The 55,645-nt window shown below is 68.8% G+C and carries 58 protein-coding genes, 1 pseudogene and 1 riboswitch (1 of these 60 cut by a window edge); of the genes and pseudogenes, 22 read left to right on the top strand and 37 right to left on the bottom strand.

From position 1 onward, the window contains the following. On the top strand, positions 1-447 hold the 3' portion of the coding sequence (locus tag A5727_RS01495) for a winged helix-turn-helix transcriptional regulator (protein ID WP_068243541.1). 411 nt of this gene lie to the left of the window's left edge; 447 of the gene's 858 nt are visible here — the last part of the coding sequence; the start codon falls outside the window, past its left edge; its stop codon occupies positions 445-447. On the opposite strand, the gene A5727_RS01490 is transcribed toward A5727_RS01495, so the two are convergent. Genes A5727_RS01490 through A5727_RS01480 form a run of 3 tightly spaced genes read right to left on the bottom strand, consistent with a single transcriptional unit; the run spans position 444 to position 3,030 of the window. Then, the gene (locus A5727_RS01490) at positions 444-1,046 is read right to left on the bottom strand and encodes a GNAT family N-acetyltransferase (protein ID WP_082949530.1); all 603 of its coding nucleotides are present in this window, start codon (positions 1,044-1,046) and stop codon (positions 444-446) included. The genes A5727_RS01495 and A5727_RS01490 overlap by 4 nt on opposite strands. Further along, complete coding sequence (locus tag A5727_RS01485) at positions 1,043-1,471, bottom strand: hypothetical protein (RefSeq protein WP_068243314.1); 429 nt, start codon at positions 1,469-1,471, stop codon at positions 1,043-1,045. Before A5727_RS01485 ends, A5727_RS01490 begins: the two co-directional genes overlap by 4 nt. Continuing rightward, the gene (locus A5727_RS01480) at positions 1,468-3,030 is read right to left on the bottom strand and encodes an ABC-F family ATP-binding cassette domain-containing protein (protein WP_068243311.1); all 1,563 of its coding nucleotides are present in this window, start codon (positions 3,028-3,030) and stop codon (positions 1,468-1,470) included. Before A5727_RS01480 ends, A5727_RS01485 begins: the two co-directional genes overlap by 4 nt. Positions 3,031-3,175: 145 nt before the next feature. Here A5727_RS01480 and A5727_RS01475 point away from each other — a divergent pair, with 145 nt between their 5' ends. Next, positions 3,176-3,613: a cupin domain-containing protein gene (locus tag A5727_RS01475; RefSeq protein ID WP_068243309.1), complete on the top strand. Its 438-nt coding sequence runs from the start codon at positions 3,176-3,178 to the stop codon at positions 3,611-3,613. Here A5727_RS01475 and A5727_RS01470 read toward each other — a convergent pair. Both A5727_RS01470 and A5727_RS01465 read right to left on the bottom strand, forming a co-directional pair. Then, a complete protein-coding gene (locus tag A5727_RS01470; protein ID WP_068243306.1) occupies positions 3,610-3,990 on the bottom strand; it encodes a phage holin family protein in 381 nt (126 codons plus the stop codon). The two genes, A5727_RS01475 and A5727_RS01470, sit on opposite strands and share 4 nt — an antisense overlap. A 23-nt stretch (positions 3,991-4,013) precedes the next feature. Further along, on the bottom strand, positions 4,014-4,844 hold the full coding sequence (locus A5727_RS01465) for a phosphoketolase family protein (RefSeq protein WP_157521159.1): 831 nt from the start codon (positions 4,842-4,844) through the stop codon (positions 4,014-4,016). Between the two features lie 163 nt (positions 4,845-5,007). Between A5727_RS01465 and A5727_RS01460 the strand changes: the two genes are divergently transcribed. Both A5727_RS01460 and A5727_RS01455 read left to right on the top strand, forming a co-directional pair. After that, on the top strand, positions 5,008-5,658 hold the full coding sequence (locus tag A5727_RS01460; RefSeq protein WP_068243299.1) for a response regulator transcription factor: 651 nt from the start codon (positions 5,008-5,010) through the stop codon (positions 5,656-5,658). Then, positions 5,651-7,225 carry a sensor histidine kinase gene (locus A5727_RS01455; RefSeq protein WP_068243296.1) on the top strand — a complete coding sequence of 525 codons (1,575 nt, stop codon included), beginning with the start codon at positions 5,651-5,653 and terminating at the stop codon, positions 7,223-7,225. The genes A5727_RS01460 and A5727_RS01455 overlap by 8 nt, the downstream gene beginning before the upstream one ends. Positions 7,226-7,249: 24 nt before the next feature. Here A5727_RS01455 and A5727_RS01450 read toward each other — a convergent pair whose 3' ends face one another. From A5727_RS01450 to A5727_RS01420, 7 genes are all read right to left on the bottom strand, one after another. Further along, entirely contained in the window at positions 7,250-7,687 is a 438-nt protein-coding gene (locus A5727_RS01450; RefSeq protein ID WP_068243292.1) for a type II toxin-antitoxin system Rv0910 family toxin, read from the bottom strand. Positions 7,688-7,699: 12 nt separating this feature from the next. Continuing rightward, complete coding sequence (locus A5727_RS01445; RefSeq protein WP_068243534.1) at positions 7,700-7,900, bottom strand: antitoxin; 201 nt, start codon at positions 7,898-7,900, stop codon at positions 7,700-7,702. Positions 7,901-7,952: 52 nt separating this feature from the next. Continuing rightward, positions 7,953-10,358, bottom strand: coding sequence for an HAD-IC family P-type ATPase (locus A5727_RS01440; RefSeq protein WP_068243288.1), 2,406 nt, complete (start codon positions 10,356-10,358; stop codon positions 7,953-7,955). Continuing rightward, complete coding sequence (locus A5727_RS01435) at positions 10,355-11,923, bottom strand: serine hydrolase (protein WP_502687645.1); 1,569 nt, start codon at positions 11,921-11,923, stop codon at positions 10,355-10,357. Before A5727_RS01435 ends, A5727_RS01440 begins: the two co-directional genes overlap by 4 nt. 125 nt (positions 11,924-12,048) lie before the next feature. After that, positions 12,049-13,164: an MBL fold metallo-hydrolase gene (locus tag A5727_RS01430; RefSeq protein WP_068243531.1), complete on the bottom strand. Its 1,116-nt coding sequence runs from the start codon at positions 13,162-13,164 to the stop codon at positions 12,049-12,051. Further along, positions 13,164-13,898 carry an enoyl-CoA hydratase gene (locus A5727_RS01425; protein ID WP_068243282.1) on the bottom strand — a complete coding sequence of 245 codons (735 nt, stop codon included), beginning with the start codon at positions 13,896-13,898 and terminating at the stop codon, positions 13,164-13,166. Before A5727_RS01425 ends, A5727_RS01430 begins: the two co-directional genes overlap by 1 nt. A 9-nt stretch (positions 13,899-13,907) precedes the next feature. Next, positions 13,908-14,222, bottom strand: a complete 315-nt coding sequence (locus A5727_RS01420) for a hypothetical protein (protein ID WP_197507558.1) — start codon at positions 14,220-14,222, stop codon at positions 13,908-13,910. Between the two features lie 216 nt (positions 14,223-14,438). On the opposite strand from A5727_RS01420, the gene A5727_RS01415 reads away from it, so the two are divergent. After that, a complete protein-coding gene (locus A5727_RS01415) occupies positions 14,439-15,911 on the top strand; it encodes a carboxyl transferase domain-containing protein (protein ID WP_068243279.1) in 1,473 nt (490 codons plus the stop codon). A 4-nt stretch (positions 15,912-15,915) separates the two neighbouring features. On the opposite strand, the gene A5727_RS01410 is transcribed toward A5727_RS01415, so the two are convergent. From A5727_RS01410 to A5727_RS01395, 4 genes are all read right to left on the bottom strand, one after another. Continuing rightward, positions 15,916-16,971: a pentapeptide repeat-containing protein gene (locus tag A5727_RS01410; protein ID WP_068243275.1), complete on the bottom strand. Its 1,056-nt coding sequence runs from the start codon at positions 16,969-16,971 to the stop codon at positions 15,916-15,918. A gap of 2 nt (positions 16,972-16,973) precedes the next feature. Further along, positions 16,974-18,080, bottom strand: a complete 1,107-nt coding sequence (locus A5727_RS01405) for a GGDEF domain-containing protein (RefSeq protein WP_068243272.1) — start codon at positions 18,078-18,080, stop codon at positions 16,974-16,976. A gap of 202 nt (positions 18,081-18,282) precedes the next feature. Continuing rightward, a complete protein-coding gene (locus tag A5727_RS01400) occupies positions 18,283-19,920 on the bottom strand; it encodes an AMP-binding protein (protein ID WP_068243269.1) in 1,638 nt (545 codons plus the stop codon). Beyond that, entirely contained in the window at positions 19,917-21,617 is a 1,701-nt protein-coding gene (locus A5727_RS01395) for an AMP-binding protein (RefSeq protein ID WP_068243266.1), read from the bottom strand. The genes A5727_RS01400 and A5727_RS01395 overlap by 4 nt, the downstream gene beginning before the upstream one ends. Positions 21,618-21,679: 62 nt before the next feature. On the opposite strand from A5727_RS01395, the gene A5727_RS01390 reads away from it, so the two are divergent. Continuing rightward, on the top strand, positions 21,680-22,516 hold the full coding sequence (locus A5727_RS01390; protein ID WP_068243263.1) for a LuxR C-terminal-related transcriptional regulator: 837 nt from the start codon (positions 21,680-21,682) through the stop codon (positions 22,514-22,516). On the opposite strand, the gene A5727_RS01385 is transcribed toward A5727_RS01390, so the two are convergent. After that, the gene (locus A5727_RS01385; RefSeq protein WP_068243260.1) at positions 22,513-24,333 is read right to left on the bottom strand and encodes an ABC transporter ATP-binding protein; all 1,821 of its coding nucleotides are present in this window, start codon (positions 24,331-24,333) and stop codon (positions 22,513-22,515) included. The two genes, A5727_RS01390 and A5727_RS01385, sit on opposite strands and share 4 nt — an antisense overlap. Continuing rightward, entirely contained in the window at positions 24,284-26,248 is a 1,965-nt protein-coding gene (locus tag A5727_RS01380) for an ABC transporter ATP-binding protein (RefSeq protein WP_082949541.1), read from the bottom strand. Before A5727_RS01380 ends, A5727_RS01385 begins: the two co-directional genes overlap by 50 nt. 207 nt (positions 26,249-26,455) lie before the next feature. Here A5727_RS01380 and prrA point away from each other — a divergent pair, with 207 nt between their 5' ends. Then, positions 26,456-27,166: a two-component system response regulator PrrA gene (prrA, locus tag A5727_RS01375; RefSeq protein WP_157521173.1), complete on the top strand. Its 711-nt coding sequence runs from the start codon at positions 26,456-26,458 to the stop codon at positions 27,164-27,166. Positions 27,167-27,283: 117 nt separating this feature from the next. On the opposite strand, the gene arfC is transcribed toward prrA, so the two are convergent. The 4 genes from arfC to A5727_RS01360 form a co-directional block, all read right to left on the bottom strand. Beyond that, entirely contained in the window at positions 27,284-27,745 is a 462-nt protein-coding gene (arfC, locus tag A5727_RS01370) for a channel accessory protein ArfC, sunset domain variant (protein ID WP_068243255.1), read from the bottom strand. Continuing rightward, positions 27,742-27,897 (bottom strand): channel accessory protein ArfB, encoded by a 156-nt coding sequence (gene arfB / locus A5727_RS27755; protein ID WP_197507552.1) that lies wholly within the window; start codon positions 27,895-27,897, stop codon positions 27,742-27,744. The genes arfC and arfB overlap by 4 nt, the downstream gene beginning before the upstream one ends. A 12-nt stretch (positions 27,898-27,909) precedes the next feature. Further along, positions 27,910-28,941 carry a channel-forming protein ArfA/OmpATb gene (gene arfA, locus A5727_RS01365; RefSeq protein ID WP_068243252.1) on the bottom strand — a complete coding sequence of 344 codons (1,032 nt, stop codon included), beginning with the start codon at positions 28,939-28,941 and terminating at the stop codon, positions 27,910-27,912. 165 nt (positions 28,942-29,106) lie between these two features. Continuing rightward, complete coding sequence (locus A5727_RS01360; RefSeq protein WP_068243249.1) at positions 29,107-29,469, bottom strand: FKBP-type peptidyl-prolyl cis-trans isomerase; 363 nt, start codon at positions 29,467-29,469, stop codon at positions 29,107-29,109. A 46-nt stretch (positions 29,470-29,515) separates the two neighbouring features. Here A5727_RS01360 and A5727_RS01355 point away from each other — a divergent pair, with 46 nt between their 5' ends. After that, complete coding sequence (locus A5727_RS01355; RefSeq protein WP_068243246.1) at positions 29,516-29,779, top strand: DUF2630 family protein; 264 nt, start codon at positions 29,516-29,518, stop codon at positions 29,777-29,779. Positions 29,780-29,783: 4 nt separating this feature from the next. Further along, positions 29,784-31,349 carry a phytoene desaturase family protein gene (locus A5727_RS01350; RefSeq protein ID WP_068243243.1) on the top strand — a complete coding sequence of 522 codons (1,566 nt, stop codon included), beginning with the start codon at positions 29,784-29,786 and terminating at the stop codon, positions 31,347-31,349. On the opposite strand, the gene A5727_RS01345 is transcribed toward A5727_RS01350, so the two are convergent. From A5727_RS01345 to pdxH, 6 genes are all read right to left on the bottom strand, one after another. Continuing rightward, on the bottom strand, positions 31,346-31,756 hold the full coding sequence (locus tag A5727_RS01345; RefSeq protein WP_068243240.1) for a MarR family winged helix-turn-helix transcriptional regulator: 411 nt from the start codon (positions 31,754-31,756) through the stop codon (positions 31,346-31,348). The genes A5727_RS01350 and A5727_RS01345 overlap by 4 nt on opposite strands. After that, a complete protein-coding gene (locus tag A5727_RS01340) occupies positions 31,740-33,203 on the bottom strand; it encodes an MFS transporter (RefSeq protein ID WP_068243237.1) in 1,464 nt (487 codons plus the stop codon). The genes A5727_RS01345 and A5727_RS01340 overlap by 17 nt, the downstream gene beginning before the upstream one ends. Before the next feature lie 126 nt (positions 33,204-33,329). After that, positions 33,330-34,628, bottom strand: a complete 1,299-nt coding sequence (locus tag A5727_RS01335; protein WP_082949527.1) for a citrate synthase — start codon at positions 34,626-34,628, stop codon at positions 33,330-33,332. 128 nt (positions 34,629-34,756) lie between these two features. Then, positions 34,757-35,404 carry a TetR family transcriptional regulator gene (locus A5727_RS01330; RefSeq protein WP_068243233.1) on the bottom strand — a complete coding sequence of 216 codons (648 nt, stop codon included), beginning with the start codon at positions 35,402-35,404 and terminating at the stop codon, positions 34,757-34,759. Positions 35,405-35,463: 59 nt separating this feature from the next. Further along, complete coding sequence (locus A5727_RS01325) at positions 35,464-36,765, bottom strand: MFS transporter (protein WP_068243230.1); 1,302 nt, start codon at positions 36,763-36,765, stop codon at positions 35,464-35,466. Beyond that, positions 36,762-37,400 (bottom strand): pyridoxamine 5'-phosphate oxidase, encoded by a 639-nt coding sequence (pdxH, locus tag A5727_RS01320; protein WP_082949526.1) that lies wholly within the window; start codon positions 37,398-37,400, stop codon positions 36,762-36,764. The genes A5727_RS01325 and pdxH overlap by 4 nt, the downstream gene beginning before the upstream one ends. A gap of 100 nt (positions 37,401-37,500) precedes the next feature. Here pdxH and A5727_RS01315 point away from each other — a divergent pair, with 100 nt between their 5' ends. From A5727_RS01315 to A5727_RS01300, 4 genes are all read left to right on the top strand, one after another. Continuing rightward, the gene (locus A5727_RS01315; RefSeq protein WP_068243224.1) at positions 37,501-38,619 is read left to right on the top strand and encodes a citrate synthase 2; all 1,119 of its coding nucleotides are present in this window, start codon (positions 37,501-37,503) and stop codon (positions 38,617-38,619) included. Then, a complete protein-coding gene (locus A5727_RS01310; RefSeq protein WP_068243221.1) occupies positions 38,606-39,226 on the top strand; it encodes a maleylpyruvate isomerase family mycothiol-dependent enzyme in 621 nt (206 codons plus the stop codon). Before A5727_RS01315 ends, A5727_RS01310 begins: the two co-directional genes overlap by 14 nt. 68 nt (positions 39,227-39,294) lie before the next feature. After that, the gene (locus tag A5727_RS01305) at positions 39,295-39,750 is read left to right on the top strand and encodes a VOC family protein (RefSeq protein ID WP_068243218.1); all 456 of its coding nucleotides are present in this window, start codon (positions 39,295-39,297) and stop codon (positions 39,748-39,750) included. Between the two features lie 52 nt (positions 39,751-39,802). Continuing rightward, the gene (locus tag A5727_RS01300; RefSeq protein WP_068243215.1) at positions 39,803-40,573 is read left to right on the top strand and encodes an ABC transporter ATP-binding protein; all 771 of its coding nucleotides are present in this window, start codon (positions 39,803-39,805) and stop codon (positions 40,571-40,573) included. An 18-nt stretch (positions 40,574-40,591) separates the two neighbouring features. On the opposite strand, the gene A5727_RS01295 is transcribed toward A5727_RS01300, so the two are convergent. After that, positions 40,592-42,283: an FAD-dependent oxidoreductase gene (locus tag A5727_RS01295; protein ID WP_068243212.1), complete on the bottom strand. Its 1,692-nt coding sequence runs from the start codon at positions 42,281-42,283 to the stop codon at positions 40,592-40,594. Positions 42,284-42,295: 12 nt separating this feature from the next. After that, positions 42,296-43,363 carry an AurF N-oxygenase family protein gene (locus A5727_RS01290; protein WP_068243209.1) on the bottom strand — a complete coding sequence of 356 codons (1,068 nt, stop codon included), beginning with the start codon at positions 43,361-43,363 and terminating at the stop codon, positions 42,296-42,298. A 187-nt stretch (positions 43,364-43,550) separates the two neighbouring features. Between A5727_RS01290 and serC the strand changes: the two genes are divergently transcribed. Then, complete coding sequence (gene serC, locus A5727_RS01285) at positions 43,551-44,669, top strand: phosphoserine transaminase (protein WP_068243206.1); 1,119 nt, start codon at positions 43,551-43,553, stop codon at positions 44,667-44,669. 115 nt (positions 44,670-44,784) lie between these two features. Then, positions 44,785-45,609, top strand: a complete 825-nt coding sequence (gene sepH, locus A5727_RS01280) for a septation protein SepH (RefSeq protein WP_068243203.1) — start codon at positions 44,785-44,787, stop codon at positions 45,607-45,609. A 21-nt stretch (positions 45,610-45,630) separates the two neighbouring features. On the opposite strand, the gene A5727_RS01275 is transcribed toward sepH, so the two are convergent. From A5727_RS01275 to A5727_RS01265, 3 genes are read right to left on the bottom strand one after another with little or no spacing between them, the layout of a single operon-like run. Beyond that, a complete protein-coding gene (locus A5727_RS01275) occupies positions 45,631-45,921 on the bottom strand; it encodes a DUF2537 domain-containing protein (protein WP_197507551.1) in 291 nt (96 codons plus the stop codon). Between the two features lie 10 nt (positions 45,922-45,931). Then, on the bottom strand, positions 45,932-46,747 hold the full coding sequence (locus tag A5727_RS01270; RefSeq protein ID WP_068243197.1) for a TrmH family RNA methyltransferase: 816 nt from the start codon (positions 46,745-46,747) through the stop codon (positions 45,932-45,934). Continuing rightward, positions 46,744-47,175 carry an Rv0880 family HTH-type transcriptional regulator gene (locus A5727_RS01265; RefSeq protein WP_068243194.1) on the bottom strand — a complete coding sequence of 144 codons (432 nt, stop codon included), beginning with the start codon at positions 47,173-47,175 and terminating at the stop codon, positions 46,744-46,746. Before A5727_RS01265 ends, A5727_RS01270 begins: the two co-directional genes overlap by 4 nt. Before the next feature lie 87 nt (positions 47,176-47,262). On the opposite strand from A5727_RS01265, the gene A5727_RS26750 reads away from it, so the two are divergent. After that, the gene (locus A5727_RS26750; RefSeq protein WP_082949524.1) at positions 47,263-47,544 is read left to right on the top strand and encodes a DUF2530 domain-containing protein; all 282 of its coding nucleotides are present in this window, start codon (positions 47,263-47,265) and stop codon (positions 47,542-47,544) included. Here A5727_RS26750 and A5727_RS01260 read toward each other — a convergent pair. Next, positions 47,470-48,546, bottom strand: a complete 1,077-nt coding sequence (locus tag A5727_RS01260) for a DUF3027 domain-containing protein (protein ID WP_068243192.1) — start codon at positions 48,544-48,546, stop codon at positions 47,470-47,472. The two genes, A5727_RS26750 and A5727_RS01260, sit on opposite strands and share 75 nt — an antisense overlap. A gap of 178 nt (positions 48,547-48,724) precedes the next feature. Between A5727_RS01260 and A5727_RS01255 the strand changes: the two genes are divergently transcribed. Together A5727_RS01255 and A5727_RS01250 are read left to right on the top strand one after the other, a co-directional pair. After that, complete coding sequence (locus A5727_RS01255) at positions 48,725-50,326, top strand: MFS transporter (protein ID WP_068243189.1); 1,602 nt, start codon at positions 48,725-48,727, stop codon at positions 50,324-50,326. Beyond that, the gene (locus tag A5727_RS01250) at positions 50,323-50,829 is read left to right on the top strand and encodes a DUF2771 domain-containing protein (RefSeq protein ID WP_068243186.1); all 507 of its coding nucleotides are present in this window, start codon (positions 50,323-50,325) and stop codon (positions 50,827-50,829) included. Before A5727_RS01255 ends, A5727_RS01250 begins: the two co-directional genes overlap by 4 nt. Here the strand turns inward: A5727_RS01250 and A5727_RS01245 are convergent. From A5727_RS01245 to A5727_RS01235, 3 genes are all read right to left on the bottom strand, one after another. After that, a complete protein-coding gene (locus tag A5727_RS01245) occupies positions 50,826-51,596 on the bottom strand; it encodes a deoxyribonuclease IV (protein ID WP_068243183.1) in 771 nt (256 codons plus the stop codon). The two genes, A5727_RS01250 and A5727_RS01245, sit on opposite strands and share 4 nt — an antisense overlap. Before the next feature lie 75 nt (positions 51,597-51,671). Beyond that, complete coding sequence (locus tag A5727_RS01240) at positions 51,672-52,715, bottom strand: glutathione S-transferase family protein (protein ID WP_068243179.1); 1,044 nt, start codon at positions 52,713-52,715, stop codon at positions 51,672-51,674. A gap of 28 nt (positions 52,716-52,743) precedes the next feature. Continuing rightward, positions 52,744-53,157, bottom strand: a complete 414-nt coding sequence (locus tag A5727_RS01235; protein WP_068243176.1) for a cold-shock protein — start codon at positions 53,155-53,157, stop codon at positions 52,744-52,746. A gap of 165 nt (positions 53,158-53,322) precedes the next feature. Here A5727_RS01235 and A5727_RS01230 point away from each other — a divergent pair, with 165 nt between their 5' ends. The 4 genes and pseudogenes from A5727_RS01230 to A5727_RS01215 all read left to right on the top strand — a co-directional run. After that, positions 53,323-53,730, top strand: coding sequence for a YccF domain-containing protein (locus A5727_RS01230; protein ID WP_068243173.1), 408 nt, complete (start codon positions 53,323-53,325; stop codon positions 53,728-53,730). Continuing rightward, positions 53,727-54,779 carry a GTP 3',8-cyclase MoaA gene (gene moaA / locus A5727_RS01225; protein WP_068243169.1) on the top strand — a complete coding sequence of 351 codons (1,053 nt, stop codon included), beginning with the start codon at positions 53,727-53,729 and terminating at the stop codon, positions 54,777-54,779. The genes A5727_RS01230 and moaA overlap by 4 nt, the downstream gene beginning before the upstream one ends. 1 nt (position 54,780) lies before the next feature. Beyond that, entirely contained in the window at positions 54,781-55,047 is a 267-nt protein-coding gene (locus tag A5727_RS01220; RefSeq protein ID WP_068243166.1) for a MoaD/ThiS family protein, read from the top strand. Positions 55,048-55,266: 219 nt separating this feature from the next. Next, positions 55,267-55,491, top strand: a riboswitch (cyclic di-AMP (ydaO/yuaA leader). 9 nt (positions 55,492-55,500) lie between these two features. Then, a pseudogene (locus A5727_RS01215) lies at positions 55,501-55,645 on the top strand (transglycosylase family protein); the annotation flags it as partial.

The raw sequence follows: 55,645 nt of genomic DNA, 5'->3' as shown, positions 1-55,645 counted from the left end.
CGGTCGACCCCGACCACCGTCACTCGCCGCAGAGGCGGCTCGGCGGGCCCTCCGGGCCTGTACCCCGAGACCATGAGCGTGTTCGGAAACAGGTGGTCGGCGGCCATCCTGATCGCAGCCTTCCTGGGGGCCAGCCGGTTCGGTGACTTCCAGAGACAGTTGGGCGCACCGCCGGCGTCGATCTCGGCCCGACTGCGCGCCTTTGTCGCGAACGGTGTGCTGTCAGGGTCGGAGGCGTACCTGCTGACGGACAAGGGCCGGGCATTCTTCGGTGTTCTCGTCACGGCGCTGGACTGGGGCCAGCACTGGTATCACGCACCGGAGGGCCCCGCAGTCGTGCTGACGCACCGGACCTGCGGCGCGCCGTTCACCGCGAGACTCGCCTGCGACCAGTGCGCGAACGCGCTGTCGGGCGATGACGTGCTGGTCGAGCCCACCACGGCCTAGGCGTCGTGGCGGTCCAGGCGGAACTGCAGGTTGGTGCGCACCGCCGGCCACTCGATGTCCAGGATCGAGTACACCACGGTGTCGCGGCGTGATCCATCGGCGAGCAGTTGATGGCTGCGCAGGATGCCGTCCTGTTTGGCACCGAGGCGCTCGATGGCCGCCCGAGACGTCCGGTTGAAGAAGTGGGTGCGGAATTCGACTGCCACACAACCCAACTCCTCGAATGCGTGCCGCAGCATCAGCAGCTTGGTCTCCGAGTTCACCCCGGTGCGGCGGGCCGAGCCTGAGTACCAGGTCGCACCGATCTCAAGCCTGCGGTTGGGCGGGTCGACGTTGAGGTAGCTCGACGAGCCCACCAGCGCACCGTCGGACAGCCTGCGCACCACGAACGTCAGCCCGTGCCCACTGGTCTGCAGACCGAGCATGCGCTGCACCCACGCGTCGGCGGTGTGCTCACCGGGGCCCGCGGTGAACCACAGGGTGCCGCTGTCACCGTCGGCCGCGGCCGACGCGATCTCGGGGATGTGGCCGGTGCGCAACGGCTCCAACGACACCCACCGCCGTCCGGACAGCCGGATCGGCTCGATGAACCGCGTCACCGTCGACGCCCGGCCGACAGGGCCTGGACCAGGGTCCAGACCGAAAAGACCACCGCGGCAACGGCACTGCACAGGCCGATGTAGAAGCCGTAGCCGGCGATCACACCGCCGCCGACGAACAGGTGGTGGTAGAGCACGGTCAGCGCCGTGACGGCCACCGAAATCGCGCACGCGACACCGGCCGCCCACTTCTGTGAAAGCCCGCGCGCGGCCATCGCGGCGGCCACCACCAGGGATGAGGTCAACAGCACGATCAGCTGCCCCACCCCGAAACGCGGCGGCAGGTCCAGGCTGCCGACGGCTCCGCCGATCGCGCTCACGCGGCCGCCGCCGTTGGCCGTCGTCGTCAACCACGGCAGCCAGACGCTGACGGCGAGCACACCCGCGCACAGAGCCACCAGCCAACCGGGCCGGATTCGGATCATGGCTCGAGCCTATCCGTTTCGCGGATCCGTCCCCCGTCCGACATCTCCCAGAATCGGTCGATGTCCAGGCGCGCCAGGAACGCGTCGTCGTGGCTGACCACCAGCAGCGCGCCGCGATAGGCGGTGAGCGCATCGACCAGCTGATCGACGCTGGTGATGTCGAGGTTGTTGGTCGGCTCGTCGAGGATCACCAGCTGCGACGGCGGTTCGGCCAGGAGCAGTCTGGCCAGCGCCACCCGGAACCGCTCCCCTCCGGACAACCCGCCCACCGTGCGGTGCACGCTGTCGCCGCGCAGCAGGAACCGGGCCAGTTGGCCCCGGATCGTCTCGACATCGGTGTTGGGGGCCGCGGCCTGCACCGTCTGCAGCACGGTCGCGGTGTCGTCAAGCCCGTCGAGCCTCTGCGGAAGCCAGCCCACCCGGTCGGTTCGCACCGCGCCGGAACGCATCATCTGTTCGAGGAATGTCGTCTTGCCGACTCCGTTGGGACCGCTGAGCGCGATCCGCTCGGGACCGGTGATGTACAGCGTGCCGTCGCCGCCGTTCACCTCCGCCAACCGCCGCCCGGCGGGCAGCTGCGGATCCGGCAGCTCGACCCGGATGTGCTCATCGGCCCGCACCCGGGCCGAGGCGTCGTCGGCGGCCTGCCGCGCGGCCTGCAGCCTGTCGTCATGGCCGCTGCGCAGCCTGCCCGCCGACACCTGAGCCGCCGACGCGCGCATGTTGGCGACGATCCGGGGCACGCTGTCGCGGGTGCGCTGCGCGGTCCGCCGCCTGCGGGCCAGTCTGGTCTCGGCCTCCACCCTCTGGCGTTTCTCCACCTTGACCGCCTGCTCGGCAGTGCGGGCGGCCTGGACGGCGGCATCCTGTTCGGCCTGCAGGTGTGCCCGCCACTGTCGGTACGGCCCGCCGAACACCGAGAGCTCACCGCGATGGATCTCGGCGGTGTTCGACAGCTGCTCCAGCAGCGTGGTGTCGTGGCTGACCACGATCACGACACCCGGCCAGCGCTCGACCATGCCGTACACCGCGGTGCGGGCGGCACGGTCGAGATTGTTGGTGGGCTCGTCGAGCAGCGTCACGGCGGTGCGCCGCAACCGGACGCCGGCCAACGCCACCAACATCGCCTCACCACCGGACATCGCACCCACCCGACGGTCCAGAGCCACTGAGCCCAAACCGATCTCATCCAGCAGGGCGCGCGCTCGGGCTTCGACGTCCCAGTCGTCGCCGACGGCCTCGAACAGCGCCTCGGCGGTCTGGCCCGCCTCGATCGCCCGCAGCGCTGCCAGGGTGTCGGAGATGCCGAGCAGGTCGGCCGCGGTGTCCTCGACACGCAGTGTCAGGTTCTGGCGCAGGTGTCCGACCTCGCCATCGACCGCGACACTGCCCGATGTGGGGGTCAGCTCACCGGCGATCAGGCGCAGCAGCGTCGATTTGCCCGAGCCGTTGTCGCCGACGAGGCCCGTGCTGCCGGGCCCGAACGTGCCGGTGATCCCCTCCAGCGCGACGGCCCCGTCGGGCCAGGTGAAGCCGAGTTCATTGAGAATGACGGACATGGTGTCTCCAGGCGTGTCAGCGAACGGAATGCGCTGAAGCTGAAGAGGTGCTCAGCGCGCGGTCGGAGCCTTGGAGTCATCCACGCCGGCCACGGTAGCCGCGGTTGTCACCCGGTGGCAACCGGTTTTCTCCTACGCTGTGCCGATGACCGAACTTCCGGATTGGGCTGCAGATCTTGGGCTGGGGCCCCACCCCGAAGGAGGCTGGTACCGGGAGACCTGGCGCAGCGACCTGACCATCCCGGCCGCCGCCCTGCCCTCGGACTACACCGGACCGCGCAGTGCGGGCACGGCGATCCTGTTTCTGCTGATGCCCGGACAACAGTCGGCCTGGCACACCGTGCGCAGCGCGGAACTCTGGTTCGTCCACCGCGGCGGTCCACTCGTGCTTGAGATCGGTCCCGAAAGGGACAGCGCCACAACGGTTCTACTGGGCAGCGACCTCGCGGCCGGTGAGAGCCCGCAGGTCCTGGTGCCGCCGGGGCACTGGCAGCGGGCACGGCCGGCCGGCGACGAGCCCGTCCTGGTGAGTTGTGTCGTGGTGCCGGGCTTCGACTTCGCCGACTTCACGATGCACGGTTAGGCGGCGGCGGCCTTCTTCTTGAGCACCAACGCCGGCAGCAGCAGCGTCGCGATCGCCGTCACCAGCCACACCACAACGGTGCCCGCCACCCAGGACCCGACGCCCCGGATGGTCAGCCCGTCGGTGAGGACCGACGCCAGAAACAGCGCCGCCAGCGTGGACACCAGGCCGATGCCACCCAGGAACGCCGACGCGTATCGGCTGGCCATCTTCAGGAAGAACGGCGACAGGATCGCCTGCGCGACCGCGAAGATCAGAACCGCGACCAGGAAACCGGACAGGTGCACTTCGACGCCGGGCACCAGCCAGTTCGCGACCAGCAGCCCGATCGTCGCCGACCCCAGGAACACCACGGCATGCAGCAGCAGACGAATCACGTGCTGAGCCTAGGCCACTGACCTCACCACTCGGCGCTCATCCGCAGATCTCCAACCGGCGCGGCCTGCGCGATCTCGGGGACCGGACGGCCGTCGGCGTCGAACCAGCCCGCGGCGGTCTCGTCGGACGCCGCGGCGGGCGGCCAGTCCGCGGGCAGCCGCAGCACGAGCATGGGCCAGTGTGGCTGTGGTTGCGCATCGCCTGAGGCCGCGGCGGCGGTGAGCGCCGCGATCTCATCCAGCGCGACATACAGTGCCGCGGCGAAGCAGCGGTGCAGCTCGGCGGTGTGCGCGCCGTGGGAGATGCAGCCCACCTCACCGATCTCGATCGGTTCCCAACCCCGCGGCCGGAACACGCGGCGCAGTTCGTCGCGATCCATCGTCGGCTGGTACAGGATCGGCAACACCGTGCCGTCGCGCGTGGGGTCGTGCAGGGCACGGATCGGCCAGGCCGACACGGCCTCGTCCTCTCCGACCATGGCCGCGACGGTCAGGCCCGGTTCTCCGAGCACGGCGCCGATCGCGTGGGCCAAGGTGAAGTTGTGGCCGCACCCGACCTCCGCACACAGGCGGCCGGGCGTCGTCGTCCCCTCCATCTGTGCGACCGCCGCCAGGGCGGGCGCCGCCTCGGTGACACCGAGGACGAAGCGGATCCGTTCGTCACGACGCACGATCATCCGGTTGAGGTGCGCGTAGGTGAGCGTGGCGGCCGCCACCGCGGGCCGGCTTCCCCCGGGGAGCCGGTGCGCGAGGTGGGTGGCGGCCCGCCACCACGCATCCACCCGACCGAGAGTGGTGCGAGTGTCCGGCAGGCCCATCTGGAAGCGGTCCCGCAGAGCGCTTGTGTCTGTCATGGCGATCCTTTCGATCACTGCCTGCCGTGTCGTCTTCAACCCTGCTCCGGCGTGGTTCCCGGCGGCAGATGGGCGGGTCACCAACCCACGCGCCGAGATGCCCCCAGATCCGGGACCAAAGTCCCCTGCCACCGGGGGCCGACGCGGGCACTAATCTGGGGCGGTGATCTCGGTTTTTCTGGTCGATGACCACGAGGTGGTTCGACGCGGCCTCGTGGACCTGCTCAGCGGTGACCCAGACCTCACGGTGGTCGGTGAAGCTGGGTCGGTGGCCGAGGCGAAGTCGCGCATCCCGGCGGCCCGCCCGGACGTCGCGGTCCTCGACGTGCGCCTACCCGACGGCAACGGCATCGACCTGTGCCGCGACCTGCTCGCCGCCCACGACGAACTGCGCTGCCTGATCCTGACGTCGTTCACCGACGAGCAGTCGATGCTCGACGCGATCCTGGCCGGCGCCAGCGGCTATGTCGTCAAGGACATCCGCGGCATGGAGCTCGCGCAGGCCATCAAGGAGGTCGGTTCCGGAAAGTCGTTGCTGGACAACAGAGCTGCGGCCGCTCTGATGTCCAAGCTGCGGGAGAACACCAGGTCCGACGACGCCGAGGACGATCGCCTGCGTGACCTGTCGGCCACCGAACGCACGCTGCTGGAACTGCTGGGCGAAGGCCTGACCAACCGGGAGATCGGCGAGCGGATGTTCTTGGCGGAGAAGACGGTCAAGAACTACGTGTCGCGACTGCTGGCCAAACTCGGCATGCACCGCCGCACCCAGGCCGCGCTGCTGGCCGCCGAGCTTCGGCAGAACCGTGAGTGAGCAGGCCGACGCCCGGGTCCGTGACGGCCTGGTCGACGCCATGCTCGCGGTCACCTCGGAGTTGAACCTCGAGCAGACCCTGCAGACCATCATCGACACCGCGATGACGCTCGTCGGGGCCCGCTACGGCGCACTCGGTGTCGCGGCCCCCTCCGGGTCGGACCAGCTGCTCGAACGGTTCCTCTACGAAGGCATCGACGACGCCACTCGGCATCGGATCGGCCCCCTGCCGTCGGGCCGGGGTGTGCTCGGCCTGCTGTTCAGCACCACCGACCCGGTCCGGATCCCCGACCTGTCGAAACACCCCGCGGCCGTTGGTTTTCCGCCGCACCATCCCCCGATGCGCAGCTTCCTGGGCGTGCCGATCCGGATCCGCGAGCAGGTGTTCGGCAATCTCTACCTGACCGAGAAGACCGGCGCGGACCAGTTCACCGCGGACGACGAAGTCCTGGTGCAGGCGCTGGCGGCGGCCGCCGGCATCGCGATCGAGAACGCACGCCTGTATCAGGCCGCGCGCACCCGCCAAGAGTGGATCGAGGCCACCCGCGACATCAGCACCAACCTGCTGGCCGGCGACGAGCCCGCACAGGTGCACCGCCAGATCGTCGACGAGGCGCTCAACCTGATCCACGGCTCCTACAGCGCGCTGCTGGTCCCCGGGGATCAGCCCGGCGAGCTGACCGTCACCGCCGCCACCCGCGACGACCTGCTCGGGCGCTCCGTCGACGTGGAGGACAGCGTCGTCGGGCGGGTGTTCTCTGCGCAGAAGCCGCTGCGCGTCAAGGCTTTCGGCGACCTGGGCGACGACGGCGGGACGGCGCTGGTGCTTCCGATGCGCGAACCCAACGCGGTCTCGGGCGTGCTGGTGTGCGTGGCCGACGACGGCACCGCGTGCACCGACGAACAGCTCCCGATGATGGCCGCGTTCGCCGACCAGTCCGGGCTGGCGCTGCACCTGGCCTCGGTGCAACGCCGAATGCGCGAACTCGACGTGCTGTCGGACCGCGATCGCATCGCACGCGATCTGCACGACCACGTCATCCAGCGACTGTTCGCGATCGGCCTGTCGCTGCAGGGCGCCCGCACCACCGACGACGGCACGGCGCGACGCATCTCGACCGCACTCGACGACCTGCAGGAGGTGGTGCAGGAGATCCGCACCGCGATCTTCGACCTGCACGGCGGCAGCGTGACGCGGTTGCGGCAACGGCTGGAACAGGCCGTGGCACAGATGACGGCCAACTCCCCGGTGCGGCCGAATCTGCACGTCAGCGGGCCGCTGTCGGTCGTCGACGCCACGCTCGCCGACCACGGGGAGGCCGTGGTCCGCGAGGCCGTGAGCAACGTCGTCCGGCACGCCGGCGCGACCTCGGTGACCGTCACGGTCGCCGTCGACGACAACCTCACCATCACCGTGGCCGATGACGGGTGCGGCTACCCCGAGCACACCACCCGCAGCGGCCTGGCCAATCTGGCGGCGCGTGCCGCTGAATGCGGCGGTGGTGTGCACCTGGGCTCGACGCCCGACGGCGGGGCGCGGTTGGTGTGGCGGGTGCCGCTGCCCTAGCCGCAGCGGCACTCCCGACACAGGTCAGCCCGCGAAGACCTTCACGAAATTGTTGAGGGAATCGCGGATGTCGCCCTTGAGCGCGCCCGCGACCACCATGCCGATCGGCCCGAACAGGGCCGGGCCGCCCAGGTGGGTGTCAAAGGTGACCACCGAGGACCCGTCGTCGGTCGGCTTGATCTTGGCGATCAGCTTGATCTTGACCCCACCCCGGCCGTCCCCGTTGAGGGTCATCGACTGCGGGGGCTTGTAGTTCACGATCGTCCACTGGACCCGGTTGGCCATGCCCTTGACCTCGACAATCGAGTCGAGAGTCGTGCCCTTCTCCAGGGTCTCGGGCAGGGGGCTGCGCCACACCCGGTGGATGGTCAGCCACTCCTTGAAACGGGAGAGATCCGACGCGCACTCCCACGCCTCCTCGGGTGGGAGCGGCACGTCCACAGACAGAGACAGCTTCGCCATACGGCGATTGTGTCAGGCCGGCGGCTTGTCGTTACCGGGGGTCTCGTTCAGCTTCTCCGCGGCGTTCTTGGCGGCGTCCTGCACCTTGTCCACGGTGTCGGAGTATTTGCCACCGGTCTTGTCGTCGATGAAGTCGCCGGCCTTGTCGATGGCCTGCTCAACCTTCTCGGTGTTCTTCCCGATCAGGTCCTTTGCCTTGTCCAGGAATGACATGTCCCCACCTTTCGTCATGGGCAGCGGCGCTGCCCCGGGCAATTCTGGCCCCTCACGATGTTCGCCACAACCGGCGCGGCTCCCCCAGGATGCGGCCCTGCAACCACCACAGCACCTCGATCACACCCGCCGCGGCAACACCGATGAGCACAGCCTTGGAGGTCACGGCCATATTCGACGGGTCGAGCATGAACCACTCGCGAGCCAGCGGCAGAGAAAAAATCACGACGTAGGCCAGCGCCGAACACACCACGAGCAGCACACGCCACCACTCGTACGGGCGGGCCACCGTGGCCAGCACCCACCAGGCGCTGATCAGCAGCGTGATGAGGGCACCGGTCGAGGCCTGCGTCTGCGCCACCGCCGGCGCGTCATGGCCGTCGTAGGCGAGAAGATAGGACACGAACGTCGCGACACCGACGACCAGGCCCGACGGCAGTGCGGCCAGCATCACGCGCCGGACGAACCCGGTGTGAGCACGCTCATTGTTGGGCGCCAGCGACAGGATGAACGCGGGAATGCCGATGGTGAACCAGGCCGCGATGGTCACGTGAATCGGCTGGAAGGGGAATAGCAGGGGTTCGTCACCGAACCAGCCGAACAGCTCGGCACCCAGGCCGACCAGACCGACCAGCAGTGCCAGGAACACCGAGTACACGGTCTTGGTCAGGAACAGGTTGGAGACCCGCTCGATGTTGCCGATGACGCGCCGCCCCTCCCCCACCACGTACGGCAGGGTGGCGAACTTGTTGTCCAGCAGCACAATCTGGGCCACGGCGCGCGACGCGGCACTCCCCGAGCCCATCGCCACACCGATGTCGGCGTCCTTGAGGGCCAGCACGTCGTTGACGCCGTCGCCCGTCATCGCCACGGTGTGACCACGCGACTGCAGGGCGTGCACCATCGTGCGCTTCTGGTCCGGACGGACTCGGCCGAATGTCGTGTACTCCTCGAGGGTGTCGGCCAGTTGGCCGGTGTCCTCGGGCAGTCGTCGGGCATCCATCGTCTCGCCGTGCAGACCCAGAGAACCCGCCACCGCACCCACCGACACCGCGTTGTCACCGGAGATCACCTTGACCGCGACATGTTGGGCGGCAAAGTATTCCAGTGTGTCGCGGGCGTCGGGTCGCACCTTCTGCTCCAGCACGACCAGGGCGGCGGGAGTGACCACGCCAGGGGCATCGGGAGCGTCGACCGACCGATCGGACGAGCCGAGCATGAGCACCCGCAGACCCTGGGCGCCGATGCGCTCGGCATCCTCGGCCGCCGCGGACGACGGGTCGAGCAGGACGTCGGGGGCTCCGATCACCCAGTTGCCGTGCTCACGATAGGACGTGCCACTCCATTTGGTGGCCGACTTGAACGGTGCCGTCGCGGTCGCGGTCCACCCCGGCGCGTCCCCGTATGCCTCAGCGATCGCCTGCATCGAGGCATTGGGCCGCGGGTCGTCGGCGGCCAGCGAAGCCAGCGCATCCGCGACATCCACGTCGCCGAGCTGTTTGACCTCCGAGAGCCGCATCCCGTTCTCGGTGAGAGTGCCGGTCTTGTCCGCACACACGACGTCGACCCGGGCCAGTCCCTCGATCGCCGGGAGCTCGTTGACCAGACACTGCCTGCGCCCCAACCGGATCACGCCGACCGCGAAGGCGATCGAGGTCATGAGCACCAGGCCCTCGGGGACCATCGGCACCAGCGCACCGACCATGCGCAGCACCGACTCCCGCCAACCGGCGTCGGTGGTGAACAGCTGGGTGTAGATGGTCAGCAGTCCGGCCGGCCAGAGCAGATAGGTGATGAACCGCAGGATCTTGTTGATGCCGCTGCGCAGTTCGGATTTCACCAGGGTGAACCTGCTGGCCTCCTCGGCGAGCTTGGCCGCATAGGCCTCCCGCCCGACCTTGGTGGCACGGTAGGCGCCGGTGCCCGCGACCACGAAGCTGCCCGACATGACGGCGTCCCCGGCGCCCTTGGCGATCGGGTCGGCCTCGCCGGTGAGCAGCGACTCGTCGATCTCGAGGTTGGCCTCCTCGAGGACCACGCCGTCCACGACGATCTGGTCGCCCGGACCGACCTCGATCACGTCGTCGAGCACAACCTCGTTGGGCGGCAGTGGGGACGTCCCGGACCGGCGTCGCACCGTGGGACGCGCCTGCCCGACGATCGCGAGCTTGTCCAGCGTCTGCTTGGCCCGGATCTCTTGGATGATGCCGATGGCGCTGTTGGCGATGATCAGCAGCCCGAACAGGCCGTTGATGAGCGATCCGGTGGACGCGACGATCAGGAACAGCACCACCAGGATGGCGTTGATGCGGGTGAACACATTGGCCCGGACGATCTCGGACACGCTGCGGGCGGCCCTGGTGGGCACGTCGTTGGTCTGACCCGCGGCGACCCGCGCGGCCACCTCGGCATCGGTCAGGCCCGCCAGGGACGCGACCGCCGCCGCTTCTGATGTCATCGCGTAAAGGTTCCCTTGCCCTCGGTGTCGAAGTACTCCAACGTGAGCCTGTCACGGTCGAACGTAGCCTTCGACATGCTGCCGGGCGGTGAGTTCTCACTCACGAAGCTGAAGGTGAAGACGCCCCCGTCCCAATGGGTCAGTGGCCACGGTTCGGCGTTGGGGCCCAGTGTCAGCGTCAACGTCCCGTCGCGCTCGCTGACGGTGGCCGTGCCCCAGAAGTCGTTTCGGTAGTCCCCGACGAGATCGGCCGACGGCGGTGCCGCAGCCGGTGCCGTCGGGCGGGGCTTACCGACCAGCGACCCGACCGGGGCGTCCATATTCGCGAACGCGTCCCGGTAGAGGGTGCGCCAGTCCTCACGGACCTCACCGAACTGGACGAGGTCGGCGAACTCCGCGGTGAGCGTCTCCGGGACACCGGTGGGGGTGGCGTTGGTCAGGGCGACGATCGCCACGTCGGCGGACGGGATGATCAGGAAGTTGGTGCCCGCGCCCAGTTCGAATGCCCCGGAATGGCTCAGTTGGGTGCGCGCGGCCGACGTGGTGCCGACGTTGAAGCCGAACCCGTAGAACCCGGTCCGCATGGCGGGTTCAGTCGGCGGACGCGACACGATCTGCGGCGTCTGCGCGGGCAGCAGCGCGTCGGCAGGGATCAGCTGATCGTCGCCGTAGCTGCCGTCGCCCAGCACCATCGCAAGCCACTTCGCCAGATCGTTGACCGACGAACTGACACCGCCCGCGGGCGCCTCGGGATCGGCGTCGCGCCTGTACAGCGGCTCGTACCCGTCGTCGATGCGGATGTGCCCCAGCGCCTTGTCCTTCCGCGCTTCGAAATCGGCGAACCGCGAACTCGTCGACGACATCCCCAGCGGCTTGTAGAGGACGTCCTCGGCCAGCTGCTCCCAGGGCTGGCCGGCGGCCGCGGCGACGGCCTCTGCCGCGGCGGTCAGCCCGAAGTTGGTGTAGGCGTAGGAGACCCGGAACGGCGCCAGCGGCAGGTCGCGTAGTCGTTCCAGCACGTACCGCCGGTCGTAGCCGAGATCCTCGAGTTTGTCGCCGGCGTGATCGGGCAGGCCCGACCGGTGCGAGAACATGTCGCCGACCGTGACCATCCTGGTCACCGCGGGGTCGGACAACGCGAACCACGGCAGGTGGGTGACCAGCGGCGTGTCCCAGCCGACGGACCCGGCGCCGACCTGCGCGGCGACGGTCGTGGCGGCCAACGACTTCGACAGCGATGCCAGTTGGAACACCGTGTCGGCCCGCACGCGGTTCTCCAACTCATCCCCGGCGCGGATGTCTTTGAGCCCGAACCCCTTGGCGTAGACCGTCTTACCCTCGTGCACGACCGCGACGGCCATACCGGGGACACCCGAGGACTGCATCAACTCCTCGGCGATGCGGTCGAGTTGGGAGACCGCGTTGTCGACGGCCGCCGCGGGCAGGTCCATCGCCGGCATCAACGGCGGCGGGACCTCAGACAGCGTGGGAGAGGCGTCGTGCTCGGGCGACTGGCAGCCGGCCAGCAGCGCCACCAATGCGGCAAGGGCCGCGGCTCGTTTCACAGACGCAAACGGTAGCCGACCGCGCAAGCACCCACCCCCGCACGCGGCGGAGCGCCACCGGGGCAGGCGCATCCCGTTGGTCGCTCGCGATCAGACCCGTGCTCCGGGGGTGGCCACCCGCAGGGTCAGATCTGCCACCACACATCGTCGGTCGGCGGGGTGATCAGCTGCGTCGCGTCCAGGCGCTGTCCGGGGCGGGGCACCGCGGCGGCCACCTGCGCGTCCCGGGCCGCGATCAGCATCCGCTCGATCGGTTCTGACCACGGATGCGGCGCGAGCCGGAAGGTGGCCCAGTGGATCGGGATGAACAGCCCTGTGTCGGTGACGTCGCGATGGGCGCGCACCGCGTCCTCGGGATTCATATGGATGTCGGGCCAGCCGGGGTGATAGGCCCCGACGGGCATGAGTGTCAGGTCGAACGGGCCGTACTCCGCGCCGATGTCGGCGAAGCTCCTGGTGTAGCCCGTGTCCCCGCCGAAGAACGCGCGGTGCCGGGGGCCGATCACGGCCCACGACGACCACAGCGTGGTGTTGCGGGTCAGGAACCGGCCCGAGAAGTGCCGTGCCGGGGTGCACACGATCTGGAGGTCACCGAGCTGATGGGCCTGACCCCAGTCGAGTTCGACGATGCGGTGGTGCGGGATGCCCCAGCCCCGCAGGTGCGCACCGATGCCCAACGGCACGAAGAACAGCGCGTTCTGGCTGCCCGCCAGATGCTGCACGGTGCTGATGTCGAGGTGGTCGTAGTGGTCGTGGCTGATGATCACCGCATCGATGGCGGGCAGCGCCTCCAGCGGCGCGGGCACCGGGTGCAGTCGCTGCGGGCCGACGACCTTCGACGGCGAACAGCGTTCGCTCCACACCGGGTCGGCCAGGATGCGGTAGCCGTCGACCTCGATGACGGCCGACGAGTGCCCGAACCAGGTGACGGCGAGGTCGGCGGCGGGCCTTCCCGTCTCGGGTGTCACGAGCGGAATGGTGCCCGCGGGACGCTGGGACGTGCCGCCGAACATGTCGTGGATCAGGCGCCACTGCTCCTGGCGGGTCAGTTCGACCGACGACGCGGGTTCGAGGTTGTGGAACACCCCGTCGCGGTAGTGGGGCGATCCACCCGCCACCCCCGCGATGTCGACGGGTCCGGCGCCCAACGCGGCCGGCGCGCCCTGCAGGGCGCGCAGCACCCAGCCACCCGTCGCGAGGGCGGCGGTTCCCCCGACGACTCGGATGGCCTGGCGAAGCATCATGCGCCCACGAAGTTCGGCGGCCTCTTCTCGATGCGGGCCACCTGCGCCTCGATCACGTCTTTACTGGCCCACGCCTTGTCGAACATGTCCTTGTGCACCGGCGGCCAGTCCTGCGAGTAGGCGCCGTCGTCGTTGAGCACGCGCTTGGAGTGGTGCAGCGACAGCGGCGCGAAGCCGGCGATCTCGGCGGCCCAGGCCTGGGCGTCCTCGAGCGTGCCGATGCGGTTGGCCAGCCCGGTCTGATACGCCACGTCGGCCGAGAGGCGTTCGGCGCCCAGCAGCATGCCGCGCGCCCGGCCGTGACCCACCAGGCTCGCCAGTCGCCGGATGCTCCAGTTGTCCAACGCCAGCCCGTACTTGGCGATCGGGAACTGGAAGAACGCCTCGGGCGCCACCACCCGAAGATCGCTGACCATGGCCAACTGCAGGCCCGCACCGATGGCCGGGCCGTTGATGGCGGCGATGACGGGGAAGGGCACTTTGTCGATCGCGAGGTTGAGCGCCAGCGCCTTGTCGGGGAAGTCGGCGGCGAACACATCACCGGACAGGTCGGCGCCGGCACAGAACACCGTGCCCTGCCCGGTCAGGACGATGGCCCTGATGTCCTGCTCAGCGGCGTGTTCGATGGCCTCACGCAGGCCGTCCACCAGTTCGCTGTTGAGTGCGTTGCGGCGCTCGGGCCGCTGCAGTTCGATCGTCATGACGTGGTCGTCGCGGGTGATACCGATCATGGGCCCACCCTAGTCACGGTCACGGAATCTGCGATGCAGCTGTTGGCGGGAGACACCCAGCACAGCGCCGATCTCGCCCCACGACAGGCCCGCCCTTCGGGCTTTGAGCACGGCCTCCTCGTAGTCCTCGCGGGCCGCGGCCAGCTTCTCCCTGGCCATCCGCAGGCCGCGGACGCAGGCACCGGACCAGATCTCGTTCAGGACGGGGTCCGGGGAGTCATCGACCGGTCTCGCCGCGTCGGCCGCTCGCTGCAGTTCCTCGTCCGATCTCCGCCGGATTTCGAGGATGGTCGGGTCGGTCTCCCACCATGGTTTGTCGGCCATGGGATGAGCGTGCTGCAAGCCTCCGACAGAAATGCGCCTGAGATTCGATGTTGTGGGCAGCTGTCAACAAGTGGTGACGCGCGGCAGCAGGGACACACTTACCTCCCCACCCCGACACCCCACCTCCCCACGGCGTCACCAACCGATGACACGTGGCAGCAGAACCACGTCCCCGGCTCCAGTTCATGCCGATGAGGCCCCGACTACCCTCGTCTCGTGAGCCGCATCAGCGCCCGCCAGCTGCGTGACACCGTGCTCGATCCGGGCTCGTTCGTCAGCTGGGACGCCCCGCCGATCGAAGTCCCCACATCACCGCAGTACTCCGACGAACTGGCGGCGGCCAGGACCGCAACGGGTCTGGACGAGTCCGTGGTGACCGGTGAGGGCACGGTGTTCGGTCGCCGCGTGGCCGTCGTGGCCTGCGAGTTCGACTTCCTGGCCGGGTCCATCGGGGTGGCCGCCGCCGAGCGCATCACCGCGGCCGTCGAACGGGCCACCGCACTGCGCCTGCCGCTGCTGGCGTCCCCGAGTTCCGGCGGCACCCGCATGCAGGAGGGCACCGTCGCGTTCCTGCAGATGGTCAAGATCGCCGCCGCGGTCACCCTGCACAAGCGCGCCCATCTGCCCTACCTGGTGTACCTGCGGCATCCGACGACGGGCGGCGTCTTCGCATCGTGGGGATCGCTCGGGCACATCACGGTCGCCGAACCGAATGCGCTGGTCGGTTTCCTGGGCCCGCGGGTGTACGAGCACCTCTACGGTGAGCCGTTCCCGTCCGGGGTGCAGACCGCCGAGAACCTGCGCCACCACGGCGTGATCGACGGCGTGGTGCCGCTGGACGGGTTACGCCGCACGCTGGACTGGGCACTCAAGGTCGTCGCCGACCCTCCTGGCCCCCCTCCCGAACCGCTTGCGGCCGAACCCCTCCCCGACGTCTCCGCCTGGGACTCGGTGGAGGCCTCGCGGCGGCCGGACCGTCCCGACGTGGGCCACCTGCTGCGCCATGGCGCAGGAGAGCGGGTGCTGCTGTCCGGGACCGGGGAGGGTGAGGGCGCGACGACGCTGTTGGCGCTCGCGCGATTCGGCGGCCAACCGGTGGTCGTGCTCGGCCAGCGGCGTGTGGTCGGCGGCACGGTGGGCCCGGCCGCGCTGCGCGAGGCCCGCCGCGGGATGGCGCTCGCCGCCGGCCTCAAACTGCCCCTCGTGCTCGTCATCGACACCGCGGGTCCGGCCCTGTCGGAGGAGGCCGAAGAGGGTGGCCTGGCCGGTGAGATCGCCCGCTGCCTGTCCGAACTGGTGACGCTGGATGTCCCGACGGTCTCGGTGCTGATGGGCCAGGGCAGCGGCGGCCCCGCGCTGGCGATGGTGCCCGCCGACCGAGTGCTGGCCGCACTGCACGGCTGGCTGGCCCCACTGCCTCCCGAGGGCGCCAGTGCGATCGTCTTCCGCGACACCGCACATGCCCCGGAATTGGCTGCCGCCCAAGGAATTCGATCAGCGGACCTGCTGCGCAACGGCATCGTCGATGTGATCGTCCCCGAACATCCCGACGCGGCCGACGAACCGATTGAGTTCTCGAAACGCCTGGCACAGGCGATCGCCTTCGAAGTCGCGCGCCTGTCGGCGACCCCGGATCCGGACCGCCTGGCCGCCAGGTTGCGGCGTTACCGCCGACTCGGACTGCCCTGACCGCTCAGCGCCCGACGGGCCAGGTGGTGCCCGAATCCGAGCGCGCCCGGTCCAGCCTGGCCGAGTCGAGGTCGGCCCCGGTGAAATCCGCTCCCCTGATGTCGGATTCGACCAGGCTTGCTCGCCGCAGGTCAGCTCCGACCAGCACCGCGTCCCGGAGATCCGCACCCATGAGCCAGCACTGATACAACGTCGCACCGACCAGGACCGCTCCCGAGAGTTCGGCCGAGGTGAGGTTGGCCCCCGACAGATCGACACCCCCGAGATCGGTGTGGCGCAGGTCGGTGTCGCTGAGATCGGCACCTGCCAGCGACGCTCCGGAGAGGTCTATTTCGCATGTCCGCCAACTGGTTTCACCGTCGATGGGCAGGTAGTTGCGGCGACGCCCGCGCAACAGTCCGAGGACCGTTCTGCGGAACTCCCGATCGTCGTCATCGGTGCGGGGCGCCACCCGAAGCTGCCCGCACAACAGACTCACGCAGACCTGCCGCTCACCGTCCACGCCCAGGCGATGCCATTCGTCCGCAAGCTCGGCCAGTGCGTAGGCGCCCGCGAGTCTGGCAGCCGTCCGCGGCGCCGCCAGTTGTCGCACAGACTCGCCGAACCGCCCGCGCAGCATCTGGACCCGGGCATCGTGACGGCGCGCGAGTGCGAAGTCGTGCCGGCTGCGGTCCAACCGGTATCGGTCGATCTCGAGCTTGAGTCGTCGCGCCGAGATGTCGTTCTGCCGATGCGCGATGTCCCGGGCGAACTGGTCGGCCTCGCGTAAGCGCTGACGACGGTGGGCCAGAGCTGCGCCGGCGGCCCCGATCACGGTGGCCACCAGAAGCGACGCCGACACCACGGCCATCAGCCACTGCTCGGCGGAGACGCCGCGCGCCCAGGCTGGCGATCCGTCACGCTGCGCTGCGCTGAACAACCACGCCAACGCCGCTGAAACCGCCACGGTCCCGACGGCCGCCCATCCGCACCACAACCCGACCGACGAGCGCAACGACCGTCCGCGGGCCGCCTGCGCATGCATGCGATGCCGGCCCTCGTGGCCGTCGTCCTCTCGCACGGTCAATGGCCACCGAAGTCGCCGCCGATGATCTCCACGTGGACGTGCCGAGCCTGACCCCCGCCCGCGCGGCGGGCATCGGCAGCGGCATCGCCGGCCGCGGCGGTCAACCGGTCGATGACCAGATCCGGCGGGAGGCTCGCCAGGGTGTCCAGCGACGCGGTGGCCGTACCGATGCTGGCCGTCATGCACGGCGGGGTGGCCGCGATGGTCGCCCCGATCCGGTTGGCCATCCCGGCGGGATCCTTGGCGCTCATCACCTCGGCGAGCAGCAGCCGGTTGGGCACAGGGTGGGCCACTGCCGTGCCCCGCCGGACGGTCCCTCGGACCGCCCTGGCGATCGCGATGCGGGCCCGATCGGCGGTCCGGCGGCCCTTGACACCCGCCAGGGTCGGCCACTGATCCATGTCCACGACGGTCACCGCCAGGTACCGGTCCTCCTCGCGACCGCGTGCCGTCATCAGCGACGCGACCGCGCGCCTGTATGCGGCCTCGTTGAGCAGCCCGGTCAACGGCTCGAGGTCGTCATCGGTGACGTCGATGTGAAACCCGTCCCGCACCATCACGCAGATCGTGAGCGACGAGGCGATCACGATCGCCACCGTCACCAGCGCGCTCGCCGCGAGCCACGGGTCACCCGCACTTTCGATCCGCCAGCCGAGGACAGCCACGACCAGCGCCGCCGAACCGAACACCGCGTACGCCGATCGGGGATGGAAGAGCACGACGTATCCGCCCAGGGCGGCAAACAGGGTGGCACCGAGCATGCCGACGAGGGGGTTTGCCGGGCTCAGGCAGGCAATGGTCAAAGCGAGCGTGGCCGATGCGGTGAACAGCGTCGAACCCGTCACCGAGAACCACCCCCGGGCGAACCAGGCGCCCAGTTGCACGACGGCCACCGCGGCCACGAGCACGGGCAGGGGCATGAACCGCATCGGACCGGACAGGGGGCTGTTCCCCAGCACCAGATAGGACACCACGAGCGCGGGCGCGCCCAGCATGATCAACCGCCGCAGCCAGGCCGAATGGTCGTGTCCTGAGATGATCGACTGCATCGAGTAGAACTGCGCGCCGATGCGATGTCGTCGGCGAATGGTCTTACTGCCCAACGGTCCACTCCCCCTGCGTCTGCGTGGGGACGCGTCACAGGAGCACCGACACGGGTCCGTGGAGACGACCCAGCATCGGCAGCGTGCACCCGGACCGCATCACCCGCTTGCCGACGTAGCACTTTCACAGGCCGAAACGCGTTTCGACAAGGACCGAATCAATGAGCCATCGTTCGGCGGCAGCAGCAGTGCACCGCGGGAGTTACTGGCGAGATCCGAGACCGAGAATCCGCGCACTCTCCGCACGCATCTCGACCTTGCGCACCTTCCCCGTCACCGTCATCGGGAACTCACTGACCACGTGCACGTAGCGCGGGATCTTGTAGTGCGCCAGCTTCCCGGATGCGTACTCCCGCAGGGCCGGAGCAGTCAGAGGGGCACGCCCGGGACGCATCCGGATCCAGGCGCAGATCTCCTCGCCGTACTTCTCGTCGGGAACGCCGACCACCTGCGCGTCCTCGACGTCGGGGTGGGTGTACAGGAACTCCTCGATCTCACGCGGATAGATGTTCTCACCGCCGCGGATGACCATGTCCTTGATCCGTCCGACCACCGTGCAGTAGCCGTCCTCACGCATGACCGCCAGATCCCCGGTGTGCATCCATCCGTCGGCGTCGACGGCCTCCCGAGTCCTGGCCTCGTCCTTCCAGTAACCCAGCATCACCGAGTAACCGCGGGTGCAGAATTCGCCCGGTTCGCCTCGCGGCACCACGAGCCCGGTCTCCGGGTCGACGATCTTGATCTCCACGTGCGGGTGCACACGCCCGATCGTGGCCGTCCGCCGTTCCAGATCGTCGCCGAGCCTGGTCTGGCACGACACCGGGGACGTTTCGGTCATGCCATAGGCGATGGCGACCTCGGACATGTGCATATCGTTGACGCAGCGCTTCATCACCTCGACCGGGCAGACCGCGCCGGCCATGATGCCGGTGCGCAGCGAGGACAGGTCGAAGTCCGCGAGTGACAGCTGAGCCAGCATCGCGATGAACATCGTCGGGACTCCGTAAACCCCTGTGCACCTTTCCTTCTCCACTGCACGCAACGTGGCGGTGGGGTCGAAACCGGGTCCGGGGATCACGATCGTGGCGCCGTGGGTGGTGCAGCCCAGATTGCCCATGACCATGCCGAAACAGTGGTAGAACGGCACGGGGATGCACAACCGGTCGCCTGCTTCGAGCTCGATCAAGTCGGTGACGAAGTAGCCGTTGTTGAGAACGTTGCGGTGCGACAGCGTCGCCCCTTTGGGGAAACCCGTTGTCCCGGAGGTGTATTGAATGTTTATCGGATCGTGGTTCGACAGGCTCTCCGCCCGGGCGCGCAGCTGGTCGGCACTGACCTCGGCGGCCCGCGCCCGCAGGTTCGACCAGTCGTCGGTGCCCAGGAACACCACGTCGACCAACTCCGGAACGTCGGACCTGACCGCGGCGACCATTCCCACGAAGTCGTCGTCGCGGAACCCGGTCGAAGCGATCAGGGTCCGTACACCGGACTGGCCCAGCACATAGGTGAGCTCGCGGGTGCAGTAGGCCGGGTTGATCGTCACCAGGATGGCGCCGATCTTCGCCGTGGCGAACTGCACGATCACCCACTCGGGACAGTTCGACGCCCAGATGCCGACCCGGTCACCACGCTGAATGCCCATGGCCATCAACGCCCTTGCCGTCACGTCGATGTCATGGTCGAGTTCAGCGTAGGTCCACCGGCGCCCGCCGGCCACGTCGACGAGGGCTTCGGCACCCGCGTGCTCGGCCGCGACCCGCTCGAAGTTCGCCCCCACCGTCTCCTCGAGGATCGGCCGATCGGTGGGACCCGCCGCATACGAGTGCGACGCCGCGTTCATCGAACCAGGTCCTCGTAACGGTATTCGGTGGTGATCGGGGTGCCGTCCCGGTGGGCGTCCTCTTCACGTCGGCGCAGTTCGACCCGGCGGATCTTGCCGGACACGGTCTTCGGCAGCTCGGCGAACTCGACGCGACGCACCTTCAGGTACGGCGCGAGGTGATCCCGCGCGTGCTCCAGGATGGCCCGGGCCGTCTCGGCGCCGTCGGCCCAGCCCTCGGCCAACGTCACGTACGCCTTGGGGACCGCGAGGCGGGTGTCGTCGGGTTGTGGGACCACCGCGGCCTCGACCACCGCCGGGTGCTCGATGAGCACGCTCTCCAGCTCGAACGGCGACACCTTGTAGTCGGAGGACTTGAACACGTCGTCGGTGCGTCCGATGTAGGTGATGTAACCGTCCTCGTCACGGCTGGCGACGTCACCGGTGTGGTAGCGACCGCCGGCCATCACCTCTGCGTTGCGCTCGGGATCGCCCAGGTATCCGGTCATGAGGTTGAGCGGCGACTGACGCAGGTCCAGGCAGATCTCCCCCTCATCGGCGGGCTCGCCGGTCAGCGGGTCGATCAGGATCACCGGCACGCCCGGCATCGGCCGGCCCATCGATCCCGGCTTCACGGGCTGCCCCGGGGTGTTGCCGATCTGCAGCGTGGTCTCGGTCTGGCCGAACCCGTCGCGGATGGTCAGCCCCCAGGCCCGTTCGACGGTGCCGATCACCTCGGGGTTGAGCGGCTCACCGGCACCGAGGATTTCGCGCAGACCCGCGGGGCGCTCCCCGAGGTCGGCCTGAATCAGCATGCGCCACACCGTCGGAGGCGCGCAGAACGTGTTGACCTCGGCCCTGCGGAGCTGGTCGAGCAGCGCCGCGGCGTCGAAGCGTGCGTAGTTGTAGACGAAGATCGTGGCCTCGGCGATCCACGGCGCGAAGAAGCAGCTCCATGCGTGCTTCGCCCAGCCCGGCGAGCTGATCGCCAGGTGTGTGTCGCCGGGTCGGACACCGATCCAGGCCATCGTGGACATGTGCCCGACGGGGTAGCTGATCTGGGAGTGCTCGACCAGCTTGGGTCGGCTGGTGGTGCCGGAGGTGAAGTACACGAGCAGGGGGTCGTCGACCGCGGTGCCCGGCTGGAAGGGGCCCTCGGACACGACGTCCGCCGACTCGGCGAAGGACCGCCACCCCGGCACCTCGCCGCCGACGACGATGCGTCCGTAGTCCCCCTCGACGTCGTCGAACTTCGGCGCGTCGGCGATGTTGGCGATGACGAACCGCGCCGCGCCACGGCTGATCCGATCTGCGAGGTCCTCCGGGCCCAGCGCTGCGGTCGTCGGCATCACGACGGCGCCGAGCTTGGTCACGGCGAGCATCGACTCCCACAGTTCGATCTGGTTGCCGAGCATCAGGATCACCCGGTCGCCCCTGCTGACGCCGAGACTGCGCAACCATGTCGCGAGCTGATCGGAGCGCTGCGCCATCTGCGCGAACGTCGCCTTGGTCTGGCTGCCGTCCTCTTCGACGATCCACAGGGCCAGGCGCTCGGCGGTGCCCGGCTCGGCGGCGATCACGTCGAACCAGTCGGTCGCCCAGTTGAACGTGCCCTCCAGGCGGGGCCACTCGAACGTGGCGACCGCCTTGTCGTAATCGGTGAGGACAGTGACGAGTTGATCGCGCGCGCTGCGATAGCGATCTGTGTTCGATCCCATGGGGAATAGGATCTACGTCACAGCCGACCCGCCACCACCCCCGAAAGAGGGTAGAGAACCCGATGCCCGTCCAACGGCTCCTACGTCCGCGCGACGACGACGCGCTGCGGGCCGAACTCCGCGCGGTGGCCTCGACCACCGGGCTGCCGCTGACCTTCGGTGGCCAGCTGCATGGAGACACCCTGCTGCTCACCGAGTTCTTCGGCGCCCGCACATCCGCGATGCGAGGCCTCGCGGTGCGGCCCAGCGCGGGACTCGGCGGGGCGACCGTGGTCGCTCGGCGGCCGTTGTCGGTGCCCGACTACCGGCACGCCTCGGCGATCACCCACGACTACGACGAACCCGTGCTCACCGAGGGCATCACGTCCATCCTCGCGGTGCCCGTCCTGGTCGACGGCCGGGCGCGCGCGGTCCTCTACGGCGCCCATCGGGATGCCTCGCCGATCGGCGACCGCACCGCGGCCGCGATGGTGTCGTCCGCGCGACGGCTGAGCCAGGAACTGACCATCCGCGACGAGGTCGACCGCAGGCTGCGGCTGCGGGACGCGCAGACCGCCCAGTTCGGTGACGGCGCGGCCCGGCCCGAACAGGTGCGTGAGGTGCACGCCGAACTCCGTCGGCTGGCGGTCGACGCGCCACCGCCGCTGCAGGGGCAGCTTCGCCGGCTGGCGGACCTGCTGACCGCCGAGCATCCACCGGGCAGCGTGCCGCTGACGTCACGAGAACTCGACGTCCTGGCCCAGGTCGCCCTGGGCTGCACCAACAAGGAAGCCGCCCAACGACTCTCGCTGAAACCCGAGACCGTCAAAAGCTATCTGCGCAGCGCGGCGGCCAAGCTCGGCACCAGCACGCGGCATGAGGCCGTCAGCCGGGCGCGGCGCGCGCGACTGATCCCCTAGACCAGGGAGCGCACCCAGGCGTCGTGCAGCGCGGCGTAGTGCCCGTCGCCGCGGACCAGTTCCGCGGGCGGGCCGTCCTCCACGACCCGGCCGTGTTCGAGGACGAGGACCCGGTCTGCGATCTCGACGGTCGACAGCCGGTGAGCGATCACCAGGGCCGTGCGATCGGCCAGCACGGTCTTGAGTGCGCGCTGCACCATCCGCTCGCTGGGGATGTCGAGTGAGGACGTCGCCTCGTCGAGGATCAGCACCGCAGGATCGGCCAGGAACGCCCGCGCGAACGCCACCAGCTGGCGCTGGCCGGCCGACAGGCGACCGCCGCGCTTGGCCACGTCGGTCTCGTACCCGTCGGGCAGGGCCGCGATGAACCGGTCGGCACCCACTGCCTCAGCCGCCGCGACCACCTCGGCGTCGGTGGCCTCGGGGCGGCCGAAGCGGATGTTGTCGGCGACGGTGCCCGAGAACATGAAGTTCTCCTGCGTCACCATCACGACGTGGCGGCGCAGCTCATCCTGGTCGAGGTCCCTCAGGTCGATCCCGTCGAGTCGGACCACCCCGGAGGTCGGGTCGTAGAACCGCGCGATGAGCTTGGCGATGGTGGTCTTGCCGGCACCGGTGGTGCCCACCAAGGCGACGGTCTGACCTGCGGGCACCACGAGGTCGAGGTCGGGCAGCACGGGCCGATCCGGCACGTAGGAGAAGCTCACATGGTCGAGTTCGATCCGGCCGCGCACCGTCTTCGGGGTCAACGGATGCTCCGGATCGGCGATCGCGGGCTTCTGGGCCAGCACCCCGGCCAGTTTCTCCAGCGCCGAGGACGCCGACTGGAAGGTGTTGAAGAACTGCGTGATCTCCTGCATGGGTTCGAAGAACATCCGCAGGTACAGCAGGAACGCGGTCAGGGTGCCGATGGTCATCTCACCGTGCAGCACCCGGTATCCGCCGTAGAGCAGCACCACGCCCGTGGTGATGTTGCCGACCAGTTTGACGCCGGGCATGAAGATCGCGACCAGCTTGAAGGTCTTCTCGTTGATGTCGCGGTAGCGGTCGGCGACGTCGTCGAAGATCTCCTGGTTGCGGCCCTCGCGCCGGTAGGCCTGCACGGCCTTGATGCCCGTCATGGTCTCGACGAACTGCACGATCACCAGTGCGGCGCTCTCGCGCACCTGACGGTAGGTCTTGGCCGACTCGGTGCGGAACCATGCCGCCAGTGCGACGAGAATCGGGAAGGCCACCAGGCAGACCAGGCCCAGGCGCCAGTCCAGCACGATCAGCAGGACCGCGGTGCCACCGAGGGTCAGCACCGCGGTGATCAGGCTGTCGAACCCCGTCTGCAGCATCTCCTGGATGGCTTCGATGTCGTTGGTCGACCGGCTGACCACACGGCCGGACGTGTACCGGTCGTGGAATGCGACGTCGAGGCGGCCGAAGTGACGGAACACCCGGCGCCGCAGTTCGAGCAGCACCTTCTGCCCGATCTGACCGGAACGCTTCAGGAACACCATCCGGCTGACCGCCTGGACGCACACCACGGCGCACAGCGCGGCCACGATCATCATGAGCTCACGCGCCGGGCCGCCTTCGACGATCGGCGGGATGCCGCGATCGATGCCACGTTGCACCAGCAGCGGGACCGCGAGCCGGGCGCCGTTCTCCACCACGACGATCACGGCAAGCACCGCAACCGTGAACCGGAACGGCGTCAGCAGCGAGTAGAGCAGATCACGGGCCTCGCGGCGCCGCGGCAGCGCCTCATCGATCGGCAGGTCATCGTCGGCCTTCTCGTCCAGCCGGCCGCGCCAGACTGTCTCGCTCATCGCTCACCTCCTCGTCCTGACTCTGTTCGGTGTAGGTGCGGCCCAACCGGTTCCACTCCTCGTCGGCCTCCCATGTGGTGGCGCATTCGAGGTCGTCGTTGAGCCCGTCGTCGGCGGCCAGCAGATCCCGGTACTCCGGGACGTCGGCCAGCAGCTGGGCGTGGGTGCCGACGTGGGTGACGCGCCCGTCGGCCAGCAGCGCGACCCGGTCGGCCAGCAGGACCGTCGAAGCCCGATGAGCGACAACGATTCCCGTGACTCCCCCCAGCACTCGGTGCAGGGCCTCGGTGACCTCGGCCTCGGTGTGCACGTCGAGCGCGGACAGGGTGTCGTCGAGCACCAGGACCTTGGGGTCGGCCAGGATGGCCCGGGCCAGGGCCAGCCGCTGACGCTGACCGCCGGACAGGCTCATGCCCTGCTCGCCGATGCGGGTGTCCAGTCCGTACGGCAGGTCGTAGACGAAGTGCGCGGAGGCGATGTCGATCGCCCGGGCGAGGTCCTCGTCGCTCGCCTCCGACCGGCCAAGGCGCAGGTTCTCGGCCACCGACATCGAGAACAGCGTCGGGTCCTCGAAGGCCGTGGCCACCGCACCGCGAAGGGCGCTCAGTCTCAGATCGCGGATGTCGACACCGTCCAGCAGGATTCGCCCCTCGGTCACGTCATAGAGCCGGGACAACAACGCCACCAGGACGGACTTGCCCGACCCCGTCGCACCGACGAGAGCCACCGTCTCGCCCGGTTCGACCGTGAGGTTGACGTGCCGCAGCGCGTTCTCGGCCGCATCGGGGAACCGGAACCCGACGTCGATGAGTTCGAGCCGGCCCACGCGCGGCGGGTCCGCGATCGGGCCGTCGTCGATTTCGCGTGGCGCGTCGAAGATCTCGGCAATGCGGTTGGAGGCCGTCATCGACTCCTGCATCATCGACAGCAGGAACCCCAGCGAGGCGATGGGCCACACCAGGGACAGCATCATCGTGATGAACGCGACCAGGGTGCCCATCGTGACCAGGCCGTGGCCTGCGGCGTATGCCCCGAATCCCAGCACCACGATCAGCGTCAGGTTCGGAATCACCTCGAGCAGGGTCCAGAACCGCGCCGACACACCCACCTTGCGGACCTGGAGGTCATAGAGCGCCGTGGCCTCGGTGTCGAACCTGTCGAACACGTACTCCTCGCGCCCGAACGACTTGACCACCCGCACGCCCAGTGCGGCCTCCTCGACGTGGGTGGCCACGACCCCGGACTGATCCTGGGCCTGCCGGGACAGCCGGGTGAACTGCCGCTCGAAATGCAGCACCGTCAGGGTGATCGGCACGATCGACACGACCACGACGACGCCCAGCGGCCAGTACATCGCCAGCAGGATGCCCGTCACCACGGTGATCTGGACGACGTTGAGCAGCAGGAACACCAGCCCGAACGACAGGAAACGACGGATGGTCGCCAAGTCGTTCATGACGCGGGACAGCAGTTGGCCGGACTCCCAGCGGCCGTGGAAGGACATCGGCAGGATCTGCAGGCGGGCGTAGAGGTCCTTGCGGATGTCGGCCTCGACGCCCATCGTGGCGCGCGCGACCAACCAGCGCCGGATGAACCACAGCACGGCCTCGGTGATGCCGACCCCCAGCGCGGCGGCACCCAGAATCCACAATCCCTGCTGGTCCTGGTGCCGCACGGGACCGTCGATGACGGCCTTGGTCATCAGCGGGATCGCGATCGTGGCGCCCAGGCTCACCAGCGCGACCACGATCATCGTGAGCCAGCGGGCCCGGTACGGCAGGAGGTATGGCAGCAGCCGGATCAGGTCTGAACTGCTCCTGATTCGGGCGGGCGGCGGTGGTATCGACGCTGCCAAAGGCTCATCGCTCCTCGATTGCAGATGCGTGCTCTCACACTTACCCGACCCGTGCGACATCAACGCCATGGCCTGACCCCTGATTCCGATGTTCGCACGTCGGGCAAGCGAAATTCTCTGCGTGGGCCGACTGCCGTCGACCTGCGGCGACAGGTCCAGGGGACCCGGGTGAGCGTCGATCGGCGCGGGTCCATGACGGCCACGCTAAGACCTCAACCATTGATGAGGTCAACCGCTTCCCACGTTCGCGGGCAGCGATCAGGCAAGATTGGCGCCATGGACAGTGGTGCAGGTTCTCCTCGGGTCTTGGTCGTCGATGACGACGCCGACGTGCTGGCGTCCCTCGAGCGCGGTCTGCGGCTCTCCGGCTTCGAGGTCTCGACCGCGGTCGACGGTGCAGAGGCGCTGCGCAGCGCCACCGAGAACAGGCCCGATGCGATCGTGCTCGACATCAACATGCCCGTGCTCGACGGGGTGAGCGTGGTGACCGCGCTGCGCGCCATGGACAACGACGTCCCGGTGTGCGTGCTGTCGGCCCGCAGTTCGGTCGATGACCGGGTCGCCGGGCTGGAGGCCGGTGCCGACGACTACCTGGTCAAGCCGTTCGTGCTGGCCGAGCTCGTGGCACGCGTGCGGGCGCTGCTGCGCCGGCGCGGTGCGACCGCGACGTTCTCGTCCGAGACCATCTCGGTGGGTCCGCTTGAGGTCGACATCCCGGGCCGGCGCGCCCGGGTCAACGGTGTCGACGTGGACCTGACCAAGCGTGAGTTCGATCTGCTGGCGGTGCTCGCCGAGCACAAGACTGCGGTGCTCTCCCGCGCCCAACTGCTTGAACTGGTGTGGGGCTATGACTTCGCCGCCGACACCAACGTCGTCGACGTCTTCATCGGCTACCTGCGGCGCAAGCTCGAGGCCGGTGGCGCCCCGCGCCTGCTGCACACCGTGCGCGGCGTGGGGTTTGTGCTCAGGACGCAGTAGCGGGCTCGGGCGTGCGCGGGCGCGAGTCACACCGCAGCGTTTTTGTGCGGATCTGCAGGCTTTTTCGACGAATAGCCTGCCATTCCGCACATTTTGGCGGGTGTGCGCGCGCCGCCGCTACTGCTTGCCGCGACTGCGGATGTCCCAGCGCTGGAAGCCCGCGCGTTCGGCGTCGTCGACGTTCTTGAACCAGACCTCGGCGATGGTCTGCTCATACGAGGGGCTCTCGGTGGTGTGGTAGAGCATCGAATCCTCGTTGCCCTTGATGGTGTACCCCGACGGGCCGGTCCTGCTGCCCGACACCAGGCGCACCGAACCCGCGCCGAACGGCGCCTCCTCGGCGATCGCCACGTCATCGGTGTCTGCGGCTGCGGCACCGGAACCGGCACCGGCACCGGCGGCCACGCCCGCGGCCTTGGCCCCGGACACACCCGCCGCGTCAACGTCGCCCTTCGGGCCCCGACCCAGCGGAGCGTAGACCGGCACCTCACGGGTGACCCGGCGGATCATGAAGGCGAGCGTCAACAGCACACCGAGCGCGAACGCCAGGGCCATCAGCCACCAGTTCACGTCACTCATCGCTGTTCTCCCATCTGACGCGAACCGGGAAGGTCGGCGAACGCCTCCTCCTCGCTGGTGCGCCGAATCGTGACGACGGCGATCAGCCAGGCGACCAGCGACCCGAGCAGGAAAGCCAGCAGGTACCAGAGCCATTGGATGACGAAGTCCATGTCGAATCCTCCTCAGCTGACCGTGATCTCGACGCGGCGGTTCTTGGCCTTGCCCTCGGCCGTGTCATTGCTGGCGATCGGGTCGGCCGAGCCGTGTCCCTGCGAGGTGACCAGGTCGGCCCCGACGCCCTGCGACACCAGGTAATCGGCCACGGCCTTGGCGCGGTTGGCGCTCAGCGGCACGTTGATGGCGTCGTTGCCGCTGCTGTCCGTGTAGCCGTCGACCCGAATCCGAACCTCGGGGCACGCCGTGATCTTCTGTGCGACCCGGCTCAGCATCTGCTGGCTGCCCGGCGTCAGCGTGAAGCCGTCGGTCTGGAAGTTGATCGGCGCGTTGAGCGCAGCGGAGATGTCGGTCTGCAGGTTTCCGCATCCGCCCGCGGGAGCCGGTGCGGGGGCACCGGGGGCACCGGGCGCACCGGGCGCACCTGGGGCACCGGGCGCACCTGGGGCACCGACACGAATCTGGTTGTCGATCGCGACGTTCGGCCACGCAGACTTCGCGGCGGCCTCGACCGCCGCCTTGACCTGCTCGGTCGCCGCCGTGCCCGTCAACGTGATGGTGTCGCCCTCGAGCCTCCAATTGAAGTCGGGGATGTCGACCGCGGCCCTGAACACGTCGCCGAGGCCGGACAGGTCTGGAGCGTCGACGCCGGCCTTGATGTTCACCTGATCGATCAGATTCACATCCGCGCCGAAGACGCCGCGCAGGGAATCGAGCAGGCCGCTCTTGGCGGCGTCGTCGGGCAGATCACCCGTGACGGTGATGTCATTGCCGTTACGGACGATCGACAGCGCCGAGGCGACGTCGGGCGCATTCACCTCAGGTGCACTGACCGGAGGGACGGTGACCGAGGGCGCGGTGCCCGGAAGCGACACCTCGGTGTCCCGGGAGGATTTATCCAGCAGGCCCCAGCCCAAAAGTCCGAGCAGCAGCGGAATGGCCACAAGCGCCATCAACCACCCGATTCCCGGAGACTGCCGATAAAGCCGAGATGCCGTTCGCCACCCAGTGACAGTGCGCGTTTCATCGGGATCCGACATTGGACCTCCATCGTCGTGCAGTCGGTTAGCTCGCGTGAACGATTCGTAGCCTAGAACACCACCTTCACGGAAGGACCGATTCACCTCAAACACCGGGTGAAAAGCCAACGACGGCCGAGGCGGACAATGCCACCTCGGCCGTCGTGCGGACAGAGCAGTTTGCTGTCAGCGCGTACCGAGCAGATCGATCACGAATATCAGCGTCTTGCCGGACAGTCGGTGTCCGCCGCCGGCGGGGCCGTATGCCTGTGCGGGCGGAATGGTCAGCTTGCGCCGGCCACCGACCTTCATTCCAGGAATGCCGTCCTGCCAGCCCTGAATCAGCCCGCGCAAGGGGAATTCGATGCTCTGCCCGCGATCCCACGAGCTGTCGAACTCCTCACCGGTGTCGTATTCGACGCCGACGTAATGAACCTCGACCGTGCCACCCGGCACCGCCTCCGCACCCTCGCCCACCACCAGGTCTTCGATGACCAGTTCTTCCGGCGCGGGACCGTCGGGGAACTCGATCTCAGGTTTGTTCGTCATTGCAATGACCTTAGTCCGCGGCCTCTGGATCGGGCACACTTGCTGAATGGCTGCACAGCACCAGTCCGACGACAGCGACACACTGTCCCGCATTCACGAATTGGTGGCCGAGGAGAAGGCTCTCCGGTCGCGCCTGCAGAAGAACGAGATCACCGCATCCGAGGAGCACGACCGCCTGCGGAACATCGAGATCGCCCTCGACCAGTGCTGGGACCTGTTGCGCCAGCGTCGCGCCCTGCGCGCCAGCGGCGGGGATCCCAGCGATGCCAGCGTGCGCCCCGGCGACGAAGTCGAGGGGTACCAGAACTGAGCCGATGACCGACACCATCGACGTCGCCGTCGTCGGCGGCGGCCACAACGGCCTGGTCGCGGCCGCATATCTGGCGCGGGCCGGGCTCAGGGTCACGGTGCTGGAACGGCAACCGCAGGTCGGCGGGGCCGCGGTGTCGGCACAGGCGTTCCCGGGAGTGGACGCGCACTTGTCGCGGTACTCCTACCTGGTCAGCCTGCTGCCCCGGCAGATCATCGACGACCTCGATGCACCCGTGCAGCTGGCCCGCAGGCGCGCTGCGTCCTACACCCCGGATCCGGCCACCGGGGGTCGTACGGGCCTGCTGATCGGGACCGACCCCGATCCCGCGGCGTTCGCGGCCATCGGAGCACAGTCCGACGCGGCGGCTTTCGCGCAGTTCTACCGGCGCATGGGAATCGTCACCCAGCGCCTGTGGCCCACTCTGTTGGAGCCGCTGCGCACCCGCGCCCAGGCCCGGCGGTTGATCCTCGACGGCGGCGCCGACGAGGCCGCGCTGGCCTGGGACATGGTGATGGAGCGCCCGATCGCCGAGGCCATCACGGCGGCGGTGGACAACGACGTGGTGCGGGGCGTGGTGGCCACCGACGCCCTGATCGGCACGTTCGCGCGCACGTCGGACCCGAGCCTGCGACAGAACATCTGCCTGCTCTACCACCTGCTGGGCGGTGGCACCGGCGACTGGGACGTGCCGATCGGCGGCATGGGCGCGGTCACCAGCGCCCTGGCCGCGTCCGCAGCCCGCTTCGGCGCCGAAATCGTCACGGGAGCCGAGGTTTTCGCGATCAACCCGGACGGCCAGCTGCACTTCCGGCAGGATGGCCGCGAGCACGTCGTCGCCGCGGGCCATGTGCTGGCGAACGTGACACCGGCGGTGCTCGCGCAACTTCTCGGCGAACCGGCCCCGGCCACCGCCCCGGGCGCGCAGGTCAAGGTCAACCTGATGTTGCGCAGACTGCCACGCCTGCGCGACGACTCCGTGACCCCCGAGCAGGCCTTCGGCGGCACGTTCCACATCAACGAGACCTGGACTCAACTCGACGCCGCACACCAGCAGGCCGCCGCCGGCGTCATCCCCGACCCCGTTCCGTGCGAGATCTACTGCCATTCGCTGGCCGACCCCAGCATCCTGTCCCCGGAACTGCGTGCCTCCGGGGCACAGACGCTGACGGTGTTCGGCCTGCACACCCCGCACGGGCTCACCGTCGGCGCCGATCCCGACGACATCCGCGCGCGACTCACCGACGCCGTGCTGGGCTCGTTGAATTCGGTTCTGGCCGAGCCTGTTACGGATGTCGTGATGCTCGACGCGCAGGGTCGGCCCTGCATCGAGACCAAGACCACCGCCGACCTCGAGTCCACCCTGGGGATGACGGCGGGCAACATCTTCCACGGCGCGCTCAGTTGGCCGTTCGCCGGTGACGACGAGCAGTTGGACACCGCGGCACGCCAGTGGGGCGTGGCCACCGCACACGAGCGCATCCTGATGTGCGGTTCTGGTGCGTTGCGGGGCGGCGCGGTGTCCGGCATCGGCGGGCACAACGCGGCCATGGCCGTCCTCGCGGGTTAGTCCCGCAGTTTGGCCAACAGGTCCCGAAGGGCGCTGAGGTCACCGCTGTCCAGGGCACGAAGCGGCGCAGGCGCCGGATCCTCGGTCTCATCGATGACCCGCACCATGGCGCGGCCCGTTTCGGTCAGTGATACCACCTTGCACCGCCGGTTGGCGGGGTCCACTTCGCGCACCACCAGGCCACGATCCTCGAGGTCGTTGACCGCGACCGTCGCCGCCGGGGCGTCGACCGTGGCGGCCCGCGCGATCTGCTTGACGGTCAGCGATTCCCGGGCCAGGCGACGCAGGATGCGAATTCGGCTGAACGGCAATCCCGTCCGCTCCACGACAGCCCTTTTCCAGGTGTCCTTGTTGTCGATCACGAACTTGGACATCTCCAGCCAGACGGCGTCAGCGGTGTCCGGCATCGACCCTCCTCCGCGGCTCGAACGTTCCAGAGATCAGGGGCGCCAGTCGGTCCGCCGACCGCAGCGCCCGAGGCGAAGTCGAGACGATGCCCAGGACGACGATCACCAGGCCGAGCAGCGCACAGATCACCCACAGCGGCCGCGCGTCGGCGGTGAAATCCGCGGTGGGCGAGGCGATCGCAAGGCCTGCGACGGAACCGCACAGGGCCACACCCAGACTGACGCCGACCTGCCTGCTGGTGGATGCGACGGCGGAGGCCGCCCCGGCCCGGTCCAGCGGCATCCCGCTGACGGCGGCCGTGGTGATCGGCGCGTTGACCATGCTGAAACCGACCCCGAACACCGCGAAGATCGCGATCAGCTGCCAGGTCTGGGTCTGCGCCGACATGCTCGCCATCATCACGGTGGCGCCTGTGATCAGTGTCCCGGCGACCAGAAGCGAAGGGCGGCTGCCGAACCGGGCCACCAGCCGGCCCGACAGCGGTGAGAAGATCAGCGCGCCGACCGCCAGCGGCAGGTAGAGCAGGCCCGTGTGCATGGCCGTGTAGCCCAGGTGTCCCTGCAGGTACAGCGACATCATGAAAAGGAATGCGCCGTAGGCGGCGAACGCGCAGATCCCGATCACCGTCGCTGCGGCGAACGGGATGCTGCGGAAGAAGCGGAGGTCGATGAACGGGTCGTGGTGCCGGGCCTCGTAGTACAGGAAGCCCACCGCGCCCAGCACGGCGACGACGCCGGCGGCGACCGTCGTGGGCGCCTGCCAACCGTGGCTGGGCCCTTCGATCAGGACATAGACCGTCCCGAAAAGCGTTGCCATCCCCAGAAGTTGGCCGACGGGGTCCCAGTCACGCACGGTCGACGATCTGCTCGCGGGCACGAACACAGCGGTCAGCAGGATCGCCAATGCGCAGATGGGCAGGTTGATCCAGAACACCGAGCGCCAGCCCACGTACTCGATCAGCGCGCCGCCGACGATCGGTCCCAGCGCCATCGAGATGCCGACCACGCCACCCCAGACGCCGATCGCACGGGCCCGTTCGGCCCGATCGGTGAAGACCTGCGTGATGATCGACATGGCCACCGGGTTGAGCATCGACCCGCCCACGGCCTGCACGAAGCGCGCTGCGATCAGCATGTCGATGCTCGGAGCCAGTGAGCACAGCAGTGATCCGAACGCGAAGACCGTCAGGCCGATCTGGAAGACCCGCCGCCTGCCCCAGCGGTCGCCAGCGGCGCCGGACAACAGCAGCAGCGACGCCAGCACCAGCGTGTAGATGTCGATGACCCATTGCAGATGCGCCGCGGAGGCGTCGAAGTCGGCGCGGATGGACGGGAGTGCGACGTTCACGATCGTCATGTCCATCGACACGATGAGCAGGCTCAGGCAGCAGGAGGCCAGGATCACCATTTTCCGGCCGCGGCTGAGCTCACCGATCGTTGCATTCACCTAACAATTGTGAAACTACAACTGTTGGGTTGGCAAGGCCCACACTCCGCCGATATCGACGAAGCGACGCGAATCACTCGCACTTTCTCGCCCAAACGTTGTTATGGGCGAGAAAGGGCAGCGAGGTCAGCGGGTGCTGATGGCGGCGTAGTCGCGCTCGGTGTAGCCGGTGTAGATCTGGCGCGGGCGGCCGATCTTGTTGGGCTCGGAGTGCATCTCACGCCAGTGCGCGATCCAGCCCGGAAGACGGCCCAGCGCGAACAGCACCGTGAACATGCGGGTCGGGAAGCCCATCGCCCGGTAGATCACGCCGGTGTAGTAGTCGACGTTCGGGTAGAGCTTGCGCTCGATGAAGAAATCATCGGTCAGCGCGATCTCCTCGAGCTGCTTGGCGATGTCGAGCAGCTCGTCGTCGCCGCCGAGCTTGCCGAGGATCTTGTCGGCCTGCTCCTTGACGATCCGCGCCCGCGGGTCGTAGTTCTTGTAGACCCGGTGACCGAAGCCCATGAGTTTGACGCCGTCCTCGCGGTTCTTGACCTTGCGGACGAAGGTCGCGACGTCGTCGTCACCCTGGCGGATCTTCTCCAGCATCTCCAGCACGGCCTGGTTGGCGCCGCCGTGCAGCGGGCCCCACAGCGCGTTGATGCCACCGGAGATGGACGTGAAGAGGTTGGCCTGCGACGAGCCCACCAGGCGCACCGTCGACGTCGAGCAGTTCTGCTCGTGGTCGGCGTGCAGGATCAGCAGCATGTCCAGCGCCCGCACGATCTCCGGGTCGACCTCGTACGGCTCGGCCGGGAAGCCGAACGTCATCCGCAGGAAGTTCTCCACCAGCGTCAGCGAGTTGTCCGGGTACAGGAACGGCTGCCCCTCGGACTTCTTGTAGGCATAGGCCGCGATCGTGGGCAGCTTGGCCAGAAGGCGGATCGTCGACAGCTCGACCTGCTTGTTGTCCAGCGGGTCCAGTGAATCCTGGTAGTACGCGCTCAGGGCGTTGACCGCGCTGGAGAGCACCGGCATGGGGTGCGCGTTGCGCGGGAAGCCGTCGAAGAACCGCTTGAGGTCCTCGTGCAGCAGCGTGTGGCGCTGAATCTGGGTGGTGAACTTCTCCAGCTGGTCCTTGGTCGGCAGCTCACCGTAGATCAGCAGGTAGCTGACCTCGATGAAGGTCGACTTCTCGGCCAGCTGCTCGATCGGGTAACCGCGGTAGCGCAGGATGCCCGCATCGCCGTCGATGTAGGTGATGGCCGACTTGGTCGACGCGGTGTTGACGAATCCGCCGTCGAACGTCGTATACCCGGTCTTGGAGAGCAACGACCCCAGTGCGATCCCGTCGGAACCCTCCGTAGCGGGGATGATGTCCAGGTCGATTTCCCCACCCGGGTACTTCAGAGTCGCGGTTTCACGGGTTGAATCGTCGGCCACAAGAACCCCTTCTGCGCTGATCGGCAGCCGCAAGTGCTGTCTGTACCTAGGAAAGGTAGTCGCTGCGCTGACGCTACGCCTGCGGGGGGTTGCTCTCGACCCCCGGAGAGGGTTGCTCGGCGCCGGGGTCAGTCCTGAGACAGACCCGCCGTCAGCGCGGTGAAATCGGCGAACGTGTCCGAGATGCGCTCGACCATCAGTTCGGGCCCCAGTTCCCGGCCGTCGCGATCCTCCACCAGGTCACCGCAGGCGGTGATGATGATCGACGCCCAGACCGACATCACCAGATGCAGACGGCGGTCACCGACACCGACACCGAGCCGCTCTGCCATGGCGACCGAGGTCGCCTGCGGCCGGAACTCGGCGGCGGCGGCCTTGAGCCCGGGCGTCGAGTTGATGATGCGCAGCATCAGCACGATGCGCTGCGGCGTCAGGCCCTCGACTTCGCCGGACGGGATTGCGTTGAGCACCGTGACGTGGGCCCGTTTGATCGCTTCCAAGGCGGGCACGTCGCCGGGAATCCTGTCGAGCTCATCGGACACCGCCTGCACGAAGTCCTCGAGCAGCGTCATGACGACGGCGTCCTTGGTGGCGAAGTACCGGCTGAAGGTGCGCGGCGACACGTCGGCCGCGGCCGCGATCTGCTCGACGGTGGTGTTGCCGTAACCCTGCTCAAGACACAGTTGAACGGCGGCGTCGATCAACGTTGCGCGTGTCCGCTGCTTCTTTCGTTCCCGAAGTCCGACATCGCCGGCGGTGTTCCCCACACCCTGCATGCTAGAGGCGTCGATGCCGCCATGGGCCGCAAAGTGCCGTACCGGGCATTTCACAGTCGTCATATTTTGTCAGTCTCGGACGTTTGACGCGGCAGTCCCACCCCGACCCGGTAGCGGATGAAGGCCGGGACGGCCAGGGACGCCACCGTCAGACCGATCACCACCAGCGCGCCACCTCCGGCCGCCGCCGCGGCGGTGCCGACGGCCACGGCCGCCGAACCATGCAGCACGTCGGCGATGCGGGGCCCGCCCGCCACCACCACGATGAAGACACCCTGCAGGCGGCCCCGGAGCTCGTCGGAGGCGGCCTGCTGCAGAATCGTCGACCGGAATGCGGCCGACACCATGTCCGCCGCCCCGCCGACCGCCAGGAAGACCACGGCCACCGTGAGCAGTACGCCGGCCTGTCCCCCGGCCCATCCGCAGGCCAGGCCGAAGCCGATCATCGCCACACCCCAGACGACGATCGACACCACCACCGCGAGCCCCTGCCGCCGCACCCGCGGCAGCCAACCGGAGAACACACCGCCGGCCACGGCGCCGATCGACATCGCCGCGGCCAGCAGCGCCATCGTCGTGCCGCCGTCGACCGGACCGCCGAAGCTCTCATGAGCGATCTGCGGAAACAGCGCCCGCGGCATGCCGAAGATCATCGCGATGAGGTCCACCACGAAGGACATCAGCACGACGGTGTTGCCGGCCAGGTACCGGAAGCCCTCCCACACGGCTCCGAAGCCCCAGCGGGACCCGCCCTCCGCCGTCTCCGTCGGCGGCATGGACGTCAGCTTCCACGTCGCCCAGATCGGCGCCAGGCATGTGATCGCGTCGATGAGATAGAGGGTCGACAGATCCACCCACGCCAGCATCAGGCCGGCCATCAGGGGACCGACGATGGCGCCGAACTGCGTCACGGTCATGTTCAGCGAGTTGGCCGCGGCCAGCTGTTCGTCGGGAAGCATCCGCGGGATGGCGGCGGCCCGCGTCGGTGAGTTGATCGCGTAGAACGCCTGCTGGACCGCCAGCAGGCACAGCACCAACCAGACGTTGTCCACCCCGAGCGCGGCCTGCAGCCACAGCAGCACCGAGGCGGCCGCCAACCCACACGACGCGATGATCAGCAGCACGCGCTTGTCCATCGCGTCGGCCCAGGCCCCGCCCCACAGGCCGAACACGATCAGGGGCACCAACGCGAACGCACCCGCCAGACCGACGTACGCCGAGTTCTCGGTGAGCACGTACAGCTGCACCGGGACCGCGAAGATCGTCAGGTTCGCGCCGATGACGGTCGGTATCCCAGCCCACCACAGCCGGCGGAAGTCGGGCTGTTTGAGGGGTGTGGTGTCGGCGAAGAGCCGTCTCACGGCTGCAGGCGCTGCACGCGCCCGTCTGCGATCCTGATCCGGTTGTGCACTCGGTTCTCCCGGCCCTGCCAGAACTCGACCACCTCAGGTGCGATGCGGTAGCCGCCCCAGTGCGGCGGTACCGGCACCTCCGCGTCGTCGGCGAATCGTGCGGTGACGTCGGCCAACTGGGCCAGCAGCGCGGCACGGTCCTCGATCGGCTGGGACTGCGCCGACGCCCACGCGCCCAACTGGGACCCGCGGGGCCGTTTCGACCAGTAGTCGGCGGTCTCCTCGGCGCTCACCTTGGTGACGGCCCCGCGGACATGGACCTGCCGGCCCAGCTGGTACCACGGGAAGGTCGCGGAGGCATACGGCGTGACGGCGAGGTCGGCGCCCTTGGCGGAGTCATAGTTGGTGAAGAAGCTGATCCCGGTGTCGTCCACGCCCTTGCACAACACCGTGCGCGTCACGGGCCTTCCATCGTGCACCGTGGCCACCACCATCGCGTTGGGTTCGGCCACGCCCGCACCCTGGGCCTCGGCCAGCCAGGTGCGCAACAGGACCAGCCATCCGGTGGCCGGGTCGGGACCGAGCCAGTCGGTGTCCAGGTCGACGCTGCCATCCTTCTCGACCGAGCCGTACTCCACCCGCATCGACGTCAGAAGCCCATCCCACGATTCAGACACCGCCCTAAGCTACGCCCGAACCCCCGTTGCCCGCTGCGGCGGCGGCCCCTGGTGCGAGAATCAGCGCATGACTGCGGTGCCTGAGGATTTCGTCCCCGGACTGGAGGGCGTCGTCGCATTCGAGACCGAGATCGCCGAACCCGACAAGGACGGCGGCGCGCTGCGATACCGCGGGGTCGACATCGAGGATCTGGTCGGTGCCCGCGTCACATTCGGCGACGTGTGGGCGCTGCTGGTCGACGGCGCGTTCGGCCGGAGCCTGGCTCCCGCCGAACCGTTCCCGCTGCCGATCCACTCCGGCGACGTCCGCGTCGACGTGCAGGCCGGACTGGCGATGCTGGCCCCGATCTGGGGCTACGCGCCGCTGCTGGACATCGACGAGGCCACCGCGCGCGACCAGTTGGCGCGTGCTTCGGTGATGGCACTGTCCTATGTGGCGCAGTCGGCGCGCGGCATCTACCGGCCCGCCGTTCCGCAACGGGTGATCGATGAATGTCGCACCGTGACAGCACGATTCATGACCCGTTGGCAGGGCGAACCGGACCCACGACACATCGAGGCCATCGATGCGTACTGGGTGACGGCAGCAGAGCACGGGATGAACGCCTCGACATTCACCGCGCGCGTGATCGCCTCGACGGGTGCGGATGTCGCCGCGGCCCTGTCCGGCGCCGTGGGTGCCATGAGTGGTCCCCTGCACGGCGGTGCGCCGGCGCGGGTGCTGCCGATGATCGAGGAGGTCGAACGCACCGGTGACGCGCGTTCCGTCGTCAAGGGCATCCTCGACCGCAACGAGAAACTCATGGGCTTCGGGCACCGGGTCTACCGCGCCGAGGACCCCCGCGCCCGCGTGCTGCGCGCCACGGCCAAGCGGCTGGGCGCACCGCGCTACGAGGTCGCCGCGGCCCTGGAGCAGGCGGCGCTGACCGAACTTCGGGAGCGTCGGCCCGACCGGGCGATCGAGACGAATGTCGAGTTCTGGGCGGCGGTCATGCTGGATTTCGCCGGGGTGCCGCCGCAGATGATGCCCGCGATGTTCACCTGCGGTCGCAGCGCGGGATGGTGCGCCCACATCCTCGAGCAGAAACGGTTGGGCAAGCTGGTCCGGCCCGCGGCCCTCTATGTCGGTCCGGCACCGCGGCGGCCCGAGGACGTCACCGGATGGGACCGGGTTGTCCGCGGCTGAGGGGCGCGCGGTCTTCGAGTCGGCGGCGCGCGCATTCGCTGACCTCGTCCGGGAGATCCCAGACAGCACCTGGTCAGGACCGGGCCTGGGGGAATGGGACCTGCGGTCGCTGATCGGGCACACGTCGCGCTCGCTGGTCACCGTGCATGAGTACCTGAAGTCCCCTGCCGACCAGGAGGACATCGCGGATGCGGCGGGCTACTACGTTCACGTCCGGGCCGCGTCGGCGAGTCTGGATCCCGCGCAGATCGTCGAACGCGGCAGGCAGGCCGGGCAGGCCCTCGGCGCGGATCCGGTAAGCACCATCGACACCCTGGTCGAGCAGGCGCTGGCCGACATCGACGCGGCCGGCGACCCGCTGATCACCGTGATCGGTGGCGTGGGCATCCGGCTGAGCAGTTATCTGCCCACGCGGATCTTCGAACTGGCGGTGCATGGACTCGACATCGCCGAGGCCGCACGCGTCGAGTTCACTCCGCCCTCCGATGTGCTGACCGCCGCGACCGTGCTGGCCGCACAGATCGCCGTGGCGTTCGGGGACGGCCCGACGGTGCTGCGTTCACTCACGGGGCGCGCGGCGCTGCCCCCGCGCTACTCCGTGGTCTGAGTGCGATGAGTTCGGCGGCCACGCCGAGTCGATACCGGTGACATCCGCACTCACCTGAGGAGACCGTTATGGCCATCGACAACACCCCGATGCTGGTGCCGCACCTCGTCGTCGACGACGCCGCAGCCGCCATCGACTTCTACGTCAAGGCATTCGGCGCCACCGAGGAGATCAGGCTTCCGCATCCCGAGGGCAAGATCATCCACGCCTGCGTGAGGATCAACGGCGCCCCGGTGTTCCTCAACGACGACTTCCCGGAGTACAACGACGGCAAGTCCTCGACCCCGAACGCGCTCGGCGGTGCGTCGGTGACGATCCACCTGCACGGCCCGGACGTCGACGCTCGATTCCAGCGGGCCCTCGATGCGGGCGCGACCGTCGTCGCACCGCTGGAGGACCAGTTCTGGGGCGATCGGTACGGCATCCTGCGCGACCCGTTCGGGCACCAGTGGTCGCTGGCCGAGTCCGTCCGCGAGGTCGACTACGGCGCGATGGCCCAGGAGATGGCCCAGCAGGCGCAGTGACCGGCGCCCGACGGGGATGGCCTAGCATCGTGCCGTGCCCAGCCCACCCGTCATGGAACTGCAGGATGTGACCTTCCGTCGCAACGGAACCCAGATCCTGCAGGGCATTTCGTTCACCGTGCGGGCCGGGGAGCAGTGGGCACTGCTGGGTCCCAACGGCGCGGGCAAGAGCACGATCCTGAGCCTGTGCGGCGCCGAGGAGCATCCGACGACGGGCAGCGTCACGGTGCTCGGCGGCCGACTCGGCCGCGTCGAAGTGCAGCGGCTTCGCCGGACCATCGGGCACGTCAACCCGCGGCATCCGCTGTCGTTTCCGCTGCGGCTGCGCGAGGTGGTGGCCACTGGCATCACCGGCACGATCGACGTGCCGATGCGGTGGCACCCAGAGGCGGCCGACATGGCGCGGGTGGACACGCTGATCGAGACGCTGGGGTTGAGCCATCGGGCCCAGGACCGCTGGACCACCCTGTCCCAGGGCGAGCGGGGACGTGCGCTGATCGCACGGGCGCTGGTCGGGCGGCCGAAGATCCTGCTGCTCGACGAACCCTCCACGGGTCTGGACCTGGCCGCCCGCGAGCAGCTGCTCGAGACGATCGACAAACTCGTGGTCAGCCACCCCGAGATGGCCTCGATCGTGGTGACCCATCACCTCGAGGAGCTGCCCACCACCACCACGCATGCGCTGCTGATCGCCGATGGCCACGTGGTGGCGCAGGGCCCCGCGCAGTCGGTGATCACCTCGGCGAACGTGTCGGAGGCGTTCTCGCACCCCATCCGGGTCAGCTACGACGACGGGCGCTGGGCGGCACGCGCCGGGCGCTGACGCTCCGGGGAACGTACGTCAGTGCCCGCTCGGGGCCAGCGTGCTCAGGATGCGCTGCCGAATCGTCGGCTTGGGCGCAGAACGCGCCGCGGCGAGCATCTCGGGCACCGCGGTGAACTTGTCCCGGGGCCGCACGCCCCCACCGCGTGCGACCTCGGCGGCGTCGATCGCCCGCCACCCCGCGGCGTCGACCACGTCGGGTTGACGCGCGGCGACGAGCCTGGCGAGCTCACCGCTGCGCCGCACCGGATCACGCAACCGGCCGGCGTTGTAGTCGGCCACCAGCTGCTGCACGGTCTGCAGCGCGCAGGACTTGTTGGTGCCGATGAACCCCGTGGGCCCACGCTTGATCCATCCCGCGACGTACGCGCCGACGAGGGGTCGGCCGGTCTCGGGGTCGATGACCCGACCGCCGTCGTTGGGCACCACCGCGGCGCTGTCGTCGAACGGCAGATCACGGATCGGCCGGCCTCGATAGCCGATGGACGTCAGCACCAGCCCCGCGTCGATGCGGCGGGTCTGCTCCGTGCCGGTGACCGTGAACTCCACACCGGTCGCCCGCTGGTCACCATCGATGCGCGACGGCGTGAGCCGGTACGCCAGCCGGATGCGCGGCCTCGTGGCCGGCGCGTCCGCGCTGCCGAGTTTGGCGAGCACCTCGAGTTTGTTGCGGGTCAGGGCATCGTGTTCGCGGGCGAGGTCCTGCTGTACCAGTTCGTGGTCGGACGGGTCGAGGACCACCTCGGACGTGGCGGTCAGCCCGATGAGTTCGGGCAGGGTGAAGGCCGACTGCGCCGGGCCGCGCCGGGCAGCGACCACCACCTCGCGCACCTTTGAGGCGCGCAGTGCCGCGAGCGCGTGGTCGGAGATGTCGGTCTGCGCCAGCGTGTCGGGGTCGGCCGTCAACACGCGCGCCACGTCGAGGGCGACGTTGCCGTTGCCGACCAGGACCACGCGCTCGTGGCTCAGGTCGACCGGCAACTCGGTGAAGTCGGGATGCCCGTTGATCCACGCGACCATCTCGGTGGCCGTCCCGACGCCGGGCAGGTCGACGCCGGCGATGTCGAGGCGACGGTCGTTGGGCGCGCCGACGGCGTAGAGCACCGCGTGGTGATGCTCGAGCAGGTCGGCGTGGGTCAGGTGCGCACCGACCTCGACGTTGAGGAAGAAGGTGAACCCCCTGCGCGCGGCGATCCGGTCGAACAGTCGGGTCACCTGCTTGGTGCTCTGGTGGTCGGGCGCCACGCCCGCGCGCACCAGGCCGTAGGGCGTGGGCAGTTTCTCGAAGACGTTCACCCGCACCCCGGGTTGGGTCAGCAGTTCGTCGGCCGCGTACATCGCGGCCGGCCCGGACCCGACAACCGCCACGGTCAGCGGCGCGTCGCGGTGACGAACCTCGACAGCGGGCAGCACCGCCGCGAGCTTCGAGGTGGGCGGCACCTTCTCTCCCGGACGGCGTTCGGGATAGAACGCCGCGTTCAACTCGATGAACGGACGCTGCTGCGCCGACACCTGACTGTCCGGCGCGATCGCGCCGACGGGGCAGGCGCTGACACACGCACCACAGTCCACGCACGCCGCGGGGTCGATGTAGAGCATCTCGGCGGTGGCGAACCCTGGTTCGTCCGGGGTGGGGTGAATGCAGTTCACCGGGCACGCGAAAACACACGACCCGTCGCTGCAGCACGACTGGGTGATGACGTGAGGCATCGGCGCTCCGGGCTAGGCGGGGATCGTCTCGGCGACCGGCGTGGCGGCCTCGGGGGCGGCCGACGGCAGGTGCGCGCGCTGCGGTTCGCTGCGGTAGCGCGACGGCGCCCCATGGATCTTGCACATCCGCCACACGAGCTTGGCCGCCGGATTCATCAGCCCGGTGTCGTGGCACAGCATCCGCACATCCGCGAACACGTCGGACAGCATCTGCCGCGCCTCGGGTGAGCGGAAGAAGACCTCGCGCTTGACCGACTTCGGGATGTCGAATTCCTTCCAGAAGCTGCGCGGCGGCTTCAGGATCGCCGAGCACAGCACCCGCATGATGATCGGCACGTGCAGGGACAGCCAGAACCGCCTGCGCGCCCGCATGCCGGGCACCCGCTTCCGCAGGTACTCGTGGGCGAACGAGATGTGCCGGGCCTCCTCGGCCACGTGAATGGCCATCACGCGTTCCATGATCGGATGCAGGGAGCGGCCCTCGCGGAGCACGGCCTTCTGCGTGTGGTCGATGGGCTCCTCACCGGCCAGGACGCCGAAGAAGAACATGATCGGCACCGGTCCGGCGGCCAGTGGGATGAACGCCGACAACCACTTCAACATGCGTGGCATGCCCGGCACATCGGCGCCGATGCGGTTGACCATCTCCTGGAACATCATCGTGTGGTTGCACTCTTCGACAGATTCGTGCAGGCAGTAGCGGTACTCCGGGGAGCCGTTGGGCACCCAGAACGCGTAGTTCATCAGGCCGCGAATGAGGATCGACTCGAAGTGCAGACCGACCTTGGCGACGTTGGCCTGGCGCCACATACCGATCGCGATCTGCTTCTCGAGCGGTTGCGCCTGGTACCAGGGGTGCCGGCCCAGCGGGTCGGTGCCCGGCAGCACCCATCGCGGGTCGTCGGGGATGACCGCGAACTCCGGCGAGTCCCAGTCGATGTCGGTGTACGGGTTGAAGTTCCGCCGCACCGACCCCTCGGACAGTGTGGTGAGCATGTCGACGTAGGCCACGTCGTCGCCGACGTCCATGTTGCGCCGCCAACGGCGAATCGTCTTCGTGCGCGCTTGCGTACGTGCCATCGTGAAAGCCTCCCCAGAGGTTTACATCCGGACGTCTGATGTCCAACCACGGTACCGCAGGTACCGGACAGATTCCATACCCAGTTTCCTGGTGTTTCAACCGGCGCGACCCGAACGGCGCGTGGCGGCCGTCACCCCGACACAACCCGCATTCTGCCCAGATGCGCGGCTCATTACCCTTTATGGCATGGCCGACCAGCTCACGATCCCCGCCGACCTCAAGCCCAACGACGGACGCTTCGGGTGCGGCCCCTCGAAAGTCCGCCCCGAGCAGGTGCAGGCACTGGCCAGCCGGGGAGCGGAGCTCTTCGGCACGTCACATCGGCAGGCCCCGGTGAAGAACCTGGTGGGCCACGTCCGCGACGGCGTGCGAGAACTGTTCTCGGTCCCCGACGGATACGAGGTCATCCTGGGCAACGGCGGGTCCACCGCGTTCTGGGACGCCGCGGCGTTCGGCCTGGTCGAGTCGAAGTCCCTGCACCTCACCTACGGCGAGTTCAGCGCCAAGTTCGCCTCCGCGGTCGCCAAGAATCCGTTCGTCGGCGACCCGATCGTCGTCAAGGCCGACGCGGGCAGCGCCCCGGAGCCGCAGTCCGATCCGTCGGTGGACGTGATCGCCTGGGCCCACAACGAGACCTCGACCGGCGTCGCGGTGCCCGTCACACGCCCCGCCGGCTCCGACGGCAAGCTCGTCGTCATCGACGCCACCTCGGGTGCGGGCGGCCTGCCGGTCGACATCAACGACGTCGACGCCTACTACTTCGCGCCGCAGAAGAACTTCGCCAGTGACGGCGGCCTGTGGTTCGCGGTCATGTCCCCCGCGGCGCTGGCCCGCGTCGAGGCGATCGCCGCGTCCGGCAGGTGGGTTCCGGAGTTCCTGTCGCTGCCGATCGCGGTCGACAACAGCCTCAAGAACCAGACCTACAACACGCCCGCGATCGCCACGCTGGTGCTGATGGCCGAGCAGTTGGACTGGCTCAACGGCAACGGCGGTCTCGACTGGGCGGTCAAGCGCACCGCCGACTCCGCATCGCGCCTCTACTCCTGGGCCGAGGCCGCGTCGTTCGCGACGCCGTTCGTCGCCGACCCGGCACTGCGCTCGCAGGTCGTCGGCACGATCGACTTCAACGACGACGTCGACGCCGCCGCGGTGGCGAAGATCCTGCGCGCCAACGGGATTGTCGACACCGAGCCGTACCGCAAGCTCGGCCGCAACCAGCTTCGCGTGGCGATGTTCCCGGCCATCGATCCCGAGGACGTGACGGCGCTGACCCAGTGCGTCGACTGGGTCGTCGAGCGCCTCTGACACACCTGCCGTAATCCGTTCGTTATCCGGCCAGCGTGTCACGCCGAGATCACGGTTCCACTGCAGTAAGGTCCGCTGAAGGCGGGCCCGGCACGGTGGCCCCAAGGAGGTCGACATGCGGGATCTGAAGGTGGTCGGACTCGACGTCGACGGCAGGCACATCATCTGCGAGGACGACGTCACCGGGCGCACCGAGAAGTTCCGCCTGCGGGTCGACGAACGTCTTCGTGCGGCCGTCCGCGGCGACGCCGCCAGCGCGGGACAGACAGAGATCGAACTCGAGGTCAGAAGCGTGCTGCGCCCCAAGGAGATCCAGGCCCGCATCCGTGCGGGTGCGTCCGTCGAACAACTCGCCGAGTCCTCGGGGGTCGACCCGTCGCGCATCGAGCGGTTCGCCCACCCCGTGCTGCTGGAGCGGTCCCGCGCCGCGGAGCTGGCGACCGCGGCCCACCCGGTTCTCTCGGACGGACCCGCGGTGCTGACCCTGCTGGAGTCGGTGACCATGGCCCTGGTGTCGCGAGGACTCAACCCCGACGCCACGTCGTGGGACGCCTGGCGCAACGAGGACGGCCGCTGGACCGTGCAGGTGGCCTGGCAGGCCGGCCGCTCCGACAACGTCGCCCACTTCCGCTTCGCGCCGGGTGCGCACGGCGGCACCGTCACGCCCGTCGACGACGCGGCCCAGGAACTGGTGGACCCGAAGTTCGCCCGGCCGCTGCGCCCGTTGGCACCGGTGGCCCAACTGGACTTCGACGAGCCCACCGCGCCCGTCGCACACACTCCGGCACCGGCGGCACACACCCCGGCACCTGCTCCGCAGCCCGCCCCCACGCCGGCACCCGCCCCGCCGAAGCGTCAGGCCCGGACCAAGCGCGCCAAGCCCGAGGTGCCGGGCTGGGAGGACGTGCTGCTCGGCGTGCGCTCCAGCGGCGACCGCTGACCCGTCGCGGACTCGCTGGCCTCAGATCTGGCCGGACGCGGCCATGGCGAGCAGCACCAACCATCCGATCGCGACCCCGACGCCGGAACCCAGCACGAACCACCGCGCCACCGGCAGGCGGCGCCAGCCCCAGACCGTCGGCGCCAGACCGCCCACCGCGACGAGGTTCAGACCGACCGCGAGCAGTGGATGGACCCGCATCAGCCCGAGGCCGAGCACCACGATCAGCGCACCGACGACCGCGGCCGTGAAGGCGGCCACGGTCAGCCCAGTGCCCCACGGCGTCGGCTCCGATTCTCTGCGCAAGGTCACGGCTACGAATCTAGCTGTCCCTCGCCCGCTCGTAGAACGCCAAGGCGGCGGCGGTGGCGACGTTGAGTGAGTCCGTCCCGCGTGACATCGGGATGCGCACCCGCGCGTCGCTGGCCCGCATGACGGTCTCGGTCAGACCGGGCCCCTCAGCCCCGACCATGAATGCCACGCGATGGTCGCGCCGGACTTCCAGCGCCTCGGCCAGGGTCAGCGCCCGAGGGTCCGGTGTCATGGCGATGATCTCGAAGCCGTTGTCGCGCAGAATGTTCAGATCCTGCGGCCAGCTCTGCGCGCGGGCGAAGGGCACCAGCAGCGCGTGTCCCATCGAGACGCGCACCGCGCGCCGGTACAGCGGATCCGCGCACCCGGCACCGAAAACGACGGCGTCGACCGCCAATCCGGCTGCGTTGCGGAAGATCGATCCGAGGTTCTCGTGATCGTTCACGCCCTCGAGCACCGCGATCGTGCGGGCACCGTCGATGACATCGGGGACCGTCAGCGGCTCCGGTCTGCGCGCCGCGGCCAACACCCCGCGGTTGAGATGGAACCCGACCACCTCTGCCATCAACTCCGCACTGGCCCGGTAGTACGGCGCGGCCACGCCGTCGAGGTCGGCCGCGAGTTCGGACAGTCGACGGTCGGTGCCCAGCATCGCGTGCGCGGTGAACCGCGAGGCGAGCATGCGCTGCACCACCAACACACCTTCGGCGATCACCAGGCCGCGGCCACTGGGCAGGTCTGGGCGACGGTCCACCGAGTTCAGGTCGCGAAAGTCGTCCAACCTCGGATCGTCGGGATCATCGACGTCAATGACGTTGGCTGTCACGCGCTTTCGTCGACCAGCGCAGACATGAGGTCAGCCGCGCGCAGCAGCGTCGCCCGCTCGTCTGAACTCAACGTCGCGAGCCTGCGCTGCAGCCATTCCTGGCTGGCGCGCCGTTCGGCTTCGAGCAGTCCGACACCGGCGTCGGAGGCCGACACCAGCACCTGTCGACCGTCGACGGGATGCGGCGTGCGCACCACCAGACCCATGTCCCCGAGCGCGGCGATCACCCGCGTCATCGACGGGGGTCGCACCCGCTCCCTGATCGCCAACGTGCCGGGCGTCATCGCGCCTTCTTTGTGCAACGTCGCCAGCGCAGAGAGCTGCGACAGCGACACCGGCGAGTCCGGACGGCGGAACCTCAATTGTCTCGACAGCCTGATCACGGCAAGCGAGAGGTCGCCTGCCAGCCGACTCTCCACGTCTTTCACAGGGTGAACAATACGACAGCACTGTTTACACAGGGGGCAATTGCAGCACTGTCCACCCAACTGATCACGGTCGACTACCGTGATGGGGTGCCCGCAGACGCACCGACACCGGACCAGCGAAGCGCTGAACCCGAACCGCCGGCGCTGCCGAGGGCCTGGCTCGAACCGTGGCCGGTGATCGCGGTGGGGGCGCTGTTGTGGTTGCTCGCGACGGTCGCGGCGTTCACCGTCGCAGACCTGCAGACGTGGCGGCCGGTGTGCCTGGCCGGCCTGGGGACCGGTGTGGTCGGAACGTCAATCTTCCTCTGGCAGCGCAGCGCCGCCCGGCGCGGCGCCCGCGGTGCCCAGACCGGGCTCGACGGCTTCTAGCTCCTCGGCGGGCGCCTGACCGGCCTCCGAGGGAACCGACACATCCTCGGTGGTCGGCTCCTGTGCGAGGGGTTCAGCAGCGGTGGGCTCCTCCGCCGCTGACTCCTCAGCGGTCGGTTCCTCAGCGGTGGGCTCTTCAGCGCCCGGCACCTCGGCGGCAGCCTCAGCCGCGGGCGCTTCGGGTGTGTCCTGCGGCGCAGGATTGGCCGCGACGTCGAGCACCCCGTCGTCGTAGGGATCGAACAGGGGCGAGCCGGCACCTGCGGGGGCCGGGGTGTCCGAATGCGCGCCACACCCGTACCCGAAGTCGACGACGTGACCGTCGGCGGCCATCGCGTTGCCGCAGACGCCGAACATCGTGCCCAGCGAACCGGCCAGCGGCAGCAGATAGCCGCAGTCTCGGCAGGCCCGCTTGGTGGACCTCGCCATCGCGGAGTCCGGACCGTAGTCGCCGTCATGCCAGCGCTGCGCGGCGTCATCGCGCCCCCATGCGCTCATCACCTGGCGGCGGCCGAGACCGAGTTCCGCGGCGACGCGGTTCTCGTCGGGATCGCCGTTGAGCATGAACCCGGGCACCAGGCGCGGGTCGTCGGCGGGCGGCGCCAGAAGGTCGCCCGGGCTGAGATCACCGGGCCTGATCCGCTGGTCCCACGGCACCCACTCGGGTGCCAGCAGTGCCGTCGGCCCCGGCACCAACACGACCTCGCTGACGGTGGCGTGCGAGGCACCGGGGTAGCCGGCCACCACCACGGCCCACTGCCATCCGCGGTAACCGGGAAGCTCGGCCAGAAACCGGTGAGTGGCCGAGGTGGAGTCCTCGTGACTGGCGCCGAGATACTCGCCCACCGAGCCACCGCTCAACTCCTCGACAGCCTCCCGAGCCAGATCGACGGCTCCCAGAAGCAGCGTCGCGAGCGCATCGGGCATGTCGGCCCCAGCCTCGCTGACGGTGGCCGGAGACTCGTCTGTCGGCTGTTCGGTGTAATCGGTGGCGCTTTCCATCGGTGTCAATACTGCCTCAGCTCATACGCGACAGCCACACCGGTCACCTGAGCGCGCCGGTGCGCGGGTATAGGGAAGAATTGTCGTCGTGTCCGGGCGTCGACGTGATCAACCCTCCGAGTGGTCGTCACGCCCGACCCCGCACCCTCGCCGCCCGGCGACCGGAGAGCACCCCGGCATGGCCAATTACCCGTCGGATCCCGGCGCCAGCGCCAACCCTTACCTCCCCCCGCTGAACAGCGACCGCAGATACGAACGCGACGTTCCACCAGCTGAGGACGGTCGCCTCGGCGCCTCCGCCGAGGCGGGCACCCGCATCACCGTGACCCGCGCCGCGGCCATGCGCAGTCGCGAGATGGGGTCCCGGATGTACGGCCTGGTGCACCGGGCCGCCACCGCCGACGGTGCCGACAAGTCCGGCCTCACCGCACTGACGTGGCCCGTGATGGCCAACTTCGCCGTCGACGCCGCGATGGGTGTGGCGCTGGCCAACACCCTGTTCTTCGCGGCCGCCACGGCCGAGAGCAAGAGCCGGGTCGCGCTGTATCTGTTGATCACCATCGCGCCCTTCGCGGTGATCGCGCCGCTGATCGGCCCGGCGCTGGACCGTCTCCAGCACGGCCGACGGGTCGCGTTGGCATCCTCGTTCGGGCTGCGTACCGCGCTGGCGGTGGTGCTGATCGCGAACTACGACGCCGCCACCGGCAGCTTCCCGTCGTGGGTGCTCTACCCGTGTGCGCTCGGGATGATGGTGCTGTCCAAGTCCTTCTCGGTACTGCGCAGCGCGGTGACTCCGCGCGTCATGCCGCCGTCGATCGACCTGGTTCGCGTCAACTCCCGGCTCACGGTCTTCGGCCTGCTCGGCGGGACGATCGCCGGCGGAGGGATCGCGGCCGCCGTCGAGTACGTGATGACCCGACTCTTCGGCCTGCCGGGTGCGCTGTTCGTGATCGTCGCGGTCACTCTGGCCGGCGCCTGGCTTTCGATGCGGATCCCGCGCTGGGTCGAGGTGACCGCCGGCGAGGTGCCGGCCACACTGAGCTACCACGACGCATCCGACTCCGAGACGCATGTGCTCCGGCGGCGCCACGAGCCCGACGCCGCCGCGAAGACCGCGCCCAGACAGCCACTGGGCCGCAACATCATCACGTGCCTGTGGGGCAACTGCACCATCAAGGCGATGGTGGGATTCCTGTTCCTCTACCCCGCGTTCGTGGCCAAGTCCCATGACGCCAGCGGTCTCCAGCAGTTGGCCATCCTCGGCCTGATCGGCGTGGCCGCGGCCGTCGGCAACTTCGCGGGCAACTTCACCGCGGCCCGCCTGAAACTGGGCCGTCCCTCGGTGCTGGTGGTGCGCTGCGCGTTGGCCGTGACGGCGGTGGCACTGGCGACCGCGCTGACCGGCAACCTGTTCGTGGCGGCATTCGCCGCGCTGGTCACCTCGGGATCGAGCGCGATCGCCAAGGCCTCGCTGGACGCGTCTCTGCAGGACGACCTGCCGGAGAAGTCGCGCGCCTCGGCGTTCGGCCGTTCCGAGTCGGTGCTGCAGCTGGCCTGGGTGTTCGGCGGGGCGCTCGGCGTGCTGGTCTACACCGAACTGTGGGTGGGGTTCACCGCGATCACCGCGCTGCTGATTCCCCTTCTGGCCCAGACGGTGCTGAGCTTCCACGGCCAGTCATTGATTCCCGGCCTCGGTGGCAACCGCCCCGTGATGGTCGAACAGGAGGGGCCACGCACCCGTGACCCCCATCCCCGATCCCAGGCGGTGACGCGCGAGTGAAACGAACTGTGGCGGTGGTCAGCAGCCTGGCCGTCGTGGTGGCCTCGGCCGGAGCCGGTGTCGGCGCGTGGGCGCTGACCCGCGACGACGGGCATGACCTACCCGAGATCAGCGTGTATTCCCACGGAGAGCTGGTCCGGGTCAAGCCGTACCGGTACTGCAATCCGTTGAATCTCAACGACTGTGACCCCAACAGTGAACTGGGTGAGCTCGCCGTTGACCACCGCAACCCCGTGCAGTTGTCGGTCCCGACGGCCATCGCGCAGGCACCCTGGTGGCTGACGCTGGCCTATGAGGACGGCGAACAGTCGCTTCAGGTCATGGCCGGCGACCGGCTCGCCGTCACCATCCCGACCGTCGACCCGCAGCACGGTCGGCTGTTCGGCGTGGCGGTGGAGTTGCCGACGCTGATCGTGCTCGACGGCGAGGAGTTGCCCGCGTCGCACGCCGAATGGTCGGTGCGCACGGTGTGGGAGCAGCGCCAACCCGGAGCCGAGGACTAGGCCAGGCTCTTTCGCAGGAACTCCAGATCGGCGACGTGGCCGTCGGACGGGGTTTCGATGATCACATCGCATCCCGCGTCGCGGCACACCGCGGCGATCAGGTCCGAGTCGAAGGTGCCCGCGTCGAAGTTGGCGTGCCGGTCGGCCCCGGAGTCGAATCCGTCGCGAGAGTTGTTGGCGTGCACCAGGTCGATTCGGCCCGTGATGGCCTTGACCCGGTCGACGATGTCGGCCAACTCCTCGCCGCCGGCCCAGGCGTGGCAGGTGTCGAGGACGAAACCGGGGCCGTACTGCCCCACCGCGTCCCACAGCATCGCCAACCGGTCGAAGCGGCGGGCCATCGCATTGTCACCGCCCGCGGTGTTCTCGATCAGGATCGGCAGCGGGAAACCGCCCTGCTCCTCAGCGCGTTCGAACAGCTTGCGCCAGTTCTCGATTCCGGTCGCGGGATCGTCCTTGGCGGTGACGTGCCCGCCGTGGACCACCAGGCCCTTGGCGCCGATGGCGGCCGCGGCGTCGGCGTGCTGGTGCAGGATCTTGCGACTGGGGATGCGGATGCGGTTGTTGGTCGAGGCGACGTTGATGACATACGGCGAATGGATGTAGATCGCCAGGTCGCTGTCCCGCAGGGCGTCGGCATGAGGATGCTCGACCGGCTTCTTCCAGCCCTGCGGGTCGCCGAGGAAGAACTGGACGGCCTCGGCCCCCTCGGCCTCGGCGTGGGCCAGCGGATCCGCGGAGTCGACGTGTGCACCTAACAGAGCCATGCGTCCAGGCTACTTTCCGCGGGGACCGCACTGACCGCGGCGGTCACTGGCACCTCCGCGCCCGCACTGGGGGCATCAACCCAGGGGTTCGGCACCGTGCGCCGGCGGGACCCGCTCCCCCTCACGCGTCGGACCGGGCGGGGTGCCGTCACCGAAGGGCCTGCCGCCCAACGCTTCCCGGCCGTGGGGCGTGAGCCAGTTCGCGAGGTCTGGCCCCTTCGGCACGATCTGGGTGGGATTGATGTCGGAGTGCACGATGTAGTAGTGCCGTTTGATCTGGACGAAGTCGACCGTGTCGCCGAAGCCCGGCGTCTGGAACAGGTCTCGGGCGTAGGCCCACAGCACCGGCATCTCCGCGAGCTTGCTCCGATTGCACTTGAAGTGGCCGTGGTAGACGGGGTCGAACCGCGCGAGCGTGGTGAACAGCCGGACATCGGCCTCGGTGATCGTGTCGCCGACGAGATAGCGCTGAGTCGACAACCGCTCGGAGACCCAGTCCAACGCCGTGAACAACCGGTCGAACGCGGCCTCGTAGGCGGCCTGGCTGCCGGCGAACCCGCACCGGTACACACCGTTGTTGATCTCGGTGTAGATCCGCTTGGCCACCTCGTCGATCTCGGCCCGCAGCGGCTCGGGGTACAGCCGCGGCGCGCCGGGGCGGTGATACGCGGTCCACTCCGTGGACAGGTCCAACGTCATCTGCGCGAAGTCGTTGGTGACGACCTGCCCCGTCGGGACGTCCACCATGGCGGGCACCGTGATGCCCTTCGGGTAGTCCGGGAACCGTTTGAGGTAGGCGTCGCGAAGGCGCGGTATGCCCAGCACCGGATCGACCCCACCGGGGTCCAGGTCGAAGGTCCAGCTGCGCTGGTCGTGCGTGGGCCCGCAGAACCCTATGGACAGAACGTCTTCGAGGCCCAGCAGCCGTCGCACGATGATGGCGCGGTTGGCCCAGGGGCACGCCCTGGCCACGATCAGCCGGTAGCGGCCGGCCTCGACCGGATAGCCGTCGCGGCCATCGGCGGTGATCCGCGTGGTGATGTAGGCGGTGTCACGGTTGAACTCGCCGCCTGTGGCGACATAGGTCCCACCCGCAGGGGCATCAGATGAAGCGGCCATGCACTACAGCATGCCCGCCCCGGTGAGCTCAGGCGTCGAGTTCGCGTGCCACGGCCTTGACCACCTCAGACACCCTGCGGGCGACCTTGCGATCGGGGTAGCGGCCCTTGCGCAGTTCCGGCTGGACCGTCCCCTCCAGGAGCGTGATCATGTCCTCGACCATGCCGTGCAGTTCGTCGGGGGTGTGTTTGTGCTCAGCCGGGCCCGCGGACTCGCGCCGGGTGCGCGTCAGGCTGGGCGGCGGGTCAATGAGCTTCAGGCTCAGCGCCTGTGGGCCGCGCCGTCCGGCGGCGACGCCGAACTCGACCTTCTGCCCCGCCTTGAGACCTTCGACCCCAGCGGGCAGCGCAGATGAGCGGACGTAGACGTCCTCCCCATCCTCCTGAGACAGGAAGCCGAACCCCTTCTCGGCGTCGTACCACTTCACCCTGCCGGTAGGCACTGGTCTCTCACCTGCTTGTCCTACGGGTCGGCGAGGCCGACCTATCCAATACAAAACGAAGCGCCCCGCCTGCGCAGGGCGCGTAGTCAGGTTGATCCTACTCGGGCAGCCCCCGCCCCAGCATCCCAGTTCTCTGGGTAGTCTTGCGATACCCGTGGAGGTGACATGCGCCTGGTTCTCAACATCATCTGGTTGGTCTTCGGAGGTCTCTGGCTGGCGCTGGGTTACCTGGTGGCCGCGGTGATCTGCTTCGTCCTGATCGTCACCATCCCCTTCGGCTTCGCCTCGCTGCGGATCGCGTCGTTCGCGCTGTGGCCCTTCGGGCGCACCATCGTCGACAAGCCGGGCACCCGTCCGGGAGCACTGGTCGGCAATGTCATCTGGATCATCCTGTTCGGCTGGTGGCTCGCGCTCGGCCATCTGGTGAGTGCGGTGGCGATGGCCGTGACCATCATCGGAATCCCGCTGGCGTTGGCCGATCTGAAGATGATCCCGATCTCGCTGGTCCCGCTGGGCAAGGAGATCGTTCCGGTGGATTCGGTCCGCCAGGATCGGATCGGCCTGCCGACATGACCGTGACGGCCCTCGGCCTGCCGACCGTGTCCCGCGTGACGAGCCCGGCCCCCGCGACGGGCCCGCTGGTCGACACCTTCGGGCGCATCGCCACCGATCTTCGGGTGTCGCTGACCGATCGCTGCAATCTGCGCTGCACCTACTGCATGCCCGCCGAGGGGCTGGACTGGCTGCCCGGCGAGGCGTTGTTGTCCCCCGCCGAGCTGATCCGGCTGCTGGGCATCGCGGTGACCCGGCTGGGCATCACCAGCGTCCGCTTCACCGGCGGTGAACCACTGGTGGTCAAACACCTCGAGGAGGTGGTGTCCGCCACCGCGGCGCTGCGGCCCCGTCCGGAGATCGCGCTGACCACCAACGGACTGGGGCTGGCACGGCGGGCGCAGGCCCTGGTCGACGCCGGCCTGAATCGGGTGAACGTCTCGCTCGACACCGTCGACGCGGCGCGCTTCGCCGCGATCACCCGGCGGGACCGTCTCGACGACGTCATCGAGGGCCTGGCCGCGGCGCAGCGCGCCGGCCTCGGGCCCATCAAGGTCAACGCGGTGCTGGATCCCAACACCGGGCGTGAGGACGTCGTCGACCTGTTGACGTTCTGCCTTGAGCACGGCTATCAGTTGCGCGTGATCGAACAGATGCCGCTGGACGCCGAGCACCACTGGCGCCGGGATCAGGTGCTCACCGCCGACGACATCCTCAGCACGCTGCGCCGCCACTTCACTCTGACTCCGGACCCGGCGCCCCGCGGATCAGCGCCCGCCCAGCTGTGGCGGGTCGACGGCAGCGACGCGACCGTGGGCGTCATCGCCTCGGTGACCGAGGCGTTCTGTTCGGCGTGCGACCGCACCCGGTTGACGGCTGACGGACAGGTGCGCAACTGCCTGTTCGCCACCTCGGAGACGGATCTGCGAGCCCTGCTGCGCCGCGGCGCGGATGACGCCGAGATCGAGGCCGCCTGGCGGCAGACCATGTGGCGCAAGGCCGCAGGCCATGGCATCAACGACCCGGATTTCGTGCAGCCCAACCGCCCGATGAGCGCGATAGGCGGATGAGATGACCACTCAGCTCGGCGTGACGGTGACGGTGCGGTATTTCGCAGCCGCCAGCGCTGCCGCGGGCGTCGAGCAGGAGGTGCTCAGCGCACCGCCCGGCGTCACGGTGGCCGATGTGGTCGAACGGCTGGGCGCACGCAATCCCGACCTGGCTCGGGTGCTGCAGCGCTGCTCGTATTTGCGGGACGGCGTTGCTGTGCGCGATTTGACCAGCTCACTGCGGTCGGGTGAGACCCTCGACGTGTTACCGCCCTTCGCCGGCGGCTGAGAGTGATTTACATCACATAACGGACGGGTAACGGAATGGCCCGTGTCTAAGGGTGTCAAAACTGACCTGCGAGAACAGCCGAACATCTTGGGCATTTAGAGCCTTCTTAAGGTTTGCCACCTGCGGAAACGCCGTTCCACGCAAAAGGTGACGACAGGCCCTGTACCCGTTACCGTCGACTCTCAAGCCAGCCGAGCTCTACCCGGCGGCAGGCCCTCCCCTCCTATCGCGCCGAGCTCCATCCGTTGGGCAGGGGATCCGACCACCAACACGGATGGAGGCGGGGGACCCAACCGGTCCACCGACATCGGACCTGGAGCCGCACGCGGCTCCTAGGGGTGAAGCCGACACCGCATTCCGGATCACCGGACCGCGACGCCGGCCGGGCAACCTCTCCAGCCCGAACCCGACAGCTGACCTCGCAGGCGCATGACGAGAGGACTTCACCGACTTATGAGTGGACGGCATCGCAAGCCCACCCAATCGAGCAAGAACGTCGCGAAGATCGCCTTCACTGGCGCTGTGATCGGGGGCAGCGGCCTTGCCCTCGCCAGCCAGGCTGGCGCCGCCACTGACAGCGAATGGGACACCGTGGCCC

The organism is Mycobacterium sp. ACS4331, from assembly GCF_001667265.1.
Lineage (GTDB): Bacteria > Actinomycetota > Actinomycetes > Mycobacteriales > Mycobacteriaceae > Mycobacterium.
This window is presented reverse-complemented; position numbering and strand designations above follow the sequence as displayed.

Excerpts from the sequence above, each read along its gene's own strand:
- A5727_RS01445 (WP_068243534.1), bottom strand. The coding sequence starts at position 7,900 with ATGTCATTCCTGGACAAGGCAAAGGACCTGATCGGGAAGAACACCGAG.
- moaA (WP_068243169.1), top strand. The coding sequence starts at position 53,727 with ATGACCGTGACGGCCCTCGGCCTGCCGACCGTGTCCCGCGTGACGAGC.
- A5727_RS01295 (WP_068243212.1), bottom strand. The coding sequence starts at position 42,283 with ATGCCTCACGTCATCACCCAGTCGTGCTGCAGCGACGGGTCGTGTGTT.
- A5727_RS01430 (WP_068243531.1), bottom strand. The coding sequence starts at position 13,164 with ATGCTTCGCCAGGCCATCCGAGTCGTCGGGGGAACCGCCGCCCTCGCG.
- A5727_RS01350 (WP_068243243.1), top strand. The coding sequence starts at position 29,784 with ATGACCGACACCATCGACGTCGCCGTCGTCGGCGGCGGCCACAACGGC.
- A5727_RS01230 (WP_068243173.1), top strand. The coding sequence starts at position 53,323 with ATGCGCCTGGTTCTCAACATCATCTGGTTGGTCTTCGGAGGTCTCTGG.
- A5727_RS01390 (WP_068243263.1), top strand. The coding sequence starts at position 21,680 with ATGCCCGTCCAACGGCTCCTACGTCCGCGCGACGACGACGCGCTGCGG.
- A5727_RS01290 (WP_068243209.1), bottom strand. The coding sequence starts at position 43,363 with ATGGCACGTACGCAAGCGCGCACGAAGACGATTCGCCGTTGGCGGCGC.
- A5727_RS01480 (WP_068243311.1), bottom strand. The coding sequence starts at position 3,030 with ATGTCCGTCATTCTCAATGAACTCGGCTTCACCTGGCCCGACGGGGCC.
- A5727_RS01420 (WP_197507558.1), bottom strand. The coding sequence starts at position 14,222 with ATGGCCGACAAACCATGGTGGGAGACCGACCCGACCATCCTCGAAATC.
- A5727_RS01385 (WP_068243260.1), bottom strand. The coding sequence starts at position 24,333 with ATGAGCGAGACAGTCTGGCGCGGCCGGCTGGACGAGAAGGCCGACGAT.
- A5727_RS01465 (WP_157521159.1), bottom strand. The coding sequence starts at position 4,844 with ATGACAGACACAAGCGCTCTGCGGGACCGCTTCCAGATGGGCCTGCCG.
- A5727_RS01395 (WP_068243266.1), bottom strand. The coding sequence starts at position 21,617 with ATGGGATCGAACACAGATCGCTATCGCAGCGCGCGCGATCAACTCGTC.
- A5727_RS01440 (WP_068243288.1), bottom strand. The coding sequence starts at position 10,358 with ATGACATCAGAAGCGGCGGCGGTCGCGTCCCTGGCGGGCCTGACCGAT.
- arfB (WP_197507552.1), bottom strand. The coding sequence starts at position 27,897 with ATGGACTTCGTCATCCAATGGCTCTGGTACCTGCTGGCTTTCCTGCTC.
- A5727_RS01400 (WP_068243269.1), bottom strand. The coding sequence starts at position 19,920 with ATGAACGCGGCGTCGCACTCGTATGCGGCGGGTCCCACCGATCGGCCG.
- A5727_RS01360 (WP_068243249.1), bottom strand. The coding sequence starts at position 29,469 with ATGACGAACAAACCTGAGATCGAGTTCCCCGACGGTCCCGCGCCGGAA.
- A5727_RS01305 (WP_068243218.1), top strand. The coding sequence starts at position 39,295 with ATGGCCATCGACAACACCCCGATGCTGGTGCCGCACCTCGTCGTCGAC.
- A5727_RS01450 (WP_068243292.1), bottom strand. The coding sequence starts at position 7,687 with ATGGCGAAGCTGTCTCTGTCTGTGGACGTGCCGCTCCCACCCGAGGAG.
- pdxH (WP_082949526.1), bottom strand. The coding sequence starts at position 37,400 with ATGCGGGTGGAGTACGGCTCGGTCGAGAAGGATGGCAGCGTCGACCTG.
- A5727_RS01240 (WP_068243179.1), bottom strand. The coding sequence starts at position 52,715 with ATGGCCGCTTCATCTGATGCCCCTGCGGGTGGGACCTATGTCGCCACA.
- A5727_RS01330 (WP_068243233.1), bottom strand. The coding sequence starts at position 35,404 with ATGCAGGGTGTGGGGAACACCGCCGGCGATGTCGGACTTCGGGAACGA.
- A5727_RS01380 (WP_082949541.1), bottom strand. The coding sequence starts at position 26,248 with ATGTCGCACGGGTCGGGTAAGTGTGAGAGCACGCATCTGCAATCGAGG.
- A5727_RS01300 (WP_068243215.1), top strand. The coding sequence starts at position 39,803 with ATGGAACTGCAGGATGTGACCTTCCGTCGCAACGGAACCCAGATCCTG.
- sepH (WP_068243203.1), top strand. The coding sequence starts at position 44,785 with ATGCGGGATCTGAAGGTGGTCGGACTCGACGTCGACGGCAGGCACATC.
- A5727_RS01425 (WP_068243282.1), bottom strand. The coding sequence starts at position 13,898 with ATGATCGGTATCACCCGCGACGACCACGTCATGACGATCGAACTGCAG.
- serC (WP_068243206.1), top strand. The coding sequence starts at position 43,551 with ATGGCCGACCAGCTCACGATCCCCGCCGACCTCAAGCCCAACGACGGA.
- arfC (WP_068243255.1), bottom strand. The coding sequence starts at position 27,745 with ATGAGTGACGTGAACTGGTGGCTGATGGCCCTGGCGTTCGCGCTCGGT.
- A5727_RS01485 (WP_068243314.1), bottom strand. The coding sequence starts at position 1,471 with ATGATCCGAATCCGGCCCGGTTGGCTGGTGGCTCTGTGCGCGGGTGTG.
- A5727_RS01220 (WP_068243166.1), top strand. The coding sequence starts at position 54,781 with ATGACCACTCAGCTCGGCGTGACGGTGACGGTGCGGTATTTCGCAGCC.
- A5727_RS01355 (WP_068243246.1), top strand. The coding sequence starts at position 29,516 with ATGGCTGCACAGCACCAGTCCGACGACAGCGACACACTGTCCCGCATT.
- A5727_RS01245 (WP_068243183.1), bottom strand. The coding sequence starts at position 51,596 with ATGGCTCTGTTAGGTGCACACGTCGACTCCGCGGATCCGCTGGCCCAC.
- A5727_RS01255 (WP_068243189.1), top strand. The coding sequence starts at position 48,725 with ATGGCCAATTACCCGTCGGATCCCGGCGCCAGCGCCAACCCTTACCTC.
- A5727_RS01475 (WP_068243309.1), top strand. The coding sequence starts at position 3,176 with ATGACCGAACTTCCGGATTGGGCTGCAGATCTTGGGCTGGGGCCCCAC.
- arfA (WP_068243252.1), bottom strand. The coding sequence starts at position 28,941 with ATGTCGGATCCCGATGAAACGCGCACTGTCACTGGGTGGCGAACGGCA.
- A5727_RS01315 (WP_068243224.1), top strand. The coding sequence starts at position 37,501 with ATGACTGCGGTGCCTGAGGATTTCGTCCCCGGACTGGAGGGCGTCGTC.
- A5727_RS01345 (WP_068243240.1), bottom strand. The coding sequence starts at position 31,756 with ATGCCGGACACCGCTGACGCCGTCTGGCTGGAGATGTCCAAGTTCGTG.
- A5727_RS01260 (WP_068243192.1), bottom strand. The coding sequence starts at position 48,546 with ATGGAAAGCGCCACCGATTACACCGAACAGCCGACAGACGAGTCTCCG.